Origin of the sequence: Aneurinibacillus thermoaerophilus, assembly GCF_900099925.1 — a bacterium.
Lineage (GTDB): Bacteria > Bacillota > Bacilli > Aneurinibacillales > Aneurinibacillaceae > Aneurinibacillus > Aneurinibacillus thermoaerophilus.
Genome location: NZ_FNDE01000024.1, coordinates 1 through 50194 on the forward strand (window position 1 = coordinate 1; position 50194 = coordinate 50194).

Below are 50194 nucleotides of genomic sequence, written 5' to 3' on the forward strand. Positions count from 1 at the left end.
GAACGTTATACATCGCAAACCTGTCCGGTTTGCGGGGCGAAAAAGAACGTGCGTGGTGCGGCTATACCCAACATCGGGACATTCACGGTGCGGCGAATCTACTGTCCAAAGTGTTGTATGAAAACCGGATTCAGTCCTTGCCGTTTGAAATTCAGAAACCCACGTATCTACGGATCGCCTAAGCGAGAAGTAGTAGATGGTTTGTTCCGACCCACGCCCGTAAGGGTGTGTTGCTGAATGATTCCCCTCGCAGACGGCACGTGTCTGTGAGATCAGCGACAACCCGCTGATCGCCTGTTCTACCGAGGTGGATAGTTCAGAAACCCCCACTTCAACCTATGGTATGGTAAGTGGGGAAGGTTCATATATAAATAATATTATTAAATCAATAAATTATCTATTGTCCTTCCTGTATAAACTATTGTATACTGTGGGAGAACAAATTATATAAATAATATTTTATATGTAAATTAGTTTGGAAGGAACATAAAAATGAAAAGATTCGGTCTTTTACCAAGGTTAATTGCGGCAATTCTATTGGGTATTTTTATTGGAATGGTTAGTCCGCAGTGGGTGATCAAAATTACCGCGACTTTTAACAGTATTTTTGGTAATTTTCTGGGATTTGTCATTCCGCTCATCATTATTGGATTTGTTGCACCGGGCATAGGCGAATTAGGAAAAGGCGCAGGCAAGCTGCTGGCGATTACCGCAGGGATCGCTTACGTTTCTACGATTGTGGCTGGACTTATCGCCTATGTTACGAGCGCTGTTGTACTTCCCAACATTTTGGAAGTCGGCAGCATGCACTTGAACGCGAAAAATCCGGAAGAAGCGCTGGTACCGCCGTTATTCAAAGTGGACATGCCTCCTGTTATGGGAGTAATGACGGCGCTACTGCTCGCGTTTACGCTTGGTCTCGGTATCGCCGCAATTAAAGGCGATACCCTAAAGAATCTAATGAATGACTTTCAGCAAATTGTGGAGAAATTGATCCGGAATATTATTATTCCGCTGCTTCCGCTGCATATTATGGGAATTTTCGCGAATATGACATACGCTGGACAAGTGGCAATGATTATGTCCGTATTTGCCAAAGTGTTTGTAATGATTATTATTCTGCATATTGTCATCCTGTTGTTGCAGTACACGTTCGGTGGCGCGATAGCGGGAGCCAATCCGCTTAGAATGCTTAAAAATATGATGCCGGCGTATTTTACTGCAATCGGCACCCAATCGTCCGCAGCGACCATTCCCGTAACGTTACGCCAGACCAAAAAGAACGGTGTGCATGAGGGCTCTGCTGATTTTGTAATACCGCTCTGCGCGACCATTCATTTGTCAGGAAGTACGGTTACGCTGGTCAGTTGCTCGATGGCGGTTATGATGCTGAACGGCATGAATACTTCGTTTGGTGCGTTATTCCCGTTTATTTTGATGCTTGGTATAACTATGGTAGCAGCCCCGGGCGTGCCAGGCGGTGCAGTGATGGCGGCTCTCGGCTTGCTCCAATCGATGCTGCATTTTGATCCGACGCTGCTTTCATTAATGATTGCGCTATACCTTGCACAGGATAGCTTTGGCACTGCGTGCAACGTAACGGGCGACGGCGCGATTGCGCTTATGGTTAACAAGATTTCTGGACACAAATTGACACCGCAAGAATAAACAAAGAGCTTCGGTTTTTTGTTTTTTGTGATAGATAGCAGGAAAGCATATGCTGCTTTACAGTGATAAAGCAGCATATGCTTTTTTTCCATGTAGTAAACGAGGATAGACTATAGGGTCAGGCAGTTTGTTGTTGTACGGCGCGGTGACCGCCCGTGAAGTCGGCATTCCGGCCGTTTCTTAACGGAATTCGATTTCATCCCGTTCTTTGTTGTATGTTACGACAAGGTCGGAATTATTTAAATACCAGGCGTCTTCTTTTTCGATATAGAATGTAATGCCGCCTTCCACGGTAGAAACGCCGATTTCTTTCGGCTGTTCTTTGGCAATGCCAAGCGAAAATCCGCTTTGCACAGTACTGCAACCGCCTAGACGGACAAAAAAGCGGACGGCGTCCCCTTTTTTCACATCCATTTCTTTGCGGAACCATTCCATGGCCGCAGGGTCGATAATTAGCTTCATGCTTCATGCCTCCTTTGTTTTGCGGCAATGCGTGTATTTTTTATTGTACCATATTCCTTGCGCTTATTTATTGTCTGGCTCTTACGTATGCCGGGTAAAGGAGGATAACAAGCAAATGAGTTGACTTAGTGAACTACCTACCACTTCCACCTCGCTTAGAAGTAGGGGGTTCTAAAGTAAAATGATAGGTAAAAGATGTATCGCTTAATATATCAAACGAGAAGCCCTGTTTTTTTAACTCTGTAATAATAGCTGGCAGCGCTTGAACGGTGGTGACTTTGATCTGCGAATCATGCATTAAGACGATAATTTTTTTCTTGTTTCGGCTTTCCTTCATCACGGATTGAATAATAACGTCGCGTGGTTGGACTTTTCGTTTGGCATCCTGGGAATCAACATTCCAATCGAAGTACTTATAGCCCTTCTGTACGCTTTGTTGGATAAGGATTTGCATTAAGGAATGTCCGCCGTATTTGCGGCTAATGTGATTATTGGAACCGCCGGGGAAACGCATAATTTTGGGCTTTTGGCCGGTTGCTTTGTATATCAGCTGTCTGAGTTTTTCCATGTCACTGTGGAAAGCGGTGGCAGAAGTATAAATATTACGATATTCGTGCGAGTAGGAGTGCAGGCCGAGCGCGTGCCCTTTGCTTACGATGCGCCGATACATTTGCTTACCGAATTCGCTGTTGTTGCCGATAACGAAAAATGTCGCTTTTATCTTATAGCGATCCAGAATTGCGAGAATTTCTTCTGTATTGGTGGATGGACCGTCGTCAAATGTAAGGTATGCTACTTTAGTGTTATTGTTTTGCGCTTGTTTCGCTTTTTCTAATTCTTGCTGCTTTTTTTTCAGTTCATTTCGTAGATTTTCGTTTACCCGTTGTAATTTCTGGTTTTCGAGCTGGATCTGCTCAAGCATGCGCAGTGTGTCATAGTGTGCCTTTGCCTGCACGGACGCGTACAGAATGAACAACATAAAAAAGACGATACCGACTGTAATCGCGTTTCTAATGAGGGTCGCCTCCGTTTCTCTGAACGCTTATGTTTAGATATGTATGTCGGAGGCTTCTCTCTCATGACGCTCAAGCGTATTGATTTGACAAGCGTGAGGAAAATCTGTAATATTCATCTGATGTAACAGGAATAAGGGGCAAAAGACATGCTGCGTAAATACGTATATAAACTTTCTCCAACGCAAATTATTGTCAGCGCTTATTTTACAGCCATTGTGATCATTACCGGGCTATTGATGTTGCCTATCAGTGTAAAACCGGGGGTCAACCTGTCATTGATAGATGCTTTGTTTACCGCTGCAAGTGCGGTGAGCGTGACTGGGCTTACGACAGTCAGCACAGCGGACACATTTAGTACATTCGGTTCTTTTGTTTTGATGCTAGCTTTTCAAATCGGTGGAATCGGCGTAATGACGCTGGGCACATTTTTCTGGATTTTGTTCGGTGCGCCCATAGGGCTTTCGCAGCGCAGGTTGATTATGATCGACCAGAACCGGTACAATCTGTCTGGTTTGGTGCAGCTGATGAAGCTGGTGCTTGGGATGACGCTGTTGTTTGAAGCGGTAGGAACACTGATTTTCGGACTGTATTTCTATTTTGCTGGTTATTACGATACGTTTTATGCGTCTTTTTATTATGCGGTTTTTCATTCGATTTCGACGTATACGAACGCAGGGTTTGATCTTTTTGGCAATTCGCTGATTGACTATTCTCATGACTACTTTGTTCAATCGGTAACCATGCTTCTCATCATTCTTGGTGCCATCGGTTTCCCGGTACTGGTTGAAGTTCGTGAATATTTGTTCGGTGGCCATAATCGGTTTCGCTTTTCCTTGTATACGAAGATTACGACTGTGACGTTTCTGGTGCTGCTTGTGTTGGGCATGCTTGTAATCTGGATTACAGAAGATTCACGATATTTTGCTGAAATGTCCTGGTATGAGAAGTTTTTCCATTCTTTATTTCTTTCAGTTACTGCACGTAGTGCCGGATTAACGACGGTTGATGTATCGGAGTTAAGCGTGGGAAGCCAGTTTGTCACCTCCATCTTGATGTTTATCGGGGCCAGTCCTTCCAGTGTGGGAGGAGGCATCCGCACAACAACGCTTGCGGTTGTGATTTTGATGATTGTTACGTTTGCGCGTGGCCGGAGCGAGGTGCGTGTGTTTGGCCGTTCCATTCGACAGGAGGACATTATTAAAAGTTTTGTGTTTTTTGTAACAGCCTTGATGCTTGTGACAGGCGGCACGTTAGTTGTGCATATGTTAGAGGATCAAAGGTTTGAGTTGGTACATGTTATATTTGAAGTATGCTCCGCGTTTGGCACATGTGGCCTTTCCGTTGGGATTACAAGCGGTTTGTCTTACAGCAGCAAAATAATATTGGTGCTTTTGATGTATATAGGCCGAATTGGCATGATGCCGTTCTTGTCAAGTTTTACTTCGGGCAAATCAACAGCGGACGTCCATTATCCAAAAGAAAAGATTATTATAGGCTAAAAGCTACTAGGAAAATAGGTGTTTATCAGGCGTTTTCTTTTTCTGTCTAAATTACTAAAAGAGGGAAAATGAGGAACTTTTTCTTGCGCGTATCCGTATATGATGTTGTAAATAAAGAGAAGGGAGGAAATAGAGGGAGTCGACTGGAATACTGAATGCTGGATGAGACGAAGAGGTTCTCGGTATTTTACTGTATGATTTAATCGCTAAAGATAAGCTTGCGATTATTTTGTGAAAGATGGGATGGTCTGTGAAAAGACATCTTGTGTAGTAGAAGATTTCTGTTATGGTATTTATGAAAGTATTAGCAATCCACTCTCCGCATGTATCGCCTAGACGAAAGTGCTATAGAGACTGATATAGAGCCTGTACGAGGGGTGGAGAATTCTTCACAGAAGAAGAGCAAAACACGATTGGGTGCTATATGTTTTCGACCTATTTCGAGAACCGGTTTACCGGGAAAGAATCATATGCAGTAAAGCCAATTTTGGTCGGGGCAGGCGGCCGTGCAACTACTAGCCATGCACAGATTTTGAGAGGGAAGAGGAAGACAGTGTGTTTGTAAACATTCGCAATGTAAGCAAGCGGTATGGAAAAAAACAAGTGCTGCAAGAGGTAAATCTGGAAATTGCAGAAGGAGAAATGTTTGGAGTCGCGGGTCACAATGGTGCGGGCAAGTCGACATTGCTTTCTATTGTCGCGGCTGTCATGAAGCCAAACAGTGGAGAAGTGCTTATTGGCGGACAGTCCGTCCATATGCTTGGCTCTCAGGCCAAACAACAAATCGGGTATGTGCCGCAGGAACTGGCGCTGTATCCTTCCTTGCGTGGCATTGATAACTTGGCCTTTTGGGGCAGGATGTACGGTCTGCGTGGAAAAGAACTTGCACAGCGCATGGATGAGGTGGCGGAAATCATCCATTTGCGCGACAGAATTCGTGAGCGCGTCGAAGCGTACTCCGGCGGTATGAAGCGACGGCTTAATCTTGGTGTGGCGCTGCTGCATCGGCCTAAGCTGCTGATTCTTGACGAACCGACGGCGGGAGTAGATGTCGGCTCCAGGAAACACATTTTAAAAGCTTTAAAGGAAATAAGCGAGCGGCGGTGCACGATTTTGTATACAAGCCACCATCTTGAAGAAATGAAGGCTTGTGATCGAATCGGCGTTCTGAAATCGGGGCGATTGGTCGCCGTTGGTACACCACAAGAGGTGCAACATGAATTGGAGGGGGAACAATATGGAGACGAAGAAAAAGAGTAAAAAATCAGTGATTATTGCGGTTGTCGTCGTATTGCTGGTCGCTTTCGGCGCTTACTTCGCGTATGCGTTTTTTGACGTATTCAAAAGCAACAAAACGATTTATTTAGAAGCAGAAGCGAAAGAGATGAACAACCTATCCAAGAAAGTGGAAGAGTACAACAAGCAATACAATGAGTACATCGCTCCTTACCTAGAAGGGGCCGTGGAACAGAAGATGGAAATTTCCAATCTAAATATAGATATGGAAGTTCCGGATCCGCAAGTTCAGAAAGTCATGGACCTTCTCAAAGATTCCAGGTTGATCATGGAATCGAAGATGGATGACACAAACAAGAAAAATTACGTGAAAGTTAATTTCAACGTTAAAAACAGCAATCTTATTGGTGCCGAATTTTTCTATGATGCTGAGAAACTAGCCTTTGGTGCTCCGGCTTTGTATAACAAATACGGTTACTTCAACTGGAAAGACAAAGCAGTTATCAAGCAAAAATACGACATGGACATTCCGGATAAAATACCTTCCCAAAAAGAATATGTGGAACTGATCCAGATTCCGAGCAAAGAATTAAAGCCGATTATACGTGAGTATGCCAAGCTTTACGCTGATAGCATTAAAGACGAGCAAGTAAGCGTGAAAAAAGGCGCGACGTTCGAAGAGAACGGCGTGAAATTGGCTGCCAGAGAAATTACAGTAACATTCACTCCTGAACAATACAAACAGCTTATGAAAAACATTGTTGAAAAAATTTCCAAGGACGAAAAATTACAGGATCTTCTTTATCCTCGTTATCAAAAATTAGTTGAATTAACAGGTAGTGGGAGATCGGAAGAGGATCTGCCAAAGCTGAGTAAAGAAGAATTCAAGAAGAAGTTCGCTGAGTTTAAAGAGGAAACGGATCGCTCCCTTAATAAGGCTGATTTTGGTGACGGGGTAAAAATGATCGTATACGTGGACAGAAATGATAATATTTTGAGCCGTACGATTGAATTTAACAACAAAAACGCCGGCCAAAAAGATGTCCTAAAACTTGCTAGTTTCCAAGACAACGAGAAGCAGGATCGTGTTGTTTTTAACGTGTCTTCTACGAAGTCAGGAGATAGGGAAAGCATCTTTACCATCACATATGTAAACAAAAAAGACGGTGACAACAGCAAAGGCAATGTAAAATTGAATGTAACCGAAAAAATGGGCAACACTCCTATGTCCGATTTTAAAGCGGATGCTGATTTTACGCTTGCCAAAGATGGAAACAAGGAAAATCAGGACGTAAATATTAAGCTGTATGTCAATGGCAACAATACGGATCCGATCGCGCTGGCATGGAAAGGAGCGACAACGGAGAACGACAAGGATAAAACACGTGCAGCCGACTACAAAGTAGAAATCAATCTGCCGAAAAATGATCCGACGATGCCGAAAAAAATAGGGTTTACTATTAAGAACGATGAGAAGTTCGATGTAGGAGAAGTAAAGCTTCCGGCGCTGGGTGTACAGAATAGCATTAATCTGGCAACGCTGACGGATCAGCAAATGATGCAAATTCAGCAGGAAATCCAGAGCAGTGTCGGCCAGTACGTGATGAAGAACATGCAATTATTCCAGCAACTTGGCATTATGCCGCCAGGGGCCGGAAATATGGTACAGTAAGGAAAAAAGAGCAACGGGAAGGGACCGATAAGGTGCCTTCCCGAATTTGTATACAGGTAGGTTTTCATCTTGCGACTTATCACCATTATTTTGAAAGAATGGATGTTGTACTGGAGAGATAAAAAGGCGGCCCTGCTGCTTTTCCTGATGCCGCTTTTTTTTATCTGGCTTTTTGCGCAGGCGTTGTCTCCATACTTGTTTTCCAGCCGTTACAGTCAGACGTTTGCGATCGCGTTTGTCGACGAAGACCAAACGTTAAACACGCAGATGATTAGCCAGCAGCTAGAAGAATTGGACTACATGAAAGGATTTATTACTGTGCACCGTGTGGACAGGAAGCGCGCAATGGATATGCTGGCGCAGAACCAAATCGCTGGCTGCATTATTATTCCTAAAGGGTTTACAGCAAGCCTATACAGCGGGGATAATTTCCCGGTGACCTTTATTGGAAATAGAAGCCAAAAGGTACAAGCCGATCAGGCAAAGAATCAGCTAATCAGTGCGACGAATGATTTGTCGGCCGGACAGAGCGGCGTGAAGGCGGTCTGGTATGCGGCGCGTGACGGAGGTGCTACCCCCCAGCAACTCGACCGCATTTTAAAAGAGAGTGTGTTTGATTTTATGACGAGGGCGCTAGGTCGCAATGAAATTTATGATGAGGTGACGCTCGCCACGATCCCCGATGTGAGTTTTCCCGAGTATTTTACGGCGGCGCTGACCATAGTATTTGTCAGTTTTCTTGGCGTTCGCGGCAGTCGTTTGCTTGCGGAAGAAAAGGAACTGGGTGTGCTGGATCGCTTCCGGACGCTTCCGGGCGGGGTTTTATCTTTGTATGTCGGAAAATTTATCGCCATGTTTCTTTTGCTTTTGTTGCAAACGGCGCTCATTGTAGGGATGGCCAGCCTCATGTTTAAAAATTATCTTGGCGCGGCGCCGTTGTCTTTTATTCTTGTGTTTTTCGGTACGGCATTTTCGGTTGCGACATGGTCGTTCTTGCTTGCGGTGATCGGCCTTTTTTCCAGAGGAGCGGAATTGCTCGGTTATGTGGGAACGTTTTTTCTGGCGCTGATCGGCGGTAATATTTATCCGCTTTTTTCCCTGTCGGAAAGCCTGCAGACAGCGAGTGACTTTACATTTAACAAGTGGGCGATGCACGGGATGTTAAAAGTTTTTTCGGGGAATCATTCTTTATCGGTATGGCCCGAAACAATGATGCTGTTAGCCATAGGCGGAGCATTGCTTGTGGCGGCGGTCGTGCTGTTGCCCCTGACCGGGAGGAAATAGATGTACGGGGTACTACAAGTTTTATGGTTGCGTATGCGATTGATTTTACAGGATAAGATGTTTCTTGTGTTATTGCTTTTGTTTCCGGTTCTGTTTGTGTTTATTTTGGGGGCGACCCAGAGCTTTCGGAAAGAGCCGGTGATTCCAGTAGCGGTGGCGGACGAGGACAATAGTGAATATTCCAGGCTGATCGTTGATCGCTTTGCCCGAAAAGAAGGAATTCGAGTACTTCGCGTGACCAGTGACGAGGCCTATCGTCTGGTAGAAAACTACCGGGTAGAAGCGGCGTTCGTCATACAGAAAGGTTTTCAGGATGCGGTATTGGAAGAAGAGACGGATAAGACGATCAAAATGGTAAAAAACCCCGGTTCATTGTCTTATGGGATTCTTGGCGAGATGCTAGGCAGTGAAGTTATGCGTCTGTCTGCCAATACAGGCGCGGCAAATCGCGCAGAGGAATGGTACAGGCTCTACGGGCTGACGAGTAATGAACCGGAGAGGTTATGGGAGCGGGTATGGAAGTATGCTGATTCCCAGTGGACTCCGAAACCGTTGATGACAATTAATTACAAAGAGATGCAGGCCGGGGGTGTGCAGTCTGTTACGCGCCTGACCCGTGTATCCGTAGCGGCATTAACTGGAATTGGCGCACTTTTGGTGTTTATGATGATGTTCGTGGCGCTGCACAGCAGGTGGCTGATCGAAGAACGAGAAAACGGTACGCTGAAACGGATGATGTCCGTTCCGGGCATGTTTCGAACCTTCTATCTGGGCAACATTGCCATGCTGTTCACGTTATCTGTATTTCTAGCGGCGCTGTGCGAAGCTGTGGCGCGTTTTTGGTTTGATGCAAGCCTGCTATACCATCCGCTGCAATCTATTATTCTTGGCGCTTATATTCTTGCTGTTATTGGACTTAGTATGCTTTTTGCAACGTTGCTGCCGACGCCGCAGCAATTGCAGACCACCGCACCGCTTCTGGCTTTGCTGACAGGTTTTGTAGGCGGTTGTTTTTGGCCTTTTCTTCCGTTGAATGGATGGATTAAAACGTTATCACTGTTGACGCCACAGGGATGGGCGTTGGACGGGATGAAGGCGCTGCTCGTTAATGATTATAGTATAGGCCAGGTTACACAAACTGCTGGAACGTTGGCAGGTATCGGAGTGTTTCTGTTGGTGTGGAGCTTCTACGTCATCCGTTACCGGGTTTTTGCCGGGTAAAATATCCCTTTTCCTTCGCGGATTGCTAACAAGTACGTCTCTTCTTTCCGGGCTTTGTTGACTTCCTGCAAAGAAGCGATTTTTATCGGCACCGCTTTGACAAAAGCGGTGTCCGCAAACGTCGATACCATACAAGCTGTCCCCGTCTGGATTATGGCTATTTCTTATATATCCATGATTCGATACTTTCGCCCACGCATGAAGTTCACCGTCATATTGAACGATAAGGGATGTGGCTGATCTGCCAACTTTGCCTTTCCATTCTGCTAGCATAGCCCCTTCGGGGAACATCTCGACATGTGCTTTGATTTGTTCACGGCTCTACTATAATTCTTCCGGGAAAGGCGGAGGAAACGCTTTCCTCTGTACATCCAGCAAGTCCTCAAAATCATCCTCCAGTGCGTAGTAATTGTCACTGTATCTTTCCCTCTCATAAAAAGATAGCATAGAGTCACGTTGACTTTGACATAGCAGCTTTCCCGCTCTGTTTTGTTATTTATTATAGTTTTTTGCTTTATACCAACAACTATGGATTATACAAAGAAAATTTACCTCTTGCGTTTTTATTCAGATAATTTTATGATAACAGATAAATAAACAAATTCGGAATTGTAGTTCCGAAATTCGGAACAGGGGGATTTGATGGGCGGAAACAAAACAGTTGTTAAATCGCTTGAAATTCTAAAGTTATTTTATGAGCATGACCGGCTTACGCTGCAAGAGATGGTAGAAATTTCAAATATCCCAAAAACATCCGTTTATCGTCAGGTGAAATCGTTAGAAGAAATGGGGTTGCTTACGCGCGACATAGACGGTAAGTACAGGCTGGGTCTAATTTTTATAAAACTTGGACAGCTTGTGGCTGATCGGCTTGATATTAGGCAAGTTGCGCTTCCTTTTATGCACAAGTTGCGCGATGAAATGGGAGAGGCGGTCAATTTAATTGTGCGTGAAGGAAATGAAGCGATTTATATCGAGAAAGTGGATACAAAAAAACCGGTTCGTCTCTATACGCGTGTAGGGCGCCGCTCTCCGCTGTACGCCGGGGCATGTTCACGAATCTTGCTGGCGTTTATGCCACCGGAAGAAGCTGAACAATATATTGCACAAACAGAATTGAAAGCGATTGCTTCCGGAACAATTACAGATAAAGAGCGTTTGCGCCAGGTGATTGTCGAGTCGCAGAAAAACGGGTACTCCGTTAGCTATTCGGAATTAGAGGATCATTCAGCGGCTGTGGCGGCCCCGATTTACAATCATAAAGGAGAAGTGGTGGCCGGATTAAGCATGGCTGGGCTTGAGGCCCATTATGCGCCTGATAAACTACCTCCGCTTATTAAAAAGATTAAACAAACCGCCCGGGAGATTTCCCTGCAATTGGGCTGGAGGGATGAATAACGAGCGAGGTGAAACGCATGAAATTATTTCCCCTCGGAGACGCCGCTATTGTCGTTGAATTGGGTAGTGTGATTAATGAAGAAACCCATTGTAAAGTTCGGGCGTTATCCGAATATCTGACGCGGCATCCGCTTCCAGGCATGATAGAATATATACCCGCATTTACGACGGTGACGGTGTTTTATGATCCATGCCGCGTATTGGCTAACAGCGGAGCGGAAACGAAGACATTTGTTTCGCCTTATCAAAAGATGCGCGCCATGCTGGAAAATATTTTATCTGAATTACAGGATAAGACAGTGGAAAAAACGCGCGTTATTGAAATTCCGGTATGCTACGGCGGTGAGTTCGGGCCGGATCTGGGGTTTGTAGCCGAACACAATGGGCTGACTCCGGAGGATGTTATCCGTATTCACAGCAGTGCTGAGTACCTTGTATACATGATTGGTTTTGCGCCAGGATTTCCTTATCTTGGGGGAATGCCGGAACAAATCGCCACACCGCGCCGTTCATCGCCGCGCCTGTCAATTCCGGTCGGTTCTGTTGGCATTGCTGGTAAGCAAACAGGCGTGTATCCGATTGCAACACCTGGAGGTTGGCAGCTTATTGGCCGTACGCCGCTTCCGTTGTTCATGCCGGACAGTGATCCGCCGACACCGCTTAAGGCAGGGGATCGGATTCGTTTCCGGGCTATTTCCCGGCAGGAGTATGATGAATGGAAGGAGAGGGGCGCATGCGGATAAAAGTGCTCAGGCCCGGATTGTTGACTACCATTCAGGACTTAGGTCGTTACGGATTTCAGAAGCAGGGGATTATTGCAAGCGGAGCGATGGATCCGTTTGCGCTTAGAATGGCGAATTTGCTTGTTGGCAATGAGGAAAACGCTGCCGCACTGGAAATTACGCTGATGGGGCCGCGCCTGGAATTTGAATCCGATACACTTATCTCGATCTGCGGCGCTGATTTGTCACCGGAAGTAGATGGCAAGCCGATTTTGTTATGGCGGCCAGTATATGTGAGAGGTGGAAGCGTGCTTGCATTCCGAGGTTGCACGTCCGGGTGCCGAGCGTATCTGGCGGTGGCAGGCGGTTTTAATGTAGAGAAGGTATTAGGAAGCCGCAGTACATATTTACGTGCGCACATTGGAGGATATAAGGGTAGGGCATTGCAGGAAGGAGATAGGTTGGAATTTGGGGAGCCATCCGAATGGGGGGCCTGGCAAATGCGGATGCTGGCCGCGGCAGGAGGAAGATCAGCGGACTGGACGATAAGCTCTGAGGTTTTTCCCGCATACGGAAAAAATCCAGTGGTACGGGTGATCCGCGGCGCGCAGTTTGACTGTTTTACCCCGGAAAGCCGGCAGCAATTTTTTGCTTCCGCGTTTCGGGTGACGCCACAATCGGATCGGATGGGATATCGGTTGCAGGGGCCGCAACTTTCGCTTGCTGATCCCCTTGAAATGATTTCAGAAGCGGTGGCGCCGGGAACGATACAGGTACCGTCTGAAGGCCAACCGATTGCCTTGCTGGCAGACAGACAAACAGTTGGCGGATATCCAAAGATCGCCCAGATTATTTCGGTAGACCTACCCGTTATTGCGCAGGTAAAGCCAGGGGAGAAAATTCGGTTTCAAGAAGTTTCTTTGGAAGAAGCGGAGATGCTGTATCTTACCCGCGAGGAACAGATTCAGCAGGTAAAACAGGGAATTGCCCTGCGCTACCAGTAGCACGATACACGATGTAAGGAGGAATACCATGTATAGAGTAGATATCAATTGTGATATGGGCGAAAGTTTTGGCGTTTATGAGATGGGAGCAGATGAGACAATCCTGTCGTTTGTGACCTCCGCAAACATCGCCTGCGGATTTCATGCCGGCGGCCCTGCTGTTATGCGCCGGACGGTAGAAATGGCTCTTGAGAAAGGTGTAGCGATCGGCGCGCATCCGGGTTTGCCGGATTTGGAAGGGTTTGGCCGCCGCAATATGGATATTACGCCGCAGGAAGCGTATGACATGGTGGTATACCAAGTGGGTGCGCTGTATGGCTTTGTGAAAGCGGCAGGAGGTAAGATGCAGCATGTGAAACCGCATGGAGCATTGTACAATATGGCCGCGAAAAGCCCGACACTTTCGGAAGCGATTGCTGAAGCGGTATACAAAGTAGATCCTGACTTGATTCTGTTCGGGCTTTCTGGAAGCGAACTGGTGAAAGCGGGGGAAAGAATCGGGCTTCGTACAGCCAATGAAGTATTTGCCGATCGTACCTATCAACTTGATGGCTCCTTGACTTCACGACGCGAACCGAATGCACTGATTACAGATACAGAAAAAGCTGTATATCAGGTTATCCGTATGGTTAAAGAAGGGAAAGTGCATACTGTTCAGCAGCAGGATATTGATATTCAGGCGGATACGGTTTGCATTCATGGGGATGGTGCACATGCGTATGAATTTGCGAAACAGCTCCACACTCTTCTTGGGGATGCGGGTGTCATTGCGAAGGCTATTGGAGAGGTGTAGATACATTTATTTTTTAATAACAACATAGAAGGGAGTAACCGTATGATCAAGTTAATAGGGATATTGGTTGTTGCACTTGGGTTTGCCTTTCGTTTTAATACCTTGCTAGTTGTTATGGTGGCCGGCATTGTAACCGGTTTAGTATCAGGGATGTCTTTGAATGAAGTTATGGCCTTATTCGGTAAGTTTTTCGTTGAAAACCGGTACATGTCCCTAGCCATTGTGTTATCACTACCTGTAATTGGAGTACTTGAGCGGTACGGGTTAAAAGAGAGGGCTGAAGCATTAATTAGAAAAGCAAAAAATGCGACAACAGGTCGTGTACTCCTAACATACTTGCTTATTCGTGAAGCATCAGCGGCTATTGGATTGAATATCGGTGGACATGCACAAGCGGTACGACCGCTGATTGTACCAATGGCGGAAGGAGCCGCTGTTGCGCGGTATGGTAACATCTCAGAGAAGACGAGAAGTGAAATCAGAGCTTATGCAGCTACAGCTGAAAACACAGGGTGGTTCTTTGGTGAAGATATTTTTATTGCAACAGGGGCCATTTTACTCATGAAGGGATTTTTCGATTCTCTGGGTATGGATGTAGACATATGGGACATGGCGTTATGGGGAATCCCTACCGCATTGGCCGCTTTCTTTGTAAGTTGGATTCGTTTTCATCGTTTGGATAAACGAATTGCAAACGATGCACAAAACAGTCATGCTGAGTCTGTTCAGCAGGATGAGAAAGGGGCGTAAATATGAAATTGCTCACATTAGATACGCTTTACTATTTGACAGGTCTTATTATTGCGTTTATTGCGATTCGTGTAGCATTAGATAGAAATCATCCGAATCGTATAGGTTCGGGTATGTTCTGGGGAATTTTTGCTGTAACCTTTTTATTCGGCAATCAGATTCCGCCGCTTTATGTTGGGTATCTTGTTTTAGTCATGGTTGTACTTGCCTCTATTGGCAAAGTAACAAAATCTAATGAAAAAGAAGCGGATGTAGAAGAGCGTGCAGGGCATGCTGAGCGTTTGAAGAATAAGGTCTTTATTCCTGCTATTTTAATTCCTCTTCTTACAGTTGTCGGAACATTTACACTTGATAAAATTAATTTTGGTTCTGTTTTGTTAGTTGATCCGAAAAAAGTGACGTTGATTGCGCTGGGATTGGCTATGATTATTGCGACGATAACTGCGTTGCGCATTACGGGCGCAAAAGCGACTGTTCCAGTGACAGAAGGAAGCCGTTTGATGCAGGCAGTAGGTTGGGCAGTTATTTTGCCGCAAATGCTGGCTGCGCTTGGTGGTATTTTTGCGAAGGCGGGCATCGGTGAAGTAGTATCCGGTATTGTGGGCGATATTCTGCCTACTCAATATGCGTTTGTTGCTGTAGCTGCTTATTGTTTAGGCATGATGCTGTTTACAATAGTAATGGGAAATGCGTTTGCGGCTTTTGCCGTAATCACCGGGGGAATCGGAGTTCCGCTTATTGTGAATATGCATGGTGGAAATCCGGCGATTATGGCTGCACTTGGTATGTTTGCCGGTTATTGTGGTACGCTGATGACACCGATGGCTGCTAACTTTAATATTGTTCCAGCGATGTTGCTTGAACTGAAAGATAAGAATGCGGTTGTAAAAACGCAATTGATGACGGCAATTCCTGTTTTTATTATTAACATGCTGTTAATGTATTATCTTGTTTATCATTTCTAGTCATTTAAATAAAAGGCGATAAGGGGATGCAGCAATGAAACACGTGTTGATTACAGGTTTTGAGCCTTTTGGTGGGGAAACGGTAAACCCGTCGCTTGAAGCCGTGAAACAGTTAGACGGTAAGAAGATTGATGATTATGTAGTGGTGGCCCGTCAGCTTCCTACTGTATTTCATGAATCAATAGCCGAATTAGAAAAATATATAGAAGAGTTAAAGCCGGAAGTTATTATTTGTGTGGGACAGGCAGGTGGTCGTCCGGATATTACGGTCGAACGTGTAGCAATTAACGTGGATGATGCGAGAATAGCAGATAATAGAGGCAAACAGCCTGTGGATGTGCCGGTTGTGATGGGAGGCCCGGTTGGATATTGGGCGACGCTTCCAATTAAGGCTATTGTTAAAAGGCTACGTGAGCAGGGGATTCCGGCTTCGATTTCACAAACGGCAGGTACATTCGTCTGTAATCATGTATTTTATGGATTAATGCATATTCTGAATACATCGGAAAAAAAAGCGCGCGGAGGATTTATTCATATTCCATATCTTCCACAACAGGCTGTCGCCCATCCAGGACAGCCAAGTATGCCGCTTAATATGATTGTAAAAGGACTGGAACTTGCTGTCGAAACGACTCTTACTCATGAGCAAGATATAGTAGAGGTGGGCGGACAGACGCACTGATTTTCATTATAGATTAAGATACGAAAGGTCATGACAAATTGTGTCATGGCCTTTTTTCATGTGGAGCGTGTAGCACGTCGGTCGAACCGGCAATTCCTGCAAACTTTTCTTTTTATTTAAAATTATTATAAATTTGTTGACATTGTAAAGACGATAAATTAAAATGATTACAAATAATATTTATAAAAATATCCTGTGGAATCATGGGGTGACATGAATGAAGGGTGTGTTGCGGGATTCACGTTTTCAAAAATTAATATTCGCTAATATTCTTTCCTCTATCGGCTCAGGTGTGACTATGATCGGAGTTCCCTGGCTTCTGGTAAATCGGGAGGACGGTGCTCAGATTTACGGATATGCGGCATTCTGCATGACGGCTTTTCTTTTTTTTGCGTCACCGTATATCGGTGTATTTATTGATAGAATGTCGCGGAAGAAGGTGTTGCTGTTTAGCGAGGGATTTGGCTTCATAGCCGCCGCTTTTTTTGCAGCATGGGGTTTTGGAGCTGGAGCCTATGAAACATGGCACCTTCTCGGCATATACGCCGTCAGTTCTTTTTACTATGCGTTGCATTATCCGGCCCAGTTCGCGTTTAACCAAGAGATTTTCACGAAAGAGCAGTACCAAGAATTGAACAGCGTGATGGAAATTCAGAATCAGGTCGCTTCCATGCTGGCGGGCGGCCTGACGAGCGTATTCATTGAAAGGATTGATTTTTTCTGGATTTTATTCGCGAATGCGTTGACCTATGCCGGAGGATTTGCACTGCTTTCCCTTGTTCCCTACAGGCTTTCCGGACAGCAAATGAATGTATCGAAGGCTTCTGTTTGGTTAACGATGAAAGAAGGATTCTTTTATCTTAAAGATAAGCCGCTGTTCATTGTTTTTTACGTAAGCTCGCTTATGCCCTTTGTCGGTGTTATGGTCGGCAATTATCTGTACCCGGTGTATATTGCGAAGACGCTCGGAGCGGACGGTACGGTAATGGGATTGGCGGATGCGATATATGCGGTTGGTGCGGTTTTGGGCGGATGTATCATTCCACTGATGCTAGGTAGAATAGGGCCTTTTCGCACGGTTTTGTTTACGGTTTGCGCTTATACGGCTGGTACGATTCTTATCGCTATTTTTCCCGCGGTTCTTCTTTTTCTTGCGCTGGATGTCATTCTAGGTTGGGGAAATGCCGGTTCTCGTGTCGCGCGGAACACGATTATGATGAATGAAGTACCTAATGAATTTATGGGACGGGTGAATAGCTTTTTCTCGGCGATAGGAATGTTACTTAGAATTAGTTTAATCGGGTTGTTTGCGCGGACGGTTTCCTATACAGGCGCTTCCTTTTCGCTTTTGGTAATGGGAGGGCTGCTTCTTATAGCTTGCATCGGTGTTTTGATAAGCCGGAGTTTATTTGCGCGAAATGTACCGGCTCTGTCAAAAACTTCGTAATAACGTTTGCTATAATGAGAATAAGATTTTCTAAAGCAAAGGAGAGAGCCATGGCACGTATTTTTATTATTCTTGGCAGTATAAACCTATTTTTATCGGTAGCGCTCGGCGCGTTTGGCGCCCATGGATTGGAAGGAAGAATCGCAGAACGACTGTTTGAAGTTTACAAAACAGGTGTCCATTATCATATGGTACATGGTCTTGGCCTGTTGGCGGTCGGTGTGTTCGGAGAACGCCTGACCGCCGGGATGAAGCAGTTGAGGCTTGCCGGCTGGTTTTTGCAAGCCGGGATTTTATTCTTCTCATTTAGCTTGTATGCTTTAGCCTTGACTAATATTGGCTGGCTCGGAGCGATTACGCCTATCGGCGGCGTTTGCTTCCTGATCGGCTGGATTTTTCTGGCGGTTGCCGCAGCAAAAAAATAGCCTATAGCCATTGTGCCCAGTAATGTTCTGCCACATCCACAATATCGAATGCTTCTCCGACCATGAATGGGGCAAGAATATGGGCCCGTATCGTTTTTACATCGGGTATGTCTTCGATAACGGCGCGTCCACCGTTTTTCCCGAGCAGGAGTTTGCCGCGGAAAGAGGCAGCGAGCGGCAACGGGTACAAAGAACGGATGACATCTTTTTGACAGGTGGCGACCGCGCCTTGCGAAAGGCTGAAAGAATCCCTTGTGATGACGAGTATGCCGTCTTCGCGTTGCAAAATTTCTTTTACCGAATAGAGAGCAGCAGGAGCTTCAGGCGATGGAGCGATTCGGATATATTTCGCATTCTTCGGCGGAGAATGCGGATGGAGCCGGATCGTTCTTTTTTTGTAGTTTAGCTCTTGAACTTGTACCCATGGTCGGGCGTTTCCTTCGATTTTCAGACCCTGGAATGTCATGACGTCGGCTTCGATGCAGGCGCTGGCGAGAATTTTGCCGGTGCGGTCGGTTCGGATAAAGCCGCAACGTCCGCGAATCCGCCATTCTCCGAATCTCGTGTGGATGCACATCGTCTGCGTCAGCGGGCTATAGGCCCAGAAGTCAAGCCAGCCATTTGTAAGTTCAGTGGCAAACGCCATAACTGCACTTCCGCGCGTGGCTAATCTGTGTATAGTTTGAATACGTAAAGCACTCTTTGTTTTTCTGGTATGGATAAGGGCGACGTATTGCTTGGCAGGGCGGCGACTGCGCACGATAAGAACAGGATGGTGTTCTTTTCCTGACAGCGTCGGATACGTTCCGATAATGATATGATCGTCCGGATCGGTGAGGCCGTGCCAAGTCAACGTAAACCCTTCTTCAGATTCCCAGCAGGCCTTTACACAGGGGAGAAGTGGCTCGTATTGCCGGATTCCATAGATAAATCCGTATCCGTTATTCGGCGCTGGTGTCCAGTATTGTGCTTTTTCCTCTTCGAGCAGCGGCGAGAACGTCTCTCCTATTGTAAGTCGTTCTCCGAAGCTGTTTCCGGGTGTGTCGAAGTACGGTTTTTCCCGGGCATTTATCCCGGCAAGCGTCCAAGCGTCATTCGTTTTGCATTCTTTTACGCCGTCGAGCCGCAGTTCCGCCTTTTCATGAAAACTACGCCATGTATAGTCGCATATTTCAGCTCCCTGAATATAAAATAAGTCAACCAGGTAGGAAGAACCGTCAGGCAGCGGCGCAAGCGCTGCCATGCGCTGATAAGCATCCAGTCCATAGAGACCGGGCGCTTTTCCTTCGTATGCCGCTACGTGCGGCGATTCGTAGAGAAGCGAAACCTCTCCGCCGGGAAAAGGTTTGTAAAGTTGCCCTTTTTTCATCTCTTGATCTTCATTAACAACAACGGTATTGTGGGCGATGGATTTGGTTGCCCATCCGTAATGTCCGTTGGAACCGTATGTGCTGTAGCCGATATCGGCAGAGATTTCTTTTCCGTACACATAATAATTATAGGCGAGTATATCGTCATGCGCGTGCGTATGATTGGCGCCCGTTCTCATCAGGATGGTTGTGTCATTGGCGTCCCTGAGAATGCCGACGCCTGCTTGCCCTGCGAGCGTTGTTCCAGCAGGCCAAGTAAAACGTCGAGGTGTTAAGCACGGGTGGAACAAAAATAAATCCATCCCTTTGTCCCCCAGCTCTGGGCGGGCAGATGTACAAGTGCGCTGCAACATGTCAAAAGCTTCTTTTTGGATGGCCGGATCCGGAGAATAATGATAGAAGTGAAGCGCGGCGCGGTATATGTCAGCGGCCGTCTTAGGATCAAGCTTGCGGTTGCGTCTTCGGTCCTGTCCCCAGTCGCCGTAGCAGGGCAGGTGGCCCTGACACAGCATTTCTGCGGGATTTTGTACGGCGAAGCGGAAAAAGCGTTCACTGGCAAAAGGATGAAATGCGCGCAATTGCTCCGGGGAGGCGGCCCGTATCGCAAGAAGCGCCATGTCGAGGAAGACGGTAATCGTAAACATGGAATAGCCATAGGAGCCTTCGAAGTACATACCGTCCCGACCGACCGCGTTGGAAAGGAAGACTTCCGTCGCTTTGATGCCCCACTTTTGATAATCTGGCTGTTCCGTGACAAGTCCTACTGCTAGCATTGCCCGGACACCGTCGGCTTCATGGTTATGCAGTTCAGTTAGATTTCCTCCTTTCAGGTCGTATGCTGGGCCTCCGAGTTCTGTCAACATATAATCATTCAGCATTCGTTCGATGTTTTCCCGGAATGTTCCCGGTCGTCCGAGCAACGCGAGTGCCGGAGAGGGGGTATCCATTTCTTCCAGGTGATAGAGCCAGTCATAATTATGGGCGAGAAAAACTTTAACCCGATGCACCACGCTAGTCAAAAGGTGCAGCCGCCCCATTTCCGCCTTGCTCTGGAACGGAGTAAAATCGCGCGGGCCGATCGTTTCCGGGAAAATGGCCGCAAATGCATCCAGAATGACGAGCGCTTTTTGAGCGTACTTTTTTTCTCCAGTCAGCATGTACGCATATGTCAGCTTGGTGACCATTCCTTCATGATCGCGCACGCCTCCAAGCAACCATCCCGCAGTGTGAAAATTCCACACCCCGATAGGATAGTAAGCCTTACCTTCCCGCAGGAATCCTGCTCCATCATCCGGAGAATCTTGATTCGGCAGAATGGAAGCACAGGACGGGCAGGTCAGATTTTTTTCTGGAAACCGGGAAAGAAAGCCACCGCCTATTTCCGGAGAGGAAGGAAACGCTCCCTTGCAGTAGGGACAGCCGGATATGCCATAAGCAAATGCCTGTCCCTGCATAGAGAGCACGCACCGGTAAATGTCTTCATCCCTGTATTCGGATAGAAAATGATCGCAATGCTTGTGTAACGTTTCAAGCCGCTGCTTTACCCAGGGATGATTCTGGCTATTTTTTTGCGCCATCGTAATGTTTTCGGGCGTGAAATAGAAGCCTAGCTTTGGGATTGGCTTTTGCATGTGTGTTCCCTCCTTTTGGATATAGAAAAAAACGCGACACGTGTGGAACAGAGAAAAGGTAGATAGGCAGCATACGCGAGTTTTTCTTAATAGATTAGGAACATGGCTGTTGAAACGGCACAGTTAGCTAGCATCGGTCTTCGTCCATATATTTTTGGAGCATCGCATTAATCTGTCCGCCTAAAATCAGGATCATTGCCGAAAGGTAAAACCAGATCATTAAGATAATCACGCCCCCGAGACTGCCGTATGTTAGCGAATAGTTGCTGAAGTTATTTACGTAGTAAGAGAAACCGTACGATACGGCAAGCCAGCCAAAACCGGCGAACAGCGCACCGACAATGGCTACTTTCCCATTCACGTTGCATTTTGGTGCAAAATAGTATAGGAAGGCGAATAGGCTGAACAGGAATAGAAGACTGACGACCCAGCGCAACAAACGCCAGGTAAACAAAATGTAGTAAGGTATATGCATTCGCGAAGTAAAAAACGTCTCAATCATTTTTCCGAATACGGGTAAAATCAGCGTCATAAAGATAGCCAACACCATGCCGATGGTAAATAGAATTGCCAGCAGGCGCGACGTAAAATAAGAGCGCTCGTCGGCTACTCCGTATGCCCGATTCAGCGCCACAATAATCGCATGTATGGCGCTCGACGATGTCCATAGTGTGCCTGCCAGGCTGAGAAACAGCAGCCAGCCGCGCCGTGTGTTTAGAAAACTGTGCAGATTGCTTTCCAGCAGTTCGGTCACTTTTTCCGGGGCGATAATCCGAATGATTGTCAGCGCATTTTCCGTTGAAATTGGCATATATCCGATCAGCGTAAAGGCAAAAATAAAAAAAGGAAAAATAGAAAGCAAAAAATAATAGGCCAACTGAGCGGACATACCGGAAACATCGTCCTTTATAAAACGGTCCACCAATTCCTGGCCAAACTGGATAAGCCGGTGTTTTTTTCGTTTTTTATCCATACCCGATCTCCATTGACATGTAGGGTTATTTATAGTTATTTTACCACTATGCTCATTTTATGCCATTAGGTTTATGTTCATTATTATGCTATTCGGTTACAGGGTAGAAGATAAATACGGAGGGACATTATCGTGACAAAAGTGTTTCTTGTGCGGAACCGCCGCAAACGCCTAGAACAGGGACATCCTTGGATTTTTCGGAGTGAAGTGGAAAGAATCGAAGGGGAATTCACGCCAGGTGATATTGTTGAAGTGGTAAATCATCAGGGTCACTTCCTCGGTAGAGGATATATCAACCCCGAGTCGCAAATGATTGTACGTTTACTTACGACAAAGCAGGAAGAAGAAATCAATCAGGAGTTGTTCATATCTCGCATCCGGCAGGCATGGAGCTTCCGCCGTCGGTTTCTTCCGGACATTCGTTCCTGCCGCGTATTATACGGAGAGGCTGATTTTATGCCAGGTCTTGTAGTGGACAAGTTCGAAGACGTACTTGTTGTCCAAATTCTTTCTCTTGGAATGGAAGTGCGTAAAGAGTGGATTTTACATGCACTTTTGGAAGTATTCTCCCCGAAAGCGATATATTTGCGCAATGATGTGTATGTCCGCGAGCTTGAAGGGTTGGAACAGGAAAAAGGGTTCTGGTACGGCGAATCGGAAACGGAAATCCAAATCGAAGAGAACGGGTTGAAGCTTATCGTTGATATTGAACACGGTCAGAAAACCGGCTATTTCTTCGACCAGCGTGAGAACCGCGCCTCCATCGCTCCGCTCATGACCGGTTGGGGAGAGGCGCACGGTATCCGCATGCAGGAAGTGGAGATTGATGGCAAAAAAGAAATGTGGCCGGTGGATCGCCGCGGAAAGATTGTAAAAAATCCGTTCTGGGACGGTGCCGAGGTGCTGGATTGTTTCACACACACTGGCTCTTTTACATTGAATGCTTGCAAGTATGGTGCCAAAAAAGTAACCACGCTTGACATTTCGGCTCACGCGATTGAGACAGCTAAACGTAATGTTCAGTTAAATGGGTTCCTGCACCGGGTCGAGTTTGTCGTGGCAAATGCGTTTGACTACCTGCGGGAAGCGGCACGAGAGGGAAGGCAGTGGGACGTTGTAATTCTCGATCCGCCCGCGTTCGCCAAATCGCGCAGTGCGGTAAAAGGTGCAAAGATATTAACTTGAACGGCCTTAAGCTTGTGCGGGACGGCGGCTATTTAGTAACAGCCAGCTGTTCTTACCATATGAGTCCAGAATTGTTCGAGGAGACGATTCAGGAGGCGGCGATGGATGCGAAAAAAATTCTCCGTCTTTTGCGTTGGAGCGGTGCAGGCGTTGATCATCCGAAATTGACGGGCGCTGATGAAGGCGATTATTTGAAATTTGCCATTTACGAAGTACGGTCAAGAGTATAGGGCTTTTCCCATTCCACTTTTTACATTTACTTTAAGCTTTCACTGGCAGATTTATGAGGAGATCTACAAATGTATGCTCCTACTTTTTCTTATACTTTTCTAATGTTTAGCTCTTTTTTGTTACTGGGTTGAGTCCATATAATGGTGTAAAAATGATCAGTTTCAAAAAAGAAGAGCCATCATCAGAAATTCACGTAGAATAGAAGTTGGCAAAATTCATATTACGAAAAGGAGATACTAATATAGCTTAATATCACATTACTATAGGTTGTGAACGCTCCCCCACTTAGCTATCGCTTGAAGTGGGGGTTTCTTGGTTGTTCAGTTACATTTTATTTTCGTTGATCGGGAGTCGTGCAAAAATTCCGGGGGATCGACGACATTTTTACTTTAAAAAGAAGACAGGAGAATGTGTGAGAAAGAAAGGGGATGATGCGAAAAAAGAAGTGTTGTTTTTGTGGAATAAGAAGGATTTTTTGAGGATATGAAGAAATGAAGTTTCTAGCGCTAAAGAAGCAGCCCGGCATATAGTAATGTGCCGGGCTTTATTCATTGTAAGTCTATTCTGATTTCTTCTTAGACTTTACGATTAGTACTTCGACTTTTGATTTTCATACATTCTTTTTTGGCTTTGCGTCGCTTCGTTCGTGCAAGCTTTCCCGCACCGGGAGCGACATGAAAAGCACAGCGAACAAAATTAACGATCCACCAATGAAGAAAGAGGGGCTCAGATCCTCTTTCAGCAATAACCAGCCTAGCAGCGCGCCGACCACCGGTTGAAAGAAGAAGAACATGGAACCGGTGCCCGCTTCCACGAGCTGAAGCCCTTTATTCCATAAATAGAATGCGCCCGCCGTAGACACAATCCCAACATACAACACAGCAAACCATGTAGACCATTCATCCAGATTTTGCACTGGCAAGAAGCCCCACTCTACCACCATCACCGGCGTCGTGAACGTAATTGCCCAAAAAATGGAATATGTCGTTACCACAAGCGGTGAATAATGAAGCGATGCCTTCTTTGCCAGTACTGACAATAGCGCCCACGTAATCGCAGCTCCAATGAGGCAGAGGTTCCCGATAAACGTTTTTACATTTCCGGTTAGATTGTTTTCCCAGCCAACTACAATAACGACACCGATCATCGCAAGCAGCAGCGATACCAATTTGCGCAAGGTGATGGACTCTCTCAGCATCCGAAACGCAAACAGCACGATAAATACGGGACTTGCGGATGTCAAAATCGCACCCATATGGGCCGAAGACAGCCAGGTTCCGATAAATTGTAACCCAACGGACAAAAAGTATCCGACAAATCCGATCGACAAAAATAGACGCCAGTCCTTGGATAGCGGCTGTTTCTCGCCGCGCTGCGCTACAAAATACCAGAGAAAAACAAATCCTATTACATAACGCAGCCACAGCAGTGTAAATGGGGGAAGAGAATCGAGAACCATTTTGCTGACAACGTACATGCCGCCCCAGATGCTTGCGGCGGTGCCTAAAGCGAGATATCCTAGCCATGCTTGCTTATTTTTGTTCATTATGGTAATACCTCCGTTCGCTTATTTCTTTTTTCGCGTAACGGGGTATCGCTGTCCCCGTTACATTACGCGAACAGCGGGTACATCACATTCTTGGCGAACCTGCTTCATACATATTCCTCCTTCGACATAACTTTCCATTCCTTTACATTCTCTCATGTTTCTCGTTTTCTTCCAACAAAAAATTCTCTTGATCGCGCAATCTAACAAGATCAGCGCCTACAATTGCGTGAATTGTCGCACGATTTTTGTTTTTTTTCGCTTCCTTTTATTTTATACTAAAGTCACCAACAACAAATAAGCAATGTCTAACCTATCACTGAGACTATATAAAAACAACGAAAAAACAGGTATATTCCCCCGTACCTTTTATTTATAGATAATATGACCGATAATAAGCCGTCATGCGACAGTTTTGATAGGGATAAGTCAAACGTTATGATGAAGTATACTTTAGAGGAGGAATGAAAAATGAATCACGATTTCAATGAGGAAGTTTTTACTTACTACAAAGAAGGTGTACTGACCGAGATTGGTCTGAATGGAAGGGTTAGCCGTGAAGAAGATGATTCGTTGTATTTGCACCTGAATTATAGTGAAGACTTACGAAAGGCAACATATGAGTCTTGCGTGATGCGGACGGACAGACGGGGAGCTGGTGAAGAGATGGCATGGTTCATGGTGTCAGTGGAAGCTTATGGGAAGGCAGGAATGGAGTACTGGGATACAGGTTGAACGAAAGACAGGCCTTTCTTTTTCTTGTCCTTTTACGGACCGTTTGTGAATGCCTCCACAGGCGAAGCCGAGCGTTTAATCTTTCCCCTCCTGCTTTTTCCAAATTTTATCCTTTTCACCTTTTCCTCGTTTGTATAGCTTTTCGGACGATTTGTTATAATGGAAGAAAAATTGTCTGGAGATGGCTATGAATCCAATTTTACAGGTACAAAACCTTACGGGTGGGTATAGTCGAAAACGCCCGGTCATCCATAATATTACGTTTGATATTTATCCGCGCGAAATGATTGGACTTATTGGCTTGAACGGCGCGGGCAAAAGCACAACAATTAAGCATATTCTCGGGTTGCTTCAACCGGCGGAAGGGTCGGTTCGTATTCACAACCAAACGCTGAAAGAAGCGCCGGAGTTATACCGCGCGTCTTACACATACGTTCCAGAGACACCGCTTGTGTATGATGACTTGACGCTGTGGGAGCATCTTGAGCTGACAGCGATGGCGTACGGATTGGAACGCAAGGTATTTGAAGAGCGGGTCGAGTCATTGCTTGCAGAATTTAATATGCAGGACAAAAAAAGGATGTTTCCGCAGCATATGTCCAAAGGGATGCGGCAGAAAATGATGATCATGAATGCATTTCTTGTCCGTCCTGTGCTTTATATTATCGATGAACCGTTTGTCGGACTTGATCCGCGCGGAATCCGTTCGCTGCTGGAATTAATGGTGAAAATGAAGAATACGGGCGCGGCGATTCTGATGAGTTCGCACATCCTTTCAACCGTTGAGCGGTATTGCGACAAATTTATCGTACTTCATAATGGCCGTATCCGCGCTGCAGGTACGCTGGAAGAGATTCGCCGACAGGCGGGAATGGCAGCCGCTTCGTTGGACGATGTGTTTTACGAACTGACAAAGGATGGGGCCAATGATGGACGCTAGGCATCTTTGGCGCAGGCGGATAGAAGCGTTCCAGAAGGAAGCGCTTGGCTATGCTCGTTATGTTGCAAATAGCGGAATGATTGCTTTTCTTGTCTTCGCGTTTATTTTAGCGGCGTATTATTATTCACAGGCACTTGGGAAAATTCCGCGCTCGTATCCGGTTGAATGGTTGATTGCGTTCTTGTTTTCTGTTCTTATGACAGCAGGGACGGTACGTACGTTCTTGAAAGAAGCGGATTTGGTCTTTTTATTGCCGATAGAGAGCCGGATGGGCTCGTATTTCCGGGCTTCTATCATATATACATTGTTTTGGCATACGCTGTATATATTTTTGTTTCTGCTTGCGGTGTGGCCTTTATATACGCATCGGATGGGGGAAAAAGCGGAGTCGTTTCTTGCACTGCTTGTTTTCTCGCTTGTATTAAAGGGTGTAAACTTGCTTTGCAAGTGGCAGGAGGAGCGCCTGCGAGAACAAAGCAGGAGAGCTTTATGCATGCTCGTTCGCTGGATAGCGAATGCGGCTATTTTATTTATGCTGTTCTCACACGGGTTTATCCCGGTTGTTATGCTGGTTACAGGCGCGTTTCTTTTGGCAGCTTTTTTCTGTTATAGGGGCTTGGCGCATCAGGCGATTCACTGGGAGCGCCTTGTACAGATCGAAAAAAGAATGCAGGCGAGATTTTATACGTTTATCACCCAGTTTGTCGATGTGCCGCACATTGCAAACCGGGTGCAACGCCGTTCCTGGGCAGCGGCTTGGGCAGACCAGCTGCCGTTTACCAGGGGAAATGCATATGCTTATCTGTACAGAAAAGTGTTCGCGCGTTCCGATTTGTTGCCGATGTTTCTTCGTCTGACAGTTATCGGCTGGATCGTGATCGCATTCATTGGCGAAGCTTGGGGAAAAGTGGCTGCCTATTTTATCATCTTGTCCCTGACAGGGGCGCAGCTTTCGATGCTACGCCAGTATTATCGGTATGTATTCTGGCACCATATTTATCCTGTTCCGGCTGGGACAAGGCAGGATGCTGTTGTGCGTGTGGTATTTATGCTTTTACTTGTACAGGCGCTGGTTTTGTATACTGCGGTGTTTATCCCGTTTATGCCGGGGTGGCACTGGCTGGCTGCCCCTGTTATTGGCGTTAGTTTTTCTTATGTATACAGCTGGAGAGTGTTACGTAAAAAGGTGTAAGCAGAATAACGGAAAGCAAGACAACAATTTGTTTCCTTTAGGCAAATTATTTGCCTTAAACGCAATAAGTTTTATTTACCCTACAATGCTAGACCTCGGCAAAAAGGTTTCTCTAGACCCACACAAAATTTTTCTGGTAGCATATTTATACAGGAATGGCTGGAGGTCTAGTTGCATGGAAGAGCAATACAATAACTTGAAAATAGGGGAACGAGGTGCCTGGGTTAGCATTATTGCTTATCTTACGCTATCTGCTCTTAAGCTGATTATAGGATATCTATCCAACTCAGAGGCGTTGATGGCGGACGGTTTAAACAATACGACTGATATTATAGTGTCGGTTGCGGTGCTAATCGGCCTTCGTTTTTCCCGCAAACCGCCGGACGAGGATCACCCTTACGGCCATTGGCGCGCGGAGACAATTGCTTCATTGATGGCTTCGTTCATTATGATGGTGGTAGGGATGCAGGTATTGTACAACGCCGGGCGTTCCATTGTGGATTTTCGGGCAGAGACGCCGGATGCATTGGCGGCGTGGACGGCTGTAGGATGCGCCCTGGTGATGTATGGTGTGTACCGTTTTAATTGCAGGCTCGCTTTGCGGATTAATAGTCAGGCTATGATGGCTGCGGCGAAAGACAATCTATCAGATGCTTGGGTAAGCATTGGCGCGGCTGTTGGTATTTTTGGTTCTCAGTTTGGTATGCCTTGGCTTGACCCGCTAGCGGCGGTCGTTGTCGGGTTTATGATCTGTCGTACAGCGTGGGAAATTTTTCGGGATGCGACACACAATCTGACGGATGGTTTCGATGAGCAAAAACTTATGAAATTGCGCCAGACCATTGAAGAAATACCGGGAGTGAAAGCGCTAAACGATATAAAAGCGCGCGTGCACGGTAACAATGTGCTAGTAGATGTGGTTATTTATGTTGACCCTGATTTGAACGTTATAGAGAGTCATCATATTACGGAAGCGATTGAGAAAAGAATGCAGGAGGAACATGGCATTATCAGTGTGCATGTCCATGTCGAGCCGTGGGAGAAATAAGAACCAGGGAGGCGACCTGCGATGTAATTCGTGAGCAGTGTTTGGGGGGATGAGGCTGGACAGGAGAAGAGAGAGGCCTTCCGTCTTTTTCTTTTCTCCTGTTCTTTCAATGCATTAGAATAAAGGGGACATTTACTTTGATATAGACTCAACTTCTGCAAGTCTTTTTCTTACATAATCCACAAAAATATTGTTTTGTTGCAGTTCAAAAATGATGATAGATTTGCGGAAGAATTCAATGGCCTGTTCCTTGTTGCACAAATGAAACAAGTTCTCTCCTTTTTGATAATGTAGCTCTCCAAATAGGTACAAATATTCATGCTGTAGACAGAGAGAAATTCCCCGTTCGCAATATTCCAGTGATGAAGAGAAATTGCCTAGTTTGGTAAGTACTTTGGCATAATTATAAAATAGTCTGATGTATATCGTATAATCTTGAACAAGCGTCACGTTGCTCATGTGTTTGATGGCGGTCGAGAAGATTTCTGCTGATTTTGTGAATTGTTTTTCTTCACTGTAAATGATGCCGATGCTATTCAAAATTTCCACTTCTTTTTCCGTATAGTTATCCGGGCTTACAGCCATGTTAAGCGCCTGATGCAGTAAATCCAAACTTTTTTGTGTGTTCTGTTCCGTGTAATAGGCGCAAATTCCTTCATGCCAGACGAGGAATTGCCGGTTTTTCCGATTTTGGAAAATCGGATTGTTTTTTTCCGCTTTAATAAGGATAGCCACTTCCTCATAATTTCGTTCTCGGATAAGTTTGCGAATTTGATAGAGGAACTCCTGAACATAAGTAAATCTTGGATTTTCCATTCGGTCAAAAAAGTAATCGAGCGTAATTCCTAATCGCTTGGCGATATAGTAAAGAATTTCGGCGGAAGGAATCACTTCTCCCTTTTCGATTTTGCTGATAAGTGCTTGAGTACAAATTCCTTTCGCTAGCTCTGTCTGTGAGATGTTAAGATACTTCCTGATTTCCCGGACGACTTCTCCGATTCTTTGAGTACTCATGCATAGCTCCTATATAAATATTTTTATAGATTATCGCGTATTTTTGAGAAAAAGCTAAAAAAAACTATTTTTTTCTCGAAAAATACTCTATTAGCCTAAATTCGTAAATATATGTAATATATTATGATAGTACTAACATATGTCTCATAATTTTCCAAGTTGAAAGGAGGGTATAAGACAGTGAAGAGGAAAATTTTTTCACTAGGAATGACGGCCCTTTTACTTATTAGTATTAACGGAATTTTTAATAGCAAAGAAGTGGAAAAAGAATCAGTAAAAAATGCTCAGGACACCTCAGCCGTTATGCTTCGTCTTCCTTATCAACATTGATGGGCTGCTAGCTGAAGGGGGAGGAAAAGAAATGAGAAAAAAGTATTCATTGGAGTTTAAACGTGAAGTGGTCAAAGACGCACTCTTGCAAAAAAGCTTGAGCCTGGTGGCGAGAAAATATAGATTAAACAGCAAAATGATTTATCGTTGGGTTCATGAATATAAACAAGGAAAATTCAGTTCATAAATGATAGGCAGCAAGCGGTGAAACACATAGTTCACCGCTTTCCGTTATTTTACAATTACTTTATACTCACGCATCCAATGATCAAGCTGGATGAGGTAAGCGAAGAACTGCGGCACGTTCATGAGCTGGCCGAACCACGGCATATGGATTGAAGCCAGATCGAGCGCCGCAAATTCTTTTACTGCCCGTACGTTGATGAACGGTAAAATGGGAGATGTATTATCGTCCAGAATTTGCAGCGTTTTTTTGCATACTGCGGCCAAGTAGGACGGATTATGCGTTTTTGGATACGGGCTTTTGCGCCGCATTAGTACATCGTCCGGCAGCAAGCCGTGCAGTGCCTGACGTAAAATACCTTTCTCACGCCCGCCGTACGTTTTCATTGACCATGGCACATTCCACATGTATTCCACCAATCGGTGATCGCAAAATGGCACACGTACCTCTAAGCCGACAGCCATACTCATGCGGTCTTTACGATCCAGCAGCGTTGGCATCCAGCGCGTTAGATTGAGATAGAACATTTCGCGGATTCGTGCGTCTTTCGTGTTTTCCCCCTTAAGGTGCGGCACTTCGTCGAGCGCTTCTTGATACCGCATTTTTGTATAGTCCTCTAGGTCGATTTGCGAAAGCAGGTCAGACGAGAAGAATTGCATTTTTTCTTTGAGGTTTCGCGCCCACGGAAATATGGTTGCCGTTAGCGCCTCTTCGCGGTGGAACCAAGGGTAACCGCCGAACAATTCGTCCGCGCATTCACCGGATAGAGCTACCGTTGCTTCTTTTTTAATTTCACCGCAGAACAGATAGAGCGAACCGTCGACGTCGGTCATTCCAGGAAGGTCGCGGGCGCGTAATGCTGCTTGCAAGGAGTCGATAAGGTGTGGCGTGTCGAAGTATACATTGTGATGTATTGTGCCAAGATATTCGGAGACGCGCTTTGCCCAGGGAGCGTCTGCGTTCGGTTGGAACTCATTCGGATGAAAATGAATGTCATTGTCCACATAGTCAATGGAGAAGGTGTGCAACGGCCCGTAGCCTTTTTCTTTGAATGCCTGCGCTGCAAACGCGGAAATGGCGCTGGAGTCAATTCCCCCCGAAAGCAGGGTGCAAACCGGAACGTCAGCCACTAGCTGGCGTTTAATGCTGTCGCCAAGCAGGTGTCGGATCGTAGCGATTGTCGTTTCCAAATCGTCTGGATGTTCGTGGCTTTCTAGCGCCCAGTAGGATTTGATTTTCATGTTGTAACGTGTATACAGGAGGCAGGAAGCCGGAAGCAGTTCGAATATATTGTGAAAAACACCAATACCGGGTGTACGCGCTGGACCGAGTCCGAAAATTTCTCCGAGTCCTTCCTGGGTAATTTCTGGCTTTATCGCTGGATGCGCGAGTAGCGCTTTAATCTCCGAAGCGAAAATAAAACTGGTACCTTGTTGCGTGTAGAATAGAGGTTTGACGCCGAGGCGATCCCGCGCCAAAAACACGCTTTTTGTGTGATGCGCCCAGATGGCGAAGGCGTAAATGCCATTGAGGTACTTAAGGCATTCCGGGCCCCATTCGATGTATGAGACAAGCAATACTTCTGTGTCAGACGTCGTTTGAAAGCGATGACCGCGTGCGATAAGTTCCTTGCGTAGATCGTCTGTATTATAAAGTTCTCCGTTATATACGATCGTATACGTTTCGCCCGCGTGTGTCCGGGTCATAGGTTGGACGCCTCCTTCCGGGTCGATCACAATGAGACGGCGATGAGCGAACCCGGCATGCGTTGATGTCCAGATTCCTTCGCTATCAGGTCCGCGTGGAATCAGTGTTTGGGCCATATCTTGAAGTACGGCTTGTTGCTTGCTGATATCCACCTGCCAATCGATCCATCCTGCGATTCCGCACATAGTAATCCCTCCACTTCTCATTATATAGCCCAGTATTACACTATGCCCGGAACGGATCGATGGGTGCCTGACCAAGCAAAAACAATCGAAGAGTAAGCGGACGGAAAAAGGTAAACACTATGTATATTCAAATTTACTCTAGACAGGAGGCGAGATAGTGGCAAATGAGAATAAAAAAGCAATCGGGCAGGAGCCGGCTGAAACGGCGATGCCGCATCAGATAGACGCGCCGGAGCGGGCGGAAGCCGAACAAAAGCTTGAGAAACCGTTTGTAAACAGATATGGTGTTATGATTGGCGATAGCTTCTACGATTCAGCAAATTCCCCCTTGAACAATTGGAGCAAAGATACAGATCCGGCCATTATGGCTGGAGACGAGTGGGTGCACCCGACCAATGATATCGGCTGGAATACTCCGGCTAACCAAGAGCTTCTTGAAGGAGGTTACATTGAAGAAGGTTATGTGCCACAGAGTGGGCGGTTCATGCATCCGACCAAGGACGTAAGTTATCGCAAAGATTGAAGCATCAGGGTAGGCACAGCCATCGTTTTCTTCTGAATGAAGAAGGAAACCAGGCTTTTGCCTGCCCTGATTTTTTATTGCATAGGAACAGAACCGTGCTCCTCCTTGGCGAAAAAGGATGAGCAATTGCGTCCGCGTATTTTTTTGTCAGCTGCAAAGTGGACGGAGCGTGCAGAAATGGATGCAAATGTGGTATGATGATGAAATGAACAAAGCATGCTTAAGGCAGTATCGAGCAAGGAAAGGAACATGGGTATGGGCAATGAATTTCGCGTATGTGATGAGTGTAAGATGATTAACATAAAAACACTGGTACCGCGGCTAAAAGAAATTGATCCCGACGCTGAAATAGAGATGGGATGCCAATCGTATTGCGGGATTGGATTCAAAAAACATTTTGCTGTGGTGAACGGACGCTATTTGACAGGGGTAACGGAGGACCAGCTGATTGAGAAAGTAAGGAAGCATTTGAAAAAATAAACCAAAACCCAAAAAGCCGGTGCCGTGGGCATTGGCTTTTTACTTGCCAGAGCTCTGTTATTCGTTTTTGTTTATCTTCTGGAATACGTTGCCCTTTTTTTTCTTTTCCCCTTAGATGAGGCTCGCTTAGCGGAACATTCCCATTCTGAGAGCCAAATGACTGAAGACAAAGTTAAGGTCGAACATCGTTCGTCAGAGGAATGTGAAGTGTTGCTTTCTTTTCCCCAGACGAAGTTTGCCCAGCGGAACATTCCCATTCCGAGGGCCAAATTACTGAAGACAAGATTAAAGTAAAACAGCACCCACCAAGCGAATGTAGAATCTGTTTTTGGTGCGCCTAATGGAAGTATTTCTGGAAGATACATCCACATCGCAACAATGAACGGCAATTGCAGTACACTCAGGACTTTCTGGTTCCAGCGCCAAAACAATAACGGTGCTACGCTGGCAAAGAGCAGGTTAATCATTAATAAGTCCATCCGAAAATTCCTCCTTCTTTGTTTTTAAATGTAAGAAAGCGCTTGCATATATATTACTGCTAAAGTGCGACGGCTATTGTACGTAGTTTTATGTGGTTGTGAAAAATAATTAATTATATCATACAATAATCGGATGAAAATTTTAATTATTTTTGACAATTTTATGAGAAATAAGTTTTTTGGATGATGATTTCATTTGATATGGGTTCAGAGGTTTATTTGCCATCCATTTTTTTCTGGCATAGTGATGATGGGAGCTCTGTTTTAAGTATTGAAAAGGCATCTTTTTCCCTGACTGGAAGAAAAAGATGCCAAGAAGCTAAAGAGCTTATTATGACAGCTCATTTTCCAGAGAGGCCAAGCTTTCAAGCGATCCGGTTACCAGTAGACGGTCGCCAAGCTGAAGCCTGGTATCCCCGTGCGGAATGATGGAATCATTGTTGCGGTAGATACGCAGGATAAGTGCGTCACCGAGAAACGGCAATTGTTTAAGTTGGGTCTCATGGTAATAACGGTTGCCCATGATAATCGTTTGTATAGCGTCTTCCGTTCGCGCGATGAGGTCAATCGCGTTTGGTGCTTCGATTTGCGCTTTAAGCAGCGTACTTGCCGAGAAAAGGGTAGAAAATAAGATGAAGCCGTTCTTTTGCACTTCATCATGCCGCGTCGGGTTTTCCATGCGCACGATGATTGTTTTTTTGCCCAGTTCTTGCGCATGCCGGGCAAGTCTCATATTCGTGTCATCGTCGTTTGAAACAAATGCCAGCACATCGCGTTCAAACAGGCCTTCTTCTGTCAATGTATCCTCGGAGAAATCGTCAACGATATGCACCGCTTTAAATTTGTTGTAGAAAGTCTGGCTGTTTTCAATGACATCCTTATTCTCTTTAATTTGCCGTCTCTGTGTGTATACTTCCACATCAAAACCGGCCTGTTGTACTTCAAGCGCTACCGGCATCGTAATGGTATTGAGGCCTACAATGCCGACTCTGATGGTGCGGTCGGCCGTTTTTGCAGGAACCAATCGGTTAAAGGCTACAGGAGAAATAAAGCAGGAAAGAATCGCGACCAAAATCAATCCATCATGCAGGGATTGCACGATCAGATTTTCCTCCAGCGCCAGCGCGGCTGCCGCAATAACAAGGCTGAGCGTTGATGTCAGCAGCATGCCAGCACCGATAGTTTCCCGCCAATTAAACCACTTCTTAAGTATGAGCAGCGGAATGACTTTGGATACATACAGCGCCGCCAACAGAAGCGGAATGAAAATATATACTTTTGGATCGCGAATTAGCGCCCATAGATCAAGTTTGACTCCTACCATTACAAAAAAGATAGGAATCAAAAAGCCGTAGCCGAACGCGTCCAACTGGCGAACGAACTGTTTGCGTGGTCCCAGCATGGAAACGATAACGCCTGCGAGGAAAGCGCCGATAATGTTTTCTGCTCCCATGTTTTCCGCAAGGGCTACGAAAAGAATAATCAGCAGAAACACGCCGCGTGTACCGATTTGTACAGTTCCGGTAGATAGCTGTTCAAAGCTGGACAATTTGCGGACTCGCCGGATAATCCGGTATAGCACGAAAGTGACCGCAAACAGCGCAAGCAAAAGCAGCGGTTTGGTAGAGTCTTGCGAGCGCAGAGATATAAACACCGCCAGTAAAATCATCGTCATGAAATCAGAAATAACAGCAATAAGCAGGATGACTTGCCCAAGAAGCGTTTCGGTTAATCGCCGTTCTTTTAATACCGGAACGACTACACCGAGCGAAATGGTCGAAATGATCAGCGTCATAAAAAAGGTCTGCTCAATAATGCCAAGACCATTTAGCACGAGTGAGACGAGATAAGAAGCACCGAATATGAGCAAAAACGCAAAAGACGCAATCGCGAACGGATTTCCGCCTTCTTTCTTTTTTTGCGAGAAGGTGTCAAAGTCGATTTCCAACCCGCTTAGAAACATCAGAAAGATGAGCCCAAGCAAAGAAAGAATCGAAAGCCAGTTGTCTTCCTGTACAATGTTAAATCCGCTCTTGCCGATAATCATACCGGCCAGAATTTCCGCCACGACAAACGGTATCATTGTCCAGCGTAGGCGTTGTAGCAAAATCGGCATTAGAAACGCGACGGAAATGACGATGAGCAGTGAAATCGGAGAATGCGCATTTTCGCCCATTATACCGCTCCTTTCTTGTATATGATGTGTACGCTGTATATGTATTGCGCGTCGCGCGGCACACAGGAAAGCTGTATATGATAAAGACAAACAAGCGGTAAGAATGTGTTGGTTCTTTTACCTTGTATTATGCTTAAAAATAATGTTCTACGCGCATAGCTGTAAAGACAAGTGTACGAATAACTTTTACCATTATGCCATATTATTGCTGAACCGAGTAGTGTTAATCAATCGGTTTCATTTTTTGTTTCACCCGTTCTCTTTTATTCATGGTAACGCATTGTTAGTATGTTTTTTCCGCATAAAAAAGGGGCATGAAATGACGAAAGCGTCAAAAATGTCAGGGAGAAAGGAAAAATAAGGGCGACCAGAGAAATACATATGTATGAATCGATCGCTGCCGGGTTTCGTATATACAGATAATGACACTTTATAGGAAGGATGGACATTATGCTAAATAAGTTTCTTGCGAGTTTTGGAATTGGAGCAGCGAAAGTTGATGCCCGCCTGGCTGATTCAAAGGTTCACCCCGGTGGCGAATTACGCGGAGAAGTGCATGTTAAGGGGGGCAATGTCGAACAAGCGATTTCACAGATTTATATGTATTTGTATACTGAATACTATAAAGAAACGAATGATACTAAGACGAAGCATAAAGAAGTGCTTGCCTCTTATCGTGTAGCGGACTCCTTGCTTATTAGGCCGGGGGAGGAGAAGATCCTTCCCTTCCAGTTGCGTGTTCCGTATCATGCTCCCATTTCTTTCGGCCGTCAGAATGTGTATTTGAGTACCGGGCTTGATATCGAAATGGCAGTTGATCCGAAAGATACGGATGTGGTGACAGTATTGCCGGACCCGCTGGCGGCTCAATTGCTGGCCGAGATGGAAGGCATGGGTTTCCGCCATTCATATGACAGCGGTATATGCGAATATAAGAAGCATATTCATAGGATGGTACCGTTCGTACAGGAATTCGAATTAAAGCCGACATCTATGTTCCGTAATGAGTTGGATGAGATTGAATTAATTTTTGACGTATACCCTGAAGGTATAGATGTGCTGATGCAGGTGGACAGACGCCCATCGAGTTTACGCGGCATTTTTGAAGAAATGCTGGATTTGGATGAGCAGTACGTGCGGTTTACGATTGACCGGCAGCGCGGCGTCATTCCGGGTGAATTGGAGAGGAGAATTCGTCAAGCGCTAGTTCGCCGATAACAGCGTGCGAAACGAAAAGTGAGGGAAAAGTGTGACAGCATGGAGAATGGACGGAAAATGGTTGGAATATGAGGTGGATGAGGCGTGTGCCGGCATGACGCTGGAATCTTTGTTAAGGAAGCGGCTTATGGTGTCGGGCCGTATGCTCCAGCGGTTGACAAGAAAGAACGGATTGTTCCTGAATAAAAAGCGACCGTTTTTGCAGAGAAAAGTAAAGGCGGGTGATCGAGTAAAGGTACTGATTGCAGACGAGGCGGAGACGTCGCTCGATCCGGTGCCGATGGACATTTCCGTTTTATACGAGGATGATGCGGTGCTTGTCGTGAACAAACCGGCCGGTATAGTTGTTCATCCGGTGCGGGAAGGGCAGAACGATACGCTTGCGCATGGTATTGCTTATTATTGGCAGGCGAAAGGCAAAGCGCGGGCGATCCGTCCCGTGCATCGGCTGGACAAGGACACAAGCGGGGCATTACTTGTCGCAGGTAATAGCTTTGTTCATAGCCTTTTGGATAAGCAACTTCGCGAACATAAGATCCGGAGAACATATCTTGCCTTAGTGTCCGGCTATCCGGGTGGACAAGGAGAGACAGGCACATTTTCGGAACCAATTGCGCGCGATCCGCATCACCCGATCCGGCGTAGAGCTGATGCCGGAGGTGATCCAGCAGTTACTCATTATCGGGTGCTGGAGAAGTTTGTCGCTTTTCCGGGCATTGCGGAACATGCGGTTTCCCTGGTGGAAGTGGAATTAGCGACGGGGCGCACCCATCAAATCCGCGTTCATTTCAGTCATCATGGTTTTCCGTTGCTTGGCGATACATTATACGGCGGTCCGCGGATCAAGGGCTTAGCAAGACAGGCGTTGCACGCGCATCGCATTGAGTTTTGTCATCCGGTAACGGGGGAAAGGCAAGGATATACGGCGCCATTGCCGGAAGATGTGGAGCGCTTGTTGAAGCGCTTCCGCCAAATGTAGGAGGTGTCTATATGGTGGGACGTTTACATGAAGAGAAAGTATTTAAAGATCCTGTTCACCGTTATGTACATGTACGGGATAAGTTAATCTGGGATTTGATAGGCGCGACTGAATTTCAGCGCCTGCGTCGGATTCGTCAGCTTGGCACTTCTTATGTAACGTTCCACGGCGCGGAACATAGCCGTTTTAATCATAGTCTCGGCGTATATGAAATTATGCGACGCATTTTGGAGCAGTTTGAGCAGCGGATTTCCTTTGCTTTTCTTGAAGAGGAACGCCTGCTTTGCCTAAGCGCAGCGCTGATGCACGATATCGGTCACGGCCCGTTCTCACATTCGTTTGAAAAAGTATTTCACACAGACCATGAAGAATGGACGCGGCGTATTTTGGTTGGGGATACGCAGGTGAATCGCATTTTGCGGAAAGTTTCCCCGGACTTTCCGCACAAAGTAGCGGCCATTATTGGAAAAACATATGAAAATCCATTAATTATAAGCCTGATTTCCAGCCAGATTGATGCTGACCGGATGGATTATTTACTGCGGGATACATACTACACAGGCACGAACTACGGATTTTTCGATATGGAACGTATTCTGCGTGTGCTGCGGCCGTATGAAAACAAAGTGGTCGTGAAACATACGGGAATGCACGCGGTTGAAGACTATATTGTAGCGCGTTATCAGATGTACTGGCAGGTATATTTTCACCGGGTGACGCGCAGCGCGGAGGTCGTTCTCCGCAAGATCTTTGAACGGGCCCGCGATCTGTATTGGAGAGGGTATAAGTTCCGGTGGGAGCCTGTACACTTTATTCCACTGTTCGAGCAAGATATTACATTAGAACAGTATTTGGACTTGGATGAACCGACGGTTATGTTTTATATGAGCGAATGGTGTAAGGAAAAGGATGATATTTTGCGTGATTTGTCGCAGCGGTTTATGAACCGCCGTCTCTTTAAGTATGCAGAATACGGCGAGCGGGTCGGAAGCGTGGAATGGAAACAGGAGATTGATGAGTTGTTTCGAGAGATTGGCATTGACCCGACATACTATCTCGGAGTGGATTCTCCCTCCGATTTACCGTATGATGTTTATCGAAGCGGTGAAGATGGAGACAAGATGCCGATCTATTTACTGATGCCGGACGGCGGCTTAGAAGAGCTTTCGAAATGCTCTGTCATTGTGGAGTCGATTTCCGGCAAGCGACGGTATGATCACAAGCTTTATTATCCGCTTGATTTTCTGGAGGATGGCACGCGTAAGCCGCATGTTGTTCGCGAGATCAAACGGCGGTTGCGTGTTCAGTAAATATAAGGAGGGTTGTATTATGGATATTTTTAAAGGCAAACAGGGCGGGTTCAATATCATTAGCAACAAAAACCAGGTACACGGTGGCTATGGCGCGGGCATGATTGATTTGAGTAACGTGTCTTCTATTATTGTGGATGAAGAATCTGCTGTGATTGACCTTGGTGCTTTACATGCCAAGAGTGCAGTGGAAAAGGGCGTGAAATTTTCCATCAACAAAGAAGACGTTCCGAACGGCAAACGATACTGGCTTGTGTGGGTTGCGGTGGACATTGGTGACAATGGTCCATACTATGCGGGCGTAACTGCCTGCGAAATGTTGATCGACAAAGAAGCGCGCCGCGGCTGGAAAATTCTTGCCGATCATGTAAATAAGATGGACTACGCGATGAAACGTCGCTACATCTTAGATGGTATGAATGAAAAAGAAAAGAAAAATCTGCGTGAATTGCTGATGACGCATAATGAAAATATGTGGAAGAATTCGCCGGATGAGCTAAAGGAAAAACTCGCGTAATTTACGATCGTTTTTAAGCTTGTTTTAAGAATGAACATGGTGTGAATTTTTTTATTGATTGGTTTAGTAAGGCTAGGTTTATTATATACATCTTTTACTAAGACGCACAAAGGGTGTCCCAAAAGTGAGGGACACCCTTCAGTTTGAGAGCGGGCACACTGCCCGCTCTTTGCTAATTCCAGAACTTCAGCTTATCCCAGAACGACTTTTCTTTCTTTGGTTCCTCGTATTTTTCCTGTTTAGGTGCTTCATAGTATTCTTTTGGCTCTGTGCCCGGAATAAAGTACATTAATTCCGGGTTTCTTGAATCTTTGCCTGCCAGCTTGCCGCTGGCAGTGTCGATATATGCTGGCACGACTCCAGGTGGGACGGGGAAGACAGCAGCCGGTTTCCCGGTAAGTGCTTGTTCCATGAAGTCGGCCCATATTGGAGCGGCCTGTCGCCCGTCAGCGAAATTATCAATGCGACGGTTATCATCATAGCCAACCCAGACACTGGCAGCCAGCTGTGGCGTAAATCCTCCCAGCCATGCGTCGTAGTCGGTTGTTCCGGTTTTCCCGGCTACTGGCCGGTGTAACAGCGGGCTGACCCGATGGGCCGTGCCGCCGGGCGCAAATATTTTTTCCAGCATATGTGTAAGGATAAACGCATTTTCCCGGCTAACGACTTGCTGAACCTGGGGGTGGGCTTCGACCAGTAGCTTGCCTTCCCGATCCAGAATTTTGACAATAGCGAGTGGCTCAATTTTTTGCCCCTGGTTGGCAATGGTTGCGAACATACGGGTCATCTCTAGGGGCGTAACCGGATAGCTGCCGAGCGCCAGCGAAGGAAGTGGCTTAAGCGGCGAGTCGATACCCAATCGTTTTGCCATTGTTACCATTTTATCCGGTCCAATTGCCAGATGGGTTTGAACGGCGTAAATGTTGTCCGAGCGGGCGATTGCCTCGCCCATCGTAATGTAATCATGGGCATACTGCTCACCGAAGTTTCTCGGAATATAGGTTTCGTCGTTGCCGAACGTAAATACGGTCGGCTCGCTTTTGATTTTTGTTAGCGGTGTAAAACCGTTTTCCAGCGCAGCCATATACAGCGCCGGTTTCATGGATGAACCAGGTTGGCGGCGGGCAAGCGCCCTGTTGAACTGGCTTTCCTTATAATCGCGACCTCCGACCATAGCCCGAATATAGCCGGTCTGTGGTTCAATGGCCACAAGTGCGGCCTGCAACGGGCGATCTTTTGGTAGATACTTGTGCACTGCCGATTCCGCTTTCTGTTGCATAACCGGGTCGAGCGTTGTATAGATTTTCAGTCCGCCGTGTTCGATAAGCTCTTCGTCAATCCCATATTTTTCTTTTGCCTGTTTTACAACATAATCGCGAAAATACGGTGCGATCGTTTGTCCTTTTATGCTTTCCGGCGAGGCCAGTTTCAGCGGTTCGGCTAATGCGGCGTCCGCTTGTTGTTGAGTGATGTAGCCTTCGCTTACCATTGCTTGCAGAACGATACGTTGCCTGCTCTTAGCCGCTTTCATGTCGCGGAACGGTGAGTAGAAACGCGGGCCTTTCGGTAATCCAGCCAGCATGCTTGCTTCCGCGAGCGTCAATTCGCTTGCGTTTTTGCCAAAGTATGTTTTTGCCGCCGCCTGAATACCATACGCAGCGTGGCCGTAATAAATTTGGTTCAGGTACATTTCCAGAAGCTGCGGTTTCGTATAATTCAGCTCTAATTGAATGGTCAAGATCGCCTCTTTAAATTTCCGTGTCCATGTCTTGTCAAGACTAAGATAGAGGTTACGAGCGAGCTGCATGGTGATCGTGCTGGCACCTTCGCGTTTATTCATATGGCGCAAATCTGTTAATGCGGCACCCGCAATTCGTTTAATATCGAAGCCGGGATGCTCGTAGAACTTCCGGTCTTCAATCGCAACGGAAGCCTGCTGCACGTATTTCGGAATTTGTGAAAGGGGCAGGAAAACGCGGTTTTCGCCTTTATAGAGCGTAGCGATGACCGAGTGATCCGTTCCGTAAATGGTTGTCGTTTCATTGATGGTTGTTTCGGGCAAAGGCTGGGAACGCAAATAAAGAATAAACAACGCGAATAAAGCCGCGAGAACGATGAGAGCGATAAAAAAGTATTTCGTTGTTTTTCCGACAATTTTTAGCCAGCGGATAAGCTGATCTTCCTGTTTAATTTCCACTGTGAAGACCTCCCTATGCCTTCTACTATCTTGCAGTATCAGTATAGGGAAATCTAGTAAAATCTATACGTTACGCAAAAAGACAGGAAAACGGAATGTTGGACGCAAAATTCTTAAGATAAAAATCCTATTGCCGCTGCTCTTCCTTGCCATTCATTATAGACTTGCAATAGGGATTTATATTTTCCTTCCTCGAAATACTGTTTGAATTCTTCTTTTTCTACCAGACTAAGAATTTCGAATTTATACATTTTCTTAAATCTTTCTTTATTCACTTTGTTCTCAAGGTATTTGGCGCAGGCTTCTTCATATGCGCTAATGCTATTTTCGATAAGTGATACCAAAATCTCATTTTGCTTTTCTTTTTGCTCTAAGCTTGCCTCGGTTTTGGATATCTCGTTTAGAAAATCTTCGATTGCTTTTTTGCTTGAGGATATATGTTGTCTGATTAATAGCTCTGTTTGTCCTTCAATTAAATTATATTGTTCTAAAGCAAAGCTATTTTGCTTAGACATTAAGTCATTATACTTTCCTACCAGTTCATTTTGTCGGACAACCAAATCATTTTGTAAGCTGATTACTTCATTTTGCTTGGAAGCCAAGTCATTTTGTCGGGCGATTATATCGTTTTGGCGAGTAGCGAATTCGCTTTGTTTGGCCTCTAGTTCGTTTTGACGAGAGACTAGTTCATTATGCTTTGTAGTTAAATCGCTTTGGCGTTCGGCTAAATCTTCTTGCTTGCTAAGCATATCACTTTGTTGAGAAGCTAATTCACTTTGCTTGTTGACAACTTCATTATACTTTTCAAGCAAAGATACTCCCCTTTTAAATGCACGGCTTGCTATAGAGATGGCAGTTCCGGCTGCGATTAAACTTACAATGGCTAATAGTAAAGCAACCATTGTATAATTTGATGTAGATGCAATCAAATTAGACACAATATCCTCTCCTTTTTATTCCTTAATCTCCATATTTTATGAACGTTTTTATTTTATTTAAAGTTGCGCTTAAAAGCAAAAATAATTGAGCTTCTATAAAATCAAGCAGGTTATCAATTTATATTGTTTTTTTTAACTATTCTATCAAAATGAATGGTATACTGGTAAAATAAAGAAAAAATATGGTCGTTTTTAATGTTGATTCGCCTGAAATAATGAAAAGGGATAGGGAATACTAAAAAAATGGATGCTTGATTTTTGAGATGAGTCCTATATAATTTACTTGTTTTAAAGTAAAGTATTGTCGTGAACACAGGTCGAGAAAATGAAGTTCTTTGCGTAACAAAGCGCAATGAAACGTGAAAGGAGATTAGGCGAAGATGGGTGGCTTATGGTTTACGGAAAAGCAAACGGAAAACTTTGGTATTACAATAAAAGTTAACAAAACTTTACATACAGAGCAAACTGAATTTCAAAAACTTGACATGGTGGAAACCCCCGAATTTGGCAACATGTTGTTTCTTGACGGCATGGTAATGACATCGCAAAAAGACGAATTCGTATACCATGAAATGATGGCGCATCCGGTTTTGAACACGCACCCGAATCCGGAAAACGTGCTTGTAGTCGGCGGCGGTGATGGGGGCGTTATCCGCGAAATCATGAAGCATGAGAAAGTAAAGAAAGCGACACTTGTTGAAATTGATGGCAAAGTGATTGAGTATTCCAAAAAATACCTGCCTGAAATCGCGGGCGAACTTGATAATCCGCGCGTTGAAGTGAAAGTGGACGATGGCTTCATGCATATTGTTAAAAGCAAAAACATGTATGATGTCATTATGGTTGATTCCACGGAGCCAGTAGGGCCCGCTGTTCCGTTGTTCGAGCGCGGTTTCTATCAAGGTATTTACGAGGCGTTGAAAGAAGATGGCATGTTTGTCGCGCAGACAGACAACCCGTGGTTCAAGGCGGATTTAATTCGTAAAGTAAACAAAGATATTAAAGAAATTTTCCCGATTACGAAAGCGTACCATGCGAATATTCCAACGTACCCGAGCGGCATATGGATTTTCCAGATCGGTTCCAAAAAATATGATCCGGAAGCGGTGGATATAAACAGTATTCCGGAACGTGAAACGAAATACTATACACCTCGCCTCCACCATGCGGCATTTGTGCTGCCGAAGTTTGTGGAAGATCTAGTGAAGTAAGGGGGGGATTCTTGTGCATTTCTTTAACCCGTCTTACAGTGGACATGCGTTTTTTGAAGCCCAGAGTACATATGAAGATGCTAGGGCGGTTATCTATGGTATGCCGATGGACTGGACGACCAGTTTCCGTCCAGGTTCCCGTTTCGGTCCGACCCGCATCCGCGAAGTGTCGATTAATTTGGAGGATTACAGTCCATATGCGGATCGTGAACTTGGCGAAGTAGCGTATTTTGACGCCGGCGATATTCCGCTTCCGTTCGGCAGCGCACAGCGCAGCCTTCAGGTGATTGAAGAATATGTACGCAAGGTTGTAGCGGATGGCAAGTTTCCGATCGGCCTTGGCGGTGAACATCTTGTAAGCCTTGCACCGATTAAAGTGATGGCTGAGAAGTACCCTGACCTTGTCCTTATCCACATTGATGCGCACACAGACTTGCGTGAAGAAATGGAAGGGGAGGCGCTATCTCACTCGGCGGTTATTCGCCGCGCGCTCGACTATGTAAAACCGGAAAACGTATACCAGTTCGGAATTCGTTCCGGTTTGAAAGAAGAGTTTGAGTTTGCCAAAAAGCATCTGCATCTGTATAAGTTCAAAGTGATTGAACCGCTGAAAGAATGCCTCGAAGAGTTGAAAGACCGTCCAGTGTACGTAACATACGACATTGATGCGATTGACCCGGCCTACGCTCCAGGAACGGGTACAGCCGAGCCAGGCGGTATCACGGCTGCGGAGGCGATTGAATCGATTTATTTGTTGTCGCAACTGAATGTGGTCGGCTTTGACCTTGTAGAAGTCGCGCCGGTGCTTGACCAGTCCGAAAGAACGCAGATTTTGGCTTCCAAAATGATTCGCGAAGTGATTTTGACAATGGTGAAGTAAGAAATTTAAACATAAATAAAAAAGATGCGGTCAAATTGCTGGCCGCATCTTTTTAGGTATAGGAAAGCATAATGTTGCTAATGTCGCTTTACTTTCTCTCCATGATTAGCGGCGGAAAAAGGACGAACAGACAATGCTCGCGCATTTTTCTTATGATAAAATATAAAAAATAGATATGATAAGAATCAGTATTTTCGATAATTTGTCGATTGACTTGGGCATTATTCTTACAGATAGGTCAGGAATTTTTCTCATTTGTTTTGTTCGATGAAACGTCGTAGAATAAGGTGATAAGTAACGATGGATATCAGGTGATACATGTGGCCCCTGTACAGGAGATCAAAATTGAACTTACGAGCGCTTTTTCTATGAACATGTCGCCGCCCGATATGTCTCAATTCGTCTATTCAGGTCAATTGTATTTTGTGAATGGGGCCTGGTACATAAAATATGTTGAGCAGGAAGAAGATGGGCAGACGTATACTACGCTTAAAGTGAAAGAAGACGAAATCATGGTCATTCGCAACGGGCTGGTTACCATGCGTCATTCTTACCGCCCCGGAATAAGAACGAGCGGTTCGTATGCCGGCCCTGGGGGTATGATGTGGATGGATACAGCAACGAAAGAAATGCAAGTATGTTATGACGAAGAAGGGGATTTATCCGCTGTTGTCTGGACATATGATTTGTATTTAAATGAGCAAAAAGTCGGGCGTTATAGGATAAGCTGTCGCCTTATGCGTATATGATAAATTGTGAACTGTTCGCCAATAAATTGGCTGAGTTTCTCGTCATCGGATGGTCTGCCGTCCTGCCCTCCTCGAAGGCTCATTCCAAGCCTCATAATCGTGTTCCTAAAAAGAGTGATTATGTTATCAACTTGCAAAATTGTGTTTAAGCAATAAGTTACACGTATATCTAAGGAGGATTATTGTGAGTATAGTTGAGCAAACGAAAAATAAAATCATTGATCAGATTAAGCAAGCGGTTGTTGCAGCCGGCATTGCAGAAGCGGAGAAAATTCCAGATTTTGTTTTGGAATTGCCGAAAGACAAGCAGCACGGCGACTACGCGACCAATGTGGCGATGCAACTGACGCGCATTGCGCGGAGAAACCCGCGCCAGATTGCGGAAGAAATCGTAGCGCAGTTCGATAAACAGGCGGCCAGCATTTCCAGAATTGAAATTGCGGGGCCAGGCTTTATTAATTTCTTTATGGATAATAGCTATTTGACCGGCGTGATTGGCCAGATTATTGAAGCAGGAGACAATTATGGCCGCACGAATGCCGGTAAAGGCAAGAAAGTGCAGGTCGAGTTTGTGAGCGCGAATCCGACCGGCAGCCTGCATCTGGGACACGCCCGTGGCGCGGCGTTTGGCGATGCGCTATGCAATGTGCTTGAGATGGCGGGTTACAATGTGTCGCGCGAATATTACATTAATGATGCTGGCAACCAGATTGCTAATTTAGCGCGTTCGCTTGAGGCGCGTTACTTCCAAGCGCTTGGCATGGATGCGGAAATGCCGGAAGACGGCTATTACGGTCAGGATATTATTGAATTTGGGAAAGAGCTTGCGGAAAAGGACGGCGACAAATATGCCAGAATGTCCCCGGAAGAGCGCTTTGCGTTTTTCCGCAACTGGGGCCGCGACAAAGAATTGGAAAAGATTAAAAAAGACCTTGCTGATTTTCGTGTGAAATTCGATGAATGGTTCAGTGAGACTTCACTGTATGAGAGCGGTGCAGTCGAAAAGATCGTGGAGATGCTTCGTGAAAAGGGATACGTATACGAAAAAGACGGGGCGGTCTGGTTGCGTTCAACTGCGTTTGGTGATGACAAAGATCGCGTGCTTATTAAGCAGGACGGCACGTACACATATTTGACGCCGGACATTGCATACCACGAAAATAAGTTCCAGCGCGGTTTTGATCAGCTGATTAATATTTGGGGTGCTGACCACCACGGTTATATTCCACGGATGAAAGCAGCCATGCAGTGCTTGGGTTACGATCCGGAGCGGCTTGTCGTATTGATCAACCAAATGGTAAGTCTCTATCAGGGCGGCGAAAAAGTAAAGATGTCTAAGCGTACTGGTAAAGCAGTCACAATGCGCGACTTGATGGAAGAAGTAGGAACGGACGCGACCCGGTATTTCTTTACGATGCGTAGCCAGGATGCTCACCTCGATTTTGATATGGATTTGGCCGTATCAAAATCGAACGAAAACCCAGTATTCTATGTACAGTATGCTCACGCTCGCATTTGCAGCATTTTCCGCCAGGCGGATGAGCAGGGAATTACGCTCGATACGACAAAAGCTGACTTTAACCGCATGACCGGCGAGAAAGAGATTGATTTGCTGAAGCATTTGGGCGAATTTCCGGAAGAAGTGGCCGGAGCCGCAGAAATGCTTGCACCGCATCGTGTTGTGCGCTATGCGCATGATTTGGCGTCTCTGTTGCACAGTTTCTACAACGCGGAACGCGTGATTACAGACGATGAAGGACTAACGCACGCGCGTCTCGCGCTGATGAAAGCAGTAAAAATTACGCTCGTCAATGCCCTGCGCTTAATCGGTGTCTCCGCACCGGAAAGAATGTAAGTTATTCCAGAAAAACAGGTAGAAACATTTGTCTGCATTTCTTCTACAAAGAGGTAACGCTTTTACCGCAAAATGATGTAACAAATGGAAGGAGTGAGGACTTTATCGTTCTACCTGTTTTTATTTTGGTATAGGAAAGCATATGTCACAAGCGTTGATTAACTAATCATTTCCTTTCGATATACGCTGGATTATTTCTTTGTTCTATGCATAAAAATTCAAAAATACTTATTCTCACTTCAGCCGGCAAAAGGTTTCGTTTCCACAAACGAGTAAAGTGTAAAAAGGAAGCTGCTCTAGTCCGCAGGATTATTTCCAATAAAAGCAAGGTTATGACCTATTTTTAGGGGTAGAAGTAGCATCTATTGATTTTGGGGCCATCTCCTTAGTAAAACGCTAATTTACCACGCTAGTCCTCGTTAGTAGCTTCTGTCGGCCTTAACGTGGTAAATCTGCGTTTTGCTGGTGCTATTTCTTTTTCACGCATGGCCCCAAAATGGACGAATGCTACCTCTACCCCTTTTACACGTATCTCGGTTGCGCTTTATGCAAATGTATCAAGTCACATACTAAACATTTGAAAGCAGAACAGGAATTTTTGTTTAGGTACTCCAACACCGTGTAAACACAATATATTGACCTCTTACTACTTCATGGCAATCATTCCTTTCTTGTTTATGCGTCTGCATCCCGACTGCATTTATCAACGCATTTTCCCTCCCAATAAAAAAGCCGCATCCAAAGGGAAGCGGCTATTTGATTTATTCGGTTGTCCTTAGTTTATCATGCTGTAATCTAGACAAGTAAAAAGTGTCGGAAGTGTCGGTTTTTAACACTCGTCGCGAGAAAGTTTTTTTGACTACAATAAATACATGAGTAAAAGTTGTAGTACCTATTTATCAAGGTGAACATTCGAATCAAAATATAATACTAATACTCATTGGTTATACTATGTAAATCGGAAATTCTAGAAATAAAGGAATCCTTCTTATCTTTAGAAAATAATATATGAACGTATAAACCATCCATATCCCTAACTAGTATATAATCGAGCTTTTTTAATAATATAATTGTTTCTGATAAACAAGATTGATTCGTGGGATAGAACTTTGCTAAATCAAAGGATACTTCTTCTTTTGGTGAGTATAACCAAATATCGTACTCATATTCTCCTTTCCAAGTATATTGAAGAAATTCCCAGAGTCTTTCTTTAGGAATCCTATATTGAAGAGTATGAATATGACCATAAGGTTCAATAGAATTTACGTGGTTCAGCAAGTCAAAATGAGATAAATCCTCACGTATTGTAACCATATCCTTATCTAGGCAAGAAATTACAAAAATATAGCTGTTTTCATTAAAAATCCTTTCCATAATAGTTACTAGTTTATTTATAGTTTTTTCATCCGATACTAGGTTACCTTGCTTATACCCAAAATCAATAGTAAGTACTTGTTGATCCTGAAAATTTGTAAAGTGACTAGGATAGTAAAAAATGGGTTGGTGTTCATTATTCATAATTTTTGATATGCCTCCTCTCCATGTAAACCGAAAATAGAATCATAGCACTTATACTATGATTCTACCATTTTTCCTATATTATTGATTTAAAAAGGCCATCCTGGAAAGGAAGGAATAGAAACTTTACCAAGATCGTTATGCGTGCTCATATTCGGTGCAATATGATAATGGAACCAGATTGATTTACCATCTGTTGGGTGATTCAAATATTTTGCATCCAAACGGAAAATTTGTTTTCCCTTATACGCAAGAGCAAAGACTGTATAATTATCTTCTGATTTATTTCTGTATGAACCAATAAAATCTAAACTATCATATTTTTTAATCAGTCCATCTCTCTTTAGCCCTCTAGAGAAGTTGGACACTAAGGGTGTATTTTGATTACACTTATAGTGACAGAGGGGGAAGACATCAATGACAAGAAGAAAGTATTCGATTGATTTCAAAAAACAAGTGGTGAAAGAAGCGAAAGAGACCGGTAATTTAGCAGCCGTTGCCCGCCGTTATGAGTTATCTGCTAACATGGTGGGGCGCTGGAAGCGAGAGTTCGAGAGCGGAAAACATGGAGAAATTGATTTCTCTATGGTTCCGGTCCTTGATGCCGAAGAAGTTGTGAAAGAAAACGAACAACTTAAACGGTTACTTG

At 45.3% G+C, this 50194-nt stretch carries 48 protein-coding genes and 1 pseudogene; 35 read left to right on the forward strand and 14 right to left on the reverse strand.

Going from position 1 to position 50194, the window contains the following annotated elements:
* Positions 1–182: pseudogene (locus BLR88_RS12165) on the forward strand (hypothetical protein); the annotation flags it as partial.
* 310 nt (positions 183–492) lie between these two features.
* On the forward strand, positions 493–1668 hold the full coding sequence (locus tag BLR88_RS12170) for a dicarboxylate/amino acid:cation symporter (protein ID WP_057897317.1): 1176 nt from the start codon (positions 493–495) through the stop codon (positions 1666–1668).
* 180 nt (positions 1669–1848) lie between these two features.
* Here the strand turns inward: BLR88_RS12170 and BLR88_RS12175 are convergent, their stop codons facing one another.
* Both BLR88_RS12175 and BLR88_RS12180 read right to left on the reverse strand, forming a co-directional pair.
* The gene (locus BLR88_RS12175) at positions 1849–2130 is read right to left on the reverse strand and encodes a HesB/YadR/YfhF family protein (RefSeq protein ID WP_057897318.1); all 282 of its coding nucleotides are present in this window, start codon (positions 2128–2130) and stop codon (positions 1849–1851) included.
* A 133-nt stretch (positions 2131–2263) separates the two neighbouring features.
* Entirely contained in the window at positions 2264–3109 is an 846-nt protein-coding gene (locus BLR88_RS12180) for a polysaccharide deacetylase family protein (RefSeq protein ID WP_057897319.1), read from the reverse strand.
* A 183-nt stretch (positions 3110–3292) separates the two neighbouring features.
* Here BLR88_RS12180 and BLR88_RS12185 point away from each other — a divergent pair, with 183 nt between their 5' ends.
* The 5 genes from BLR88_RS12185 to BLR88_RS12205 all read left to right on the forward strand — a co-directional run bounded on the left by BLR88_RS12185 (position 3293) and on the right by BLR88_RS12205 (position 10058).
* On the forward strand, positions 3293–4645 hold the full coding sequence (locus tag BLR88_RS12185; protein WP_057897320.1) for a TrkH family potassium uptake protein: 1353 nt from the start codon (positions 3293–3295) through the stop codon (positions 4643–4645).
* 555 nt (positions 4646–5200) lie between these two features.
* Positions 5201–5905: an ABC transporter ATP-binding protein gene (locus BLR88_RS12190; RefSeq protein WP_057897321.1), complete on the forward strand. Its 705-nt coding sequence runs from the start codon at positions 5201–5203 to the stop codon at positions 5903–5905.
* Entirely contained in the window at positions 5883–7553 is a 1671-nt protein-coding gene (locus BLR88_RS12195) for a DUF6583 family protein (protein ID WP_057897322.1), read from the forward strand. Before BLR88_RS12190 ends, BLR88_RS12195 begins: the two co-directional genes overlap by 23 nt.
* Positions 7554–7622: 69 nt before the next feature.
* Positions 7623–8837 carry an ABC transporter permease gene (locus BLR88_RS12200; RefSeq protein WP_091260777.1) on the forward strand — a complete coding sequence of 405 codons (1215 nt, stop codon included), beginning with the start codon at positions 7623–7625 and terminating at the stop codon, positions 8835–8837.
* Positions 8838–10058, forward strand: coding sequence for an ABC transporter permease (locus BLR88_RS12205; RefSeq protein ID WP_091260779.1), 1221 nt, complete (start codon positions 8838–8840; stop codon positions 10056–10058).
* Here BLR88_RS12205 and BLR88_RS19585 read toward each other — a convergent pair.
* On the reverse strand, positions 10037–10189 hold the full coding sequence (locus BLR88_RS19585; protein WP_156423979.1) for a hypothetical protein: 153 nt from the start codon (positions 10187–10189) through the stop codon (positions 10037–10039). The two genes, BLR88_RS12205 and BLR88_RS19585, sit on opposite strands and share 22 nt — an antisense overlap.
* Before the next feature lie 508 nt (positions 10190–10697).
* Between BLR88_RS19585 and BLR88_RS12215 the strand changes: the two genes are divergently transcribed.
* From BLR88_RS12215 to BLR88_RS12255, 9 genes are all read left to right on the forward strand, one after another.
* A complete protein-coding gene (locus tag BLR88_RS12215; protein WP_091260781.1) occupies positions 10698–11456 on the forward strand; it encodes an IclR family transcriptional regulator in 759 nt (252 codons plus the stop codon).
* A gap of 17 nt (positions 11457–11473) precedes the next feature.
* Positions 11474–12199: a 5-oxoprolinase subunit PxpB gene (gene pxpB, locus BLR88_RS12220; protein ID WP_091260783.1), complete on the forward strand. Its 726-nt coding sequence runs from the start codon at positions 11474–11476 to the stop codon at positions 12197–12199.
* Positions 12190–13182: a 5-oxoprolinase subunit C family protein gene (locus BLR88_RS12225; RefSeq protein WP_057897327.1), complete on the forward strand. Its 993-nt coding sequence runs from the start codon at positions 12190–12192 to the stop codon at positions 13180–13182. Before pxpB ends, BLR88_RS12225 begins: the two co-directional genes overlap by 10 nt.
* A 28-nt stretch (positions 13183–13210) precedes the next feature.
* Entirely contained in the window at positions 13211–13975 is a 765-nt protein-coding gene (locus BLR88_RS12230; RefSeq protein WP_057897328.1) for a LamB/YcsF family protein, read from the forward strand.
* A gap of 42 nt (positions 13976–14017) precedes the next feature.
* Positions 14018–14725 (forward strand): DUF969 domain-containing protein, encoded by a 708-nt coding sequence (locus BLR88_RS12235; protein ID WP_057897329.1) that lies wholly within the window; start codon positions 14018–14020, stop codon positions 14723–14725.
* Between the two features lie 2 nt (positions 14726–14727).
* Entirely contained in the window at positions 14728–15690 is a 963-nt protein-coding gene (locus BLR88_RS12240; RefSeq protein WP_057897330.1) for a DUF979 domain-containing protein, read from the forward strand.
* Between the two features lie 34 nt (positions 15691–15724).
* Complete coding sequence (gene pcp / locus BLR88_RS12245; RefSeq protein WP_091260786.1) at positions 15725–16372, forward strand: pyroglutamyl-peptidase I; 648 nt, start codon at positions 15725–15727, stop codon at positions 16370–16372.
* A 217-nt stretch (positions 16373–16589) separates the two neighbouring features.
* A complete protein-coding gene (locus BLR88_RS12250) occupies positions 16590–17819 on the forward strand; it encodes an MFS transporter (protein WP_057897331.1) in 1230 nt (409 codons plus the stop codon).
* A gap of 50 nt (positions 17820–17869) precedes the next feature.
* Positions 17870–18244, forward strand: coding sequence for a DUF423 domain-containing protein (locus BLR88_RS12255; protein WP_057897332.1), 375 nt, complete (start codon positions 17870–17872; stop codon positions 18242–18244).
* A gap of 1 nt (position 18245) precedes the next feature.
* Here the strand turns inward: BLR88_RS12255 and BLR88_RS12260 are convergent, their stop codons facing one another.
* Together BLR88_RS12260 and BLR88_RS12265 are read right to left on the reverse strand one after the other, a co-directional pair.
* The gene (locus tag BLR88_RS12260) at positions 18246–21245 is read right to left on the reverse strand and encodes a heparinase II/III domain-containing protein (protein WP_057897333.1); all 3000 of its coding nucleotides are present in this window, start codon (positions 21243–21245) and stop codon (positions 18246–18248) included.
* Positions 21246–21372: 127 nt separating this feature from the next.
* The gene (locus tag BLR88_RS12265) at positions 21373–22218 is read right to left on the reverse strand and encodes a YihY/virulence factor BrkB family protein (RefSeq protein WP_057897334.1); all 846 of its coding nucleotides are present in this window, start codon (positions 22216–22218) and stop codon (positions 21373–21375) included.
* Between the two features lie 132 nt (positions 22219–22350).
* On the opposite strand from BLR88_RS12265, the gene BLR88_RS12270 reads away from it, so the two are divergent.
* A complete protein-coding gene (locus BLR88_RS12270) occupies positions 22351–23403 on the forward strand; it encodes a class I SAM-dependent rRNA methyltransferase (protein WP_409359900.1) in 1053 nt (350 codons plus the stop codon).
* Positions 23400–23633, forward strand: coding sequence for a hypothetical protein (locus BLR88_RS20580; protein ID WP_409359901.1), 234 nt, complete (start codon positions 23400–23402; stop codon positions 23631–23633). Before BLR88_RS12270 ends, BLR88_RS20580 begins: the two co-directional genes overlap by 4 nt.
* Before the next feature lie 611 nt (positions 23634–24244).
* On the opposite strand, the gene BLR88_RS12275 is transcribed toward BLR88_RS20580, so the two are convergent.
* A complete protein-coding gene (locus tag BLR88_RS12275) occupies positions 24245–25180 on the reverse strand; it encodes a DMT family transporter (RefSeq protein ID WP_057897336.1) in 936 nt (311 codons plus the stop codon).
* A gap of 471 nt (positions 25181–25651) precedes the next feature.
* Here BLR88_RS12275 and BLR88_RS12280 point away from each other — a divergent pair, with 471 nt between their 5' ends.
* The 4 genes from BLR88_RS12280 (at position 25652) to BLR88_RS12295 (ending at position 29095) form a co-directional block, all read left to right on the forward strand.
* Positions 25652–25915 (forward strand): hypothetical protein, encoded by a 264-nt coding sequence (locus BLR88_RS12280; RefSeq protein WP_057897337.1) that lies wholly within the window; start codon positions 25652–25654, stop codon positions 25913–25915.
* A gap of 187 nt (positions 25916–26102) precedes the next feature.
* Positions 26103–26855 (forward strand): ABC transporter ATP-binding protein, encoded by a 753-nt coding sequence (locus tag BLR88_RS12285; RefSeq protein WP_057897338.1) that lies wholly within the window; start codon positions 26103–26105, stop codon positions 26853–26855.
* The gene (locus BLR88_RS12290; RefSeq protein ID WP_175493615.1) at positions 26842–28047 is read left to right on the forward strand and encodes an ABC transporter permease; all 1206 of its coding nucleotides are present in this window, start codon (positions 26842–26844) and stop codon (positions 28045–28047) included. The genes BLR88_RS12285 and BLR88_RS12290 overlap by 14 nt, the downstream gene beginning before the upstream one ends.
* Positions 28048–28222: 175 nt before the next feature.
* A complete protein-coding gene (locus tag BLR88_RS12295; RefSeq protein ID WP_057897340.1) occupies positions 28223–29095 on the forward strand; it encodes a cation diffusion facilitator family transporter in 873 nt (290 codons plus the stop codon).
* A gap of 132 nt (positions 29096–29227) precedes the next feature.
* Here BLR88_RS12295 and BLR88_RS12300 read toward each other — a convergent pair whose 3' ends face one another.
* The gene (locus tag BLR88_RS12300; protein WP_057897341.1) at positions 29228–30109 is read right to left on the reverse strand and encodes a helix-turn-helix domain-containing protein; all 882 of its coding nucleotides are present in this window, start codon (positions 30107–30109) and stop codon (positions 29228–29230) included.
* A gap of 180 nt (positions 30110–30289) precedes the next feature.
* On the opposite strand from BLR88_RS12300, the gene BLR88_RS19590 reads away from it, so the two are divergent.
* Together BLR88_RS19590 and BLR88_RS12305 are read left to right on the forward strand one after the other, a co-directional pair.
* Entirely contained in the window at positions 30290–30439 is a 150-nt protein-coding gene (locus BLR88_RS19590; protein ID WP_162264981.1) for a hypothetical protein, read from the forward strand.
* A gap of 31 nt (positions 30440–30470) precedes the next feature.
* On the forward strand, positions 30471–30626 hold the full coding sequence (locus BLR88_RS12305) for a helix-turn-helix domain-containing protein (protein ID WP_162264982.1): 156 nt from the start codon (positions 30471–30473) through the stop codon (positions 30624–30626).
* Positions 30627–30670: 44 nt separating this feature from the next.
* Here the strand turns inward: BLR88_RS12305 and asnB are convergent, their stop codons facing one another.
* Positions 30671–32515 (reverse strand): asparagine synthase (glutamine-hydrolyzing), encoded by a 1845-nt coding sequence (asnB, locus tag BLR88_RS12310; protein WP_091260790.1) that lies wholly within the window; start codon positions 32513–32515, stop codon positions 30671–30673.
* 208 nt (positions 32516–32723) lie between these two features.
* Here asnB and BLR88_RS12315 point away from each other — a divergent pair, with 208 nt between their 5' ends.
* Together BLR88_RS12315 and BLR88_RS12320 are read left to right on the forward strand one after the other, a co-directional pair.
* On the forward strand, positions 32724–33038 hold the full coding sequence (locus tag BLR88_RS12315; RefSeq protein ID WP_057900199.1) for a DUF3905 domain-containing protein: 315 nt from the start codon (positions 32724–32726) through the stop codon (positions 33036–33038).
* Between the two features lie 255 nt (positions 33039–33293).
* Positions 33294–33518 carry a YuzB family protein gene (locus BLR88_RS12320; protein ID WP_057900200.1) on the forward strand — a complete coding sequence of 75 codons (225 nt, stop codon included), beginning with the start codon at positions 33294–33296 and terminating at the stop codon, positions 33516–33518.
* A 71-nt stretch (positions 33519–33589) separates the two neighbouring features.
* Here the strand turns inward: BLR88_RS12320 and BLR88_RS12325 are convergent, their stop codons facing one another.
* On the reverse strand, positions 33590–33997 hold the full coding sequence (locus BLR88_RS12325) for a spore morphogenesis/germination protein YwcE (RefSeq protein WP_057897343.1): 408 nt from the start codon (positions 33995–33997) through the stop codon (positions 33590–33592).
* 331 nt (positions 33998–34328) lie between these two features.
* Complete coding sequence (locus BLR88_RS12330) at positions 34329–36173, reverse strand: monovalent cation:proton antiporter family protein (protein ID WP_057897344.1); 1845 nt, start codon at positions 36171–36173, stop codon at positions 34329–34331.
* A gap of 450 nt (positions 36174–36623) precedes the next feature.
* Between BLR88_RS12330 and BLR88_RS12335 the strand changes: the two genes are divergently transcribed.
* The 4 genes from BLR88_RS12335 to BLR88_RS12350 are packed head-to-tail and all read left to right on the forward strand — an operon-like array spanning position 36624 to position 40197.
* Complete coding sequence (locus BLR88_RS12335) at positions 36624–37391, forward strand: sporulation protein (protein ID WP_175493616.1); 768 nt, start codon at positions 36624–36626, stop codon at positions 37389–37391.
* A gap of 31 nt (positions 37392–37422) precedes the next feature.
* Positions 37423–38370: an RluA family pseudouridine synthase gene (locus BLR88_RS12340; protein ID WP_322787667.1), complete on the forward strand. Its 948-nt coding sequence runs from the start codon at positions 37423–37425 to the stop codon at positions 38368–38370.
* Between the two features lie 11 nt (positions 38371–38381).
* Positions 38382–39680, forward strand: a complete 1299-nt coding sequence (locus tag BLR88_RS12345) for an HD domain-containing protein (RefSeq protein WP_057897347.1) — start codon at positions 38382–38384, stop codon at positions 39678–39680.
* Positions 39681–39699: 19 nt separating this feature from the next.
* Positions 39700–40197 carry a YwhD family protein gene (locus BLR88_RS12350; RefSeq protein WP_057897348.1) on the forward strand — a complete coding sequence of 166 codons (498 nt, stop codon included), beginning with the start codon at positions 39700–39702 and terminating at the stop codon, positions 40195–40197.
* Positions 40198–40369: 172 nt separating this feature from the next.
* On the opposite strand, the gene BLR88_RS12355 is transcribed toward BLR88_RS12350, so the two are convergent.
* Together BLR88_RS12355 and BLR88_RS12360 are read right to left on the reverse strand one after the other, a co-directional pair.
* Positions 40370–42394 (reverse strand): transglycosylase domain-containing protein, encoded by a 2025-nt coding sequence (locus BLR88_RS12355; RefSeq protein WP_057897349.1) that lies wholly within the window; start codon positions 42392–42394, stop codon positions 40370–40372.
* 113 nt (positions 42395–42507) lie between these two features.
* Positions 42508–43332, reverse strand: a complete 825-nt coding sequence (locus tag BLR88_RS12360; RefSeq protein WP_057897350.1) for a hypothetical protein — start codon at positions 43330–43332, stop codon at positions 42508–42510.
* A 380-nt stretch (positions 43333–43712) separates the two neighbouring features.
* Here BLR88_RS12360 and speE point away from each other — a divergent pair, with 380 nt between their 5' ends.
* From speE to argS, 4 genes are all read left to right on the forward strand, one after another.
* Positions 43713–44543, forward strand: a complete 831-nt coding sequence (gene speE / locus BLR88_RS12365) for a polyamine aminopropyltransferase (protein ID WP_057897351.1) — start codon at positions 43713–43715, stop codon at positions 44541–44543.
* A 13-nt stretch (positions 44544–44556) separates the two neighbouring features.
* Positions 44557–45423: an agmatinase gene (gene speB, locus BLR88_RS12370; RefSeq protein ID WP_057897352.1), complete on the forward strand. Its 867-nt coding sequence runs from the start codon at positions 44557–44559 to the stop codon at positions 45421–45423.
* 311 nt (positions 45424–45734) lie between these two features.
* Positions 45735–46172, forward strand: a complete 438-nt coding sequence (locus BLR88_RS12375) for a YwiB family protein (RefSeq protein WP_139184970.1) — start codon at positions 45735–45737, stop codon at positions 46170–46172.
* 184 nt (positions 46173–46356) lie between these two features.
* Positions 46357–48027 (forward strand): arginine--tRNA ligase, encoded by a 1671-nt coding sequence (argS, locus tag BLR88_RS12380; protein ID WP_057897354.1) that lies wholly within the window; start codon positions 46357–46359, stop codon positions 48025–48027.
* A gap of 930 nt (positions 48028–48957) precedes the next feature.
* Here the strand turns inward: argS and BLR88_RS12385 are convergent.
* Both BLR88_RS12385 and BLR88_RS19060 read right to left on the reverse strand, forming a co-directional pair.
* The gene (locus BLR88_RS12385) at positions 48958–49545 is read right to left on the reverse strand and encodes a hypothetical protein (protein ID WP_057897357.1); all 588 of its coding nucleotides are present in this window, start codon (positions 49543–49545) and stop codon (positions 48958–48960) included.
* An 89-nt stretch (positions 49546–49634) separates the two neighbouring features.
* Entirely contained in the window at positions 49635–49913 is a 279-nt protein-coding gene (locus tag BLR88_RS19060; protein WP_139184971.1) for a hypothetical protein, read from the reverse strand.
* Positions 49914–49962: 49 nt separating this feature from the next.
* Between BLR88_RS19060 and BLR88_RS12390 the strand changes: the two genes are divergently transcribed.
* On the forward strand, positions 49963–50194 hold a 232-nt coding region (locus tag BLR88_RS12390), incomplete at its 3' end, for a transposase (RefSeq protein ID WP_091260792.1).

Bases quoted from the DNA above. Each gene is read 5' to 3' on its own strand.
- BLR88_RS12170 (WP_057897317.1), top strand. From the start codon at position 493: ATGAAAAGATTCGGTCTTTTACCAAGGTTAATTGCGGCAATTCTATTG.
- BLR88_RS12175 (WP_057897318.1), bottom strand. From the start codon at position 2,130: ATGAAGCTAATTATCGACCCTGCGGCCATGGAATGGTTCCGCAAAGAA.
- BLR88_RS12180 (WP_057897319.1), bottom strand. From the start codon at position 3,109: ATGTTGTTCATTCTGTACGCGTCCGTGCAGGCAAAGGCACACTATGAC.
- BLR88_RS12185 (WP_057897320.1), top strand. From the start codon at position 3,293: ATGCTGCGTAAATACGTATATAAACTTTCTCCAACGCAAATTATTGTC.
- BLR88_RS12195 (WP_057897322.1), top strand. From the start codon at position 5,883: ATGGAGACGAAGAAAAAGAGTAAAAAATCAGTGATTATTGCGGTTGTC.
- BLR88_RS12205 (WP_091260779.1), top strand. From the start codon at position 8,838: ATGTACGGGGTACTACAAGTTTTATGGTTGCGTATGCGATTGATTTTA.
- BLR88_RS19585 (WP_156423979.1), bottom strand. From the start codon at position 10,189: ATGGTATCGACGTTTGCGGACACCGCTTTTGTCAAAGCGGTGCCGATA.
- pxpB (WP_091260783.1), top strand. From the start codon at position 11,474: ATGAAATTATTTCCCCTCGGAGACGCCGCTATTGTCGTTGAATTGGGT.
- BLR88_RS12225 (WP_057897327.1), top strand. From the start codon at position 12,190: ATGCGGATAAAAGTGCTCAGGCCCGGATTGTTGACTACCATTCAGGAC.
- BLR88_RS12230 (WP_057897328.1), top strand. From the start codon at position 13,211: ATGTATAGAGTAGATATCAATTGTGATATGGGCGAAAGTTTTGGCGTT.
- BLR88_RS12235 (WP_057897329.1), top strand. From the start codon at position 14,018: ATGATCAAGTTAATAGGGATATTGGTTGTTGCACTTGGGTTTGCCTTT.
- BLR88_RS12240 (WP_057897330.1), top strand. From the start codon at position 14,728: ATGAAATTGCTCACATTAGATACGCTTTACTATTTGACAGGTCTTATT.
- pcp (WP_091260786.1), top strand. From the start codon at position 15,725: ATGAAACACGTGTTGATTACAGGTTTTGAGCCTTTTGGTGGGGAAACG.
- BLR88_RS12250 (WP_057897331.1), top strand. From the start codon at position 16,590: ATGAAGGGTGTGTTGCGGGATTCACGTTTTCAAAAATTAATATTCGCT.
- BLR88_RS12255 (WP_057897332.1), top strand. From the start codon at position 17,870: ATGGCACGTATTTTTATTATTCTTGGCAGTATAAACCTATTTTTATCG.
- BLR88_RS12260 (WP_057897333.1), bottom strand. From the start codon at position 21,245: ATGCAAAAGCCAATCCCAAAGCTAGGCTTCTATTTCACGCCCGAAAAC.
- BLR88_RS12265 (WP_057897334.1), bottom strand. From the start codon at position 22,218: ATGGATAAAAAACGAAAAAAACACCGGCTTATCCAGTTTGGCCAGGAA.
- BLR88_RS12275 (WP_057897336.1), bottom strand. From the start codon at position 25,180: ATGAACAAAAATAAGCAAGCATGGCTAGGATATCTCGCTTTAGGCACC.
- BLR88_RS12280 (WP_057897337.1), top strand. From the start codon at position 25,652: ATGAATCACGATTTCAATGAGGAAGTTTTTACTTACTACAAAGAAGGT.
- BLR88_RS12285 (WP_057897338.1), top strand. From the start codon at position 26,103: ATGAATCCAATTTTACAGGTACAAAACCTTACGGGTGGGTATAGTCGA.
- BLR88_RS12290 (WP_175493615.1), top strand. From the start codon at position 26,842: ATGATGGACGCTAGGCATCTTTGGCGCAGGCGGATAGAAGCGTTCCAG.
- BLR88_RS12295 (WP_057897340.1), top strand. From the start codon at position 28,223: ATGGAAGAGCAATACAATAACTTGAAAATAGGGGAACGAGGTGCCTGG.
- BLR88_RS12300 (WP_057897341.1), bottom strand. From the start codon at position 30,109: ATGAGTACTCAAAGAATCGGAGAAGTCGTCCGGGAAATCAGGAAGTAT.
- BLR88_RS12305 (WP_162264982.1), top strand. From the start codon at position 30,471: ATGAGAAAAAAGTATTCATTGGAGTTTAAACGTGAAGTGGTCAAAGAC.
- asnB (WP_091260790.1), bottom strand. From the start codon at position 32,515: ATGTGCGGAATCGCAGGATGGATCGATTGGCAGGTGGATATCAGCAAG.
- BLR88_RS12315 (WP_057900199.1), top strand. From the start codon at position 32,724: ATGCCGCATCAGATAGACGCGCCGGAGCGGGCGGAAGCCGAACAAAAG.
- BLR88_RS12320 (WP_057900200.1), top strand. From the start codon at position 33,294: ATGGGCAATGAATTTCGCGTATGTGATGAGTGTAAGATGATTAACATA.
- BLR88_RS12325 (WP_057897343.1), bottom strand. From the start codon at position 33,997: ATGGACTTATTAATGATTAACCTGCTCTTTGCCAGCGTAGCACCGTTA.
- BLR88_RS12330 (WP_057897344.1), bottom strand. From the start codon at position 36,173: ATGGGCGAAAATGCGCATTCTCCGATTTCACTGCTCATCGTCATTTCC.
- BLR88_RS12335 (WP_175493616.1), top strand. From the start codon at position 36,624: ATGCTAAATAAGTTTCTTGCGAGTTTTGGAATTGGAGCAGCGAAAGTT.
- BLR88_RS12345 (WP_057897347.1), top strand. From the start codon at position 38,382: ATGGTGGGACGTTTACATGAAGAGAAAGTATTTAAAGATCCTGTTCAC.
- BLR88_RS12350 (WP_057897348.1), top strand. From the start codon at position 39,700: ATGGATATTTTTAAAGGCAAACAGGGCGGGTTCAATATCATTAGCAAC.
- speE (WP_057897351.1), top strand. From the start codon at position 43,713: ATGGGTGGCTTATGGTTTACGGAAAAGCAAACGGAAAACTTTGGTATT.
- BLR88_RS12385 (WP_057897357.1), bottom strand. From the start codon at position 49,545: ATGAATAATGAACACCAACCCATTTTTTACTATCCTAGTCACTTTACA.